This is a genomic window from Salinicola sp. 4072 (assembly GCF_036663415.1).
Lineage (GTDB): Bacteria > Pseudomonadota > Gammaproteobacteria > Pseudomonadales > Halomonadaceae > Salinicola > Salinicola salarius_A.
In genome coordinates, this window is the sequence record NZ_JAXOVV010000008.1 from 57,672 (window position 1) to 115,342 (window position 57,671).

A 57,671-nucleotide genomic window follows, 5' to 3' on the forward strand; every position below is an offset into this window, starting at 1 on the left:
GCGAGCGCCATGGGCAACAAGGCGCTCGGCGTGGGCGGCCACGTGAAGATGGGAATCGCCGTTGCCGACGAGTACCAGATGCTGGCCCTCGGGATGGTTATCGGAGGAGCTCGGCTGGGTATTGGGCATGCCTCGATCCGGGCGGGAAATCGGACTTCAGTCTAGCATGTGCATGGGGCCTGTCCGAAAACCGACGGTGCATGGCCGTGCCTGGCGTGCCCGATATTCGGACAAGCCCTCGGAAGAGGCTTGAAGACGCCGGTAGTTATCCGTAACTGTAACTTGTCTGTATTGCTGGTCTGCACTGCTGGAGCTGCGCTCTGGCCTCGACTGACTTTTCATCTCAAGGAGAAAGCATTCATGGCACGTCATATTCTGCCGCAACCCGGTCTGGGAACGTATCGTCTCAAGGAGCAGGCGGTGATCGATTCGGTGACGTCCGCACTCGAGCTCGGCTATCGTCATCTCGACAGTGCCCAGATGTACGAAAACGAAGCCGCGGTGGGCAAGGCGATCCATCAGAGCGGCATCGCGCGTGACGAGCTGTTCGTTACCACCAAGATCTGGTGGGACAAGCTCGAACCGAAGCAGTTGACCGCTGCCATCGAGCAGAGCCTCGAGAACTTCGGCCTCGACCAGCTCGATCTGGTGCTGATCCATTGGCCATCCCCCAACGGCGAAGTGCCGATGGCCGATACCATCGGTGCGCTGGATGCGGCGCGTGCCCGCGGGCTCACCCGGCATATCGGCGTGTCCAATTTCACCATCGGCCAGATCGACGAGGCGCTGACACTGCCGGGCGGTGAAAACATCGTGACCAACCAGATCGAGGTGCATCCCTTCCTCGCCAATCGCAAGCTGGTCGAACACTGTCAGTCCAAGGGGCTGGAAGTGACGGCCTACATGCCGCTGGCGGTGGGCAAGGTGATGGACGACCCGGTACTCAAGCGCATCGCGCAGGCGCATGACGCCTCTCCGGCACAGATCGCGCTGGCCTGGATCGCGGCGCGCGACATCATCGTGATTCCCTCCTCGACCAAGCCGGCCAACCAGAAATCGAATATCGAGGCGATGAACATCCGCCTGAGCGACGACGAGATCGAGCAGATCAACCGTCTCGATCGCGGCGACCGTCAAGCCAATCCCTCCTTTGCCCCTCGCTGGGACGAGTGACGCCAGCCCCCTGTGGGACGACGCGCAGGGCGCCGGACGTCCGCCTGCTTAGGGCGGGCATCCGGCCCGAACCTTGCGATACGATGCCGAAATTCGGCCCCGGCGAATTTTTGCCGAGCCCACGGGTCAAAGCGTCACCGTTTCAAGAGGATCAGCGATGCGTACACGAATGATGAGAAAGGCCATGTTATCGGGCCTGGGTGCCGGCTTGGTGGCAGGCCTGCTGGCGCTGCCGGCCTGGGCTCAGGACGCCACGGCCATGGAGGAGGACTCGACACCGGCGCAAAGCTCGGGGCTGAACGTGAAGCAGGACAGCGGCGAGCTGGAGGCCCCCGCCAATGCCTCCCAGGTCGATCACGAATCGATCGAGAAGTCCGGCGGGGTCGGGCGGGAAAACGCCGGCTTCACCGATGGCGGCGCACAGACCCCGGTCGATCAACGGCCCAATGCCTTGAGTTTCGATCAATTGGATGTCGATGGTAGCGGCGTCATCGACGAGGATGAAGCGGTCAGCGCCGAGCGGCAGACGATGTTCCAGCAACTCAACGAGGCGGACGCCGGTGGCGTGACCCGGGAACGCTTCGAGCAGGCGATGGGATCGGACACGCTGGCCGAGTGATGACATGGCGACTCTGACCCTCGCGAGATCGTCGCGGGGGGCAAAAAAAATCCCGGCCTAGGCCGGGATTTTTCGGTCTACTGCCGGTGCTGAACCGAGTTCAGTCGACGACGGCAGCGATCGCCTTGGCCACGTAGGGCAGGTTCTCGCTGGTGAAGCCGGCGACGTTGGCGCGACCGGAGCCCACCATGTAGATGCTGAACTCGTCGCGCAGGCGCTTGACCTGCTCGGTGGAAAGACCGGTATAGGAGAACATGCCGCGCTGTTCCGCCACGTGGGCGAAGCGCTGATCCAGGCCATAGGGCTTGAGCGAATCGACCAGCTCGCGACGCAGCGAATTGATGCGATCGCACATCTCGGTCAGTTCGCTCTTCCAGAGCTGGGTCAGCTCTTCGGATTCGAGAATGTCGATCACGATGGCGGCGCCGTGCGACGGCGGCGTGGAGTAGTTCTCGCGGGCGACGATCGCCATCTGCGAACGCACGTTCTCCATCTGCTCGGCGGTCCTGGCGATCACGATCAGGCAGCCGGTACGTTCGCGGTAGAGGCCGAAGTTTTTCGAGCAGGAACTGGTGATCAGCATCTCGTCGAGATTCTCGGCCAGCAGGCGCACGCCGAAGGCATCGACATCCAGGCCGTCACCGAATCCCTGGTAGGCGAAATCGACCAGCGGCAGCAAGCCGCGCTCCTGAACCACGGCCAGCACCTGGCGCCACTGATCCTGGTTCAGGTCGAAACCGGACGGGTTGTGGCAGCACGCGTGCAGCAGCACGACGTCGCCCTGCGGGATCTGCTTGAGCGCGGCCAGCATGCCTTCGAAGTCGAGACGGTTGTCGCTGTCGACGTACGGATAACGCTGAATCGGGATCTCGGCGCCTTCGAAGATGCCGATGTGGTTCGGCCAGGTCGGGTTGGAGAGCCAGATGCTCTTGCCTGGCAGTTGGGTGCGGATGAAGTCCGCCGCCAGACGCAGCGCGCCGGTGCCGCCCGGCGACTGAGTGGCGCTGGCCCGGTTGGCGGCCAGTACCGGCGAGCCGGCACCCAGCACCAGCGGAAGAATCGCCTTGCCGTAGCGGGGATCGCCGTGAGAGCCGATATAACTCTTGGTCTTCTCGCTTTCCAGCAGACGCGCCTCAGCCTGTTTCACGGCCCGCATGATCGGCGTATTGCCATTCGGATCCCGATAGACGCCGACACCCAGGTCGACCTTCTGCGGGTTGGGATCCTGATTGTAAGCTTCGATCAGCCCGAGGATGGCATCCCCGGGGACGCGCTCGATCTTCTCAAACATTAGCGTGCACTACCTCGCTATTTCTGGGGACCATGACGATCTTTCGACAACTCATCGCATGATGCCACTGCCTATGGCGATCCGCCACTCGGGCCGGGCCGGCTCCTGCGAACGCTTACTCGAAGCCCACGACTATTCGAAGCCCACAACTATTCGAAGCCCACGACTATTCGAAGCCCACGACCTCGTGCGGCACGTAGGGGGCTTCCAGCGTTTCGATTTCATCTGCCGTCAGCGTGATCTTCAGCGCGCCCAGCGCCTGGTCCAGGTGATGCGACTTGCTGGCGCCGATGATCGGCGCGGTGATCCCCGGCTTCTGCAGCACCCAGGCCAGCGCGATCTGGGCGGGCGAGACGTTTCTTGCCTCGGCGACCTGTTGCAGCGCTTCAATCACTGGTGCGTCACGATCGAGCCCCAGCTTCCAGTTGCGCATCTGCTCGTCGCTCTTGGCGCGCGTGGTGCTGCCTTCGCTGCCCACCGGCTTGCTGCCGGCGAGAATGCCGCGGGCCAGCGGACTCCAGGGGATGACGCCCACGCCCTGATCCAGACACTGCGGGATCATCTCGCGCTCTTCCTCACGATAGATCAGGTTGACCATCGGCTGCATGGTCGCGAATTTCGTCCAGCCGTTGCGCTCGGCGACATGCTGGGCCTTGGCGAACTGCCAGGCGTGCATGCTGGAAGCGCCGATATAGCGCGCCTTGCCTGCCTTGACGACCTCGTGGAGCGCTTCCATGGTCTCTTCGATCGGCGTGTCGTAATCCCAGCGATGGGTCTGGTAGAGATCGACGTAATCCATCCCCAGGCGCTCGAGCGAGGCATCGATGGCGTGATGGATGTGCTTGCGCGACAGCCCGCGCTCGTTGGGGGACTTGTTGCCGGTGGGGTTGTAGACCTTGGTCGCCAGCACGACCTCTTCCCGGCGCGCGAAATCCTTGAGCGCCTTGCCCACGACGCGCTCCGATTCGCCGTCGGAGTACATGTCGGCGGTATCGAAGAAATTGATGCCGGCATCCAGCGCCTGCTGGATGAAAGGGCGGCTCTGGGCATCGTCCAGCACCCAGTCCCGCCACTGCGGCGTGCCGTAGGTCATGGTGCCGAGGCACAGCGGGGAAACCTTGAGGCCGGTACGGCCGAGACGACGGTAATTCATGAAATTCTCCCGATGACGCGTAAATAAATAAAGGGCGTTCCTTACCATAGCATTCAATGACGGGATCGTTACCCGGATCGCCATGACCCGGCAGACCAACCTTGGCATAATGCGGCGCTTTCCCTCGTTGTTCCCCGTCTGGAGTCGACATGACCGCCTGGAACAAGCTGCTGGTCGCGACGACGCGGCTGCTGGATCTACATGACAGCGCCCACGAGCCGGGCTCGCCTTTCGTGCAGGTAACGCAGGAGCAGCGCCGCGGCCTGCGCGATGGCTACTGGCTCGACCTGGGCTGCCTGCTGCTGGACTACCTGCTGGAGGTGGACTTCGCCACCAACAGCGCCTTTGTCACCCAACGCCGCTGTCTGGCTCACCTGCGCGGGGATTATCCCGACCTGCCCGCGGACGACCTGAGCTTCGTGATCAACCTGCTGGCGACGCCCAGCGAGATCCACTACCGCGAATGGCAGGCGAGCCGCGACGACAGGGAGGAGTCCGATGACGACGACGCAGCGCCGGGCATACGCGGCGGCCGCAGCACCAAGCGCACCGCGCTGATCGAGAAGCAGGGCCAGACCGGCCAGGTCAGGCTGACGCCCAGCGGCCGCCAGGCGGTCACCCTGGCGAGCCAGATCGAAGACCTGCTCTACTCCGAATACGATGCCGCCAAGGTCGTCGCCGCGCTGTCCCGCGGGGACTACGCCCGCGTGCCCGACATCACCCAGCAGATCCTGATGGCGATTCGCGCGCTGACCCAGGAGCTGCGTCGGGTGCGCGAGAACCCCACTCATGAAGGCAAACTGGCCGCCCTGATGGACAACGAGCGCCACTATCACAACGCCCTGAGCACGATTCAGAGCACCTTGCTCAGCGCCCGCGCGCAGCTCGCCGCGCCCGCCCTGATCGCCCAGTTCGACAACTGGGCCGAACGCCAGGAAGAGGAGTGGGACCTGCGGATGCTCTCCGGGGCCATCGGTCGCGTGCTGAACGCCATCGAAAACCTGTCGCGGCGGCTTTCCGAACTGTTGTCGGACATCGCCGAGGGCCGGATCCAGTCCATGGGCGTGATCGATTTCGCCGGGCTGGCGCACCGATTGCTGGTCTCGCCGCCGCCCAGGCGCCTGCAGGAAGCGGTCGTCGCGCGGATGATGCCGCTGGGAACGGCAGTGGTGATGCCTCGCGTCGAAACGCTGCTGCCGCTGGTCGAAACCCGCCGCGCCGAGCGCAGCGGGGCGGCGCTGGTCTTCGACGAGACGCGTGACAAGCCCAGCGCCGATCCGCTGCTGGCGCGCTACCTCAAGGCCCGCGGCCCGGCACTGCGCCAGCGCCTGCGCCAGGCGCCGCTGTCGCTACCCGACGCGCTCAGCGAAGGGTGGCACCACTTCGAGTCGGGTTCGGATTCGGCCAACGCCGAAATCCTGGACTGCCTGCCGCAGCTGCTCAACACCTTCGTCGATACCCAACTGCTCGATACCCGGCTCAGCGTCGGGATCGACGAGACCCCCTTTTCGATCGAGCTCCCCGACGGCCGGCGCATCGAAGGTGCCGTCACGCCCTCGCTGCGTCTGCTCGAGACGACGACAGAAGAACAGGAAGTTTGACCTATGAACATGATGGAAATGGGCGAAGTCGTCGCGTACCTGTTGCGCTACCGCACTGCCGAAAGCGTGCCCAGCGGCGGCCGCAAGCGCCGTGCGGCGCGCGAAGGCCAGCTCTCCGAGCGCGATGTCTGCGCGCTGATCGACGACGCCCAGGAGAACGAGCGCGAGGCGCTACGAGACTTTCTTGCCGGGCAGGGGCTGCGTCTCAAGGCGTTCGAATCCGGCGACTATCCCGGGATCGCGCCGGGCTCGCGCTTCTTCGCGCTATTGCCGGACCCGGAGCTCGAGCAGCCGCCGCTCTACACCCGCGAACCGGTGTTCGAGGCACTCAAGCTGCGCCAGGAGAGCCGCGCCGAGCTGGCGCTGTGGTATCTGCAGCTGTGGCTTCTGCTGCATACGCTGATCTATACCCGCCTGAATCGCGCGCTGTCCGACGTCAGCCGCTACCAGGAGGCGACCTTCACGCCCCGCGAGCTGGTGGAACTGGTTCGCGATCAACTCGAGACCCTGCGGGGGCTGGGAGACCGCGCGCCGGAGAACAGTCGCGTCCTGCTCGACGAGCGGGGTGAAGACATTCCCCGGCGGGTGAAGGCCTTCATCGACCTGCTGGCCCGTGCCGGTCATCTCGATATGGTGCGCGAGGCCGGCGACGAGGATGTCTGGCAGCAGACGCTGCTCGGTGCGCTGGAAGCCGAGCAGATCGGCGTGCATCACCTGACGCACCTGATCGAACTGACCTCGGCCCAGGAGGACGCCGATTCGACGCCTCGGGCAGACCTCGACGACGAAGCGCCTGGCGGCACGGAAGTCGACGGCGACGTTCCCGAGACGGCCTCGCCGGCCGAGAACGAGGCGCACAAGGAAGCCGACCTGTTCGAGACGGATCGAGCCGACGTCGATGCCGGCAAGGCGGCCGAGGAATCGACATCCGATGTCACAAGCCATTCCATGGACGAGCCTGGGGAGAATCGCCGGTGAGCGTCATCAACCGTATCGAAATCGCCAACCTTCTCAACAAGCACGGTGATATCGCCTCGCCCTGGGAAGCCAAGATGCGCCACCTGCTGCTCGATCTGCGTGGACAGTCGAGCGCGGTGAGCATGGAGAACGGCTTCGGCAAGACCACCATGGCCGAAGCGCTGATCGGCATGCTCTCGCGGGATCGGCAGTTGCTGACGCGCACCCGGCGCAAGTGCTCGCCGTCGAAGGTCAACGGCGAGGGCCGCAGCTGGACCCATCTACGCGTCGAATTCCGCGCCCAGGGGGGCGATGCCCAGCAGGAGGACATGCTCGCGGCGGCCGGAGAAGAGGTCGCCGGCGAGACCTTCGTCTTCGGCATGTACGGTTACAGCGATGGCAGCGGGCTTACGTTCTATCACTATCCCGGCAAGCTGGCCGACGTGCCGGTGCATCACGTCACCCGCGACGGCAAGCTGGCGCTCTACCCCAATGCCGATTTCCAGAGCATGCTGCGAAACCATGGCGCCACACGGGCCCACAACCGCGAAGAGTGGCTGGAAGCGGTGGGCGCGCACATCTCCCGGCGCGAGCTGGCGCAGCTGGCGGCGTTTCAGAAAGAGGGCGGCGCCGACAAGAGCCAGATCTTCAACGCCATCAAACCGCGTGCCGGCGAGAAGGCCGACCAGGCGTTCTTCTACGAAGTGCTGGCACCGCAGATTCTCTCCGGGGCCACTCGCGGCGAGACTGATGAAGAAGAAGAGCTGATCGAAGATGTCATCCTGCACTCGGGGACGCGTATCACCGAGCTGCGCCATCGCCTCGCCGAAGCCGAGAGCGACCAGCAGCGTGCCGACGAGAAGGTCGAACGGCTGGCATCGCTCGACCAGGAGGGCGAGGCGCTGCTCGAAGCGCGCAGCCAGCTCATCATGCAGGATGCGGCACTGCTGGAGGCCGAGCGTCTGCTGGGGGGCCAGGCGCTGGCGCCGCTGCCGGGGCTGCCGGGTCGTGACGCTGATCGCGACGACAATGGTCGTGACAGTAATGGTCGCAACGACAATGACCGCGACGACAATGACCGCGACGACACGAACCGGGAGATCGACGAGGCCGTCGTTGGCTTCGCCTGGGCGATCGGCGATATCGAGCGGCCGCGAGTCTCCACCTGGCTGCTGGCGCGACTCACCCGCCAGGCGGAGCGTAACGTGCGTCAGGCGCTTTCCGAACGCGGGGCGCGGGTCGATACCCACCGCCGGCTCGTTCACCTGCCGACGGCCGGCTGGATCGGTGGGCGCGATATCGGTCACGTCGCTTTCGACCAGGCGCGTGCCTGGCTCGCCGACAGCCACGCCTTCAACGACGACGCCGCGCGCTACCGGGCGCTCGGTCTGCTCGAGGATGCCGCCGAAGCGTTCGAAGGGCTGGACGGCAACCGCTTCCGGGAGGAGGTGATCGCCGACCGCGAGTATCGTCGTTCGCTGCGTCTCGATGCCGAACAACTCGACGAGGAGATGGAGCGGCTGGAGCAGGAGCGCGAACAGCTCGAATCGCGCCAGCGCGACTTCATCGATAACCAGAGCGTCTACACCCAGGCCCTGGCCGAAGGGCTCTTCAGCGAGGCCGAGCTGGAAGCGCCGGAGACCACGCGGGACGCCGCGCAATCGACGCTCGCCGAAGCGCGCAAGGCGCACGCCGATCATCTCGGCCGGCTGGGCGAACTCAAGCAGCCGGCGCAGTGGCACGAGGAGTTCGTTCGCGAACATCCCGACACGACCCCGGGCGAGCTGCTGGCGCTGAAGAGCGAACGGCAGGAGACGCTGGAAACGCAGCTCGCCGAATGGAACGACGAGTGGACCGCGCTCGACGAGCAGCGCAATTCGCTGCGGGAAACCCTGCAGGCGCGCCGCGAGCAGCGCCAGCGCCTGGAAGGCGAGCTGGGGCCGCTACAGGCCGGCCGCGAAGCCTGGCAGACGTTCGTCGAAGGCTGGCCGGACGCCTCCGCGATCGGCTTCTGGAGCGAGCGCAAGAACGCGCTGGCGGAACTCGAGCAGACGCTGGCCCAGGCGCGGCGGGAGAGTAGCGACGCCGCCGCTCGGCTGGATCGACTGACGCCGCTGGCGGATTCGGCCGAGCGCTATCGGCACTGGCATGGCGATGCCTCGCCGGTACACCTGCGCGATACGCTCTATCGCCAGTCCCGCGAGTGTCAGGACCAGCTGCATCGCATCGCGCAGGAGTCCGCCCAGTTCGCGGCGCTGGATCAAGCCTATCGCCAGTTCCGCGAAGTCGGCGGCGACGCCGCTCCCCAGGCCTGGTTGAAGGATGCCAAGGCGCGTTATCCACGCCTGCTGCGCGAGGCCGAGACGCTGGCCGAGACGATCGAGTCTCGCGAGCGCTACCTGGAGAGCCTTAGCGGCGATCCGCTGGCGCGACAGGCGGCAGAAGCCCAGGCGCATCAACTGCTGGAGGCCCGCGAGATCGGCTTCCGCGCGCTGCACGAGGTGCTCTCCGGCGGCGACGCCGACGACGAACGGCGTCGCGAGTGGCTGGCGCAGGCCGCCGGCCAGCTGTTCGCGCCGGTCGTCGAAGGCGAGGAGGCAGCGCGGCAAGCCTCCCAGTGCCTGATCGATGCCGGCTGCGGCGTGCCGGTGCTGGAAGCGGAACGTCTGCTGGCGCTCCTGGAGCAGGGCGAACTGCCGCTGGGGGCGGTACAGGGCGTCGAGACGCTGGCGGTGAAGGCGGCGCTGGATCCGGCCTTTCTCACGGCACTGCGTGAAGAGACCCAGCAGCGGCTCGAGATCGACCGGCAGCGCCAGCAGGCGCTGACGGAGGAGATATCCCGACTCGATCCTCACGGCGAGCGTTTCCGCTTGGCCCTGCAGGCGGCGGAAGCGCTGGAGCAGGAAGCCGAGATGCGCCTGGCCTCGCTGGAAACGCAGCGCATGGAGACAGAGGCAGAACAGGAGGCGCTGACACCCCGGCTGAGCGAAGCGGCGCTGAAATCAATCGATGACTACCAGCGATATCTCGAAGAGGGCGGCGAGCGGGCGCTGGAAGAGGCGCGGGAAGCGCGCGAACTTGCCGCGGAAAGACTCGAAACGCTGCAGCCGCAGCGTGAACAGGCAGCTCGCGAGCTCGAGACGCATGGCAGCAACTGGCTGGCGGCGGAACGCTTCGCCGAGGCCGGCGGGGTCGAGCGTCTGCGCGAAATCGATGCCAGCCTGGAAGCGTTGCTCGAAGAGATCGCCGAACTGGACGAGCGCGTTGTCGAGCTGACGCTGCGCAGCGAGGCGCTCGACGAGCGGCGCAGCCAATGCCGCGAGCAACTGAGCGGGCTGTTCGCCGACGGCGAGCGCGAGCGCCTGCGTCGTCTGGATCGGTTCGTTGCCGAGGGCGGCCCGGCATTCATGGATCGGGCCGAAGCGCGGGAAGCGGAGCTGACCGCGGCGCTGGCGCAGGCCAGCCGGCGTGCCGATTTCGATTTCGCCCGCATTCGCGCCTTCCTTCAGGTACGTGACGAAAAAGGCGGCAATCGCACCCTCGAGCGGGATATCGGCCGGGTGAAACAGTTGCTTAACGACACGCGCGACAAGCGCAAGCGCAACACCCGCGAACAGAGCGAGATCGACTCGCGTCTCGCTCGCCACCAGCAGGCACTCAACGTAACCGATCAACTGGCGGTAGCGTGGCTCGAAGTGCTGCGGCAGCTACCGGAAGGCTGGTCCGAACGGGCGCTGGCCGATGGCCGCGCCGGCTGGCCGTCCGATCACGCCGAGGCCGAACGTCTCGATGCTGCCATGGCCGAGTGGCGGCGCTGGCAGGCCGCACCGCTCGATGGCTCCAGCGAAGGTTCTGGTGAAGGTTTTGATGAAGGTTCCGGCGCGGATGCGAGCGTTCAGCCGTTCGAGCTGGAAGCACTCGAAACCTATCAGCAGACGCTGCTCGATGGGCTCGGCAGTCTCAATCTGGGCGAGCGCGCGCGCAATCGCGAGCGCCAGGCACGGGACGTGGCGGCCAGGGAAAAGGCGCTGGCATCGTCGCTGGAAGCGGCCAGTGCCAGCCGGTTGTTCAACGAGTCCGAGCGCGCCCGGCTGGGTACGCTGGAAGGCGTCACGCCGGAAGCGCTGGAGTCGCTGCGCGGCCTCCATCGCCAGCTCGAAGGCCAGCTCAACGAGCATCGCAGCCGGGTGACGCGGCTGCATGCCTCCCGCGAGCAGATCGAGGACACACTCGTCGAGCGTCTCAGCTCGATCATCATCGACGCCGCCGGCAACCTGGAAATTCTGCGTCGGGTAGCCCGCCGCTCCGCCGATGGCGGTGCCTACTTCGAGGTCAAGGCGGATCTGATCGCCGACGAGTCGGTGCGTGAGCTGATCCATCAACTGCTGGCCGACATCGACGCCCATCTCGCTGTGCAGCGTCGCCGGCTCGAGCAGGCGGGTGACGGGACACAGGCCAGGGGCGGTCGCGACGACGATCTGACCCGCCAGATTCGCCGGCGCATCTATCGCGGCCTGTTCCGCGACGTCACCATTCGCATCAAGCACGACGCCATTCGTCCACACGGCCGGCTGTTCTCGCTCAACGAGGATATGTCGGAAGGCCAGCGCGAGGCCGTTTCGCTGATGTGGCTAGTGAAGCTCTCCGAGTTCGCCATCGAACGGGAACTGCGCGAACTGCCGGGTAGCCACAAGCGTCGTGCCCGCGCCAGCCGCGAGAGCGTCATCCTGCTCGACGGCCTGTTCTCCAAGCTCTCGCATCGGCGCCTGATCCAGGACTCGCTGGAGTCGCTGCGCAATACCCGCGGACGCTTCCAGATGATCGGGCTGATCCACAACCCCAACTACGAGAATGACCCCAGCATCTTCCCCACCTACCTGGTCGGCAGCGTGATCGGTGGGCAACAGGGGCAGGGCGGTCACGTCATCGTGCGGGAAGGTCGGCAGGTCTCACCCGAGGAAACGGGGCGCGGCGAAGGCGAGGCGAGCCTGTTCGGGATTCATGTGACCCGGGCAAAGGAATCCGTTGATGAACCGTAATCGGCAGCTGCTGAACCCGACGGCGCTGGCACTGCTCGAGAACATGGAAGCCACATGGCGCAAGAGAGCGCGCCTAGAGCAGACGCCGCCCCGAAGTAAGGCCGATACGCTCGGCAAACGCCTGCTCAGGGGAGATGTCTGCCGTTCGTTGCATGAAGGTCGGCAGGCGCTCATTGAACTTTACCGTTGCGGCTTTATTAGCCTGCCTCAAGGAGGTGGCGAGACTGCTTTATCTCCGCTGAATGGGTTGAATCCTTTCGTTTCTCTTTCAGAGGATCATGCCGCTGATTTACAGGACGCCATGGAGGCTGCACATCCGGTCTTGCCGCTGACAGAGGAGCAGAGGCGGGCGTGGAATCGCGCCCTGGATGGCCCGCTTGGGGAGTGGTCACTAGAGGATCAACGCCGACTGGCTGACGGTTTCCGTTGTATGGTGAACGACGTGCCTGGAATTTATGCGCTGACCGCCTTCCAGGCCAGTGCGCGCTATCTCTTGGGTAGTAGCAAGCTGCTAGGCAGTTTGTTGCCGCTGGCGCGGACGTTCGGTATTGATCCCCAGAAGTTTGCGCGGCCAATAGTACGTGTTCTGCTAGCGGCACCGGAAGCGCCTGAATCGATCCTGTTGATCGAGAACCCGCAGAGCTTTGACCAGGCATGCCGTTGTGGTCTTGATCAACGTATGGCGCTGATTTGCAGCTTCGGCTACGGCCTGTCACTCGCAGAAGTGTTGGATCGGCCCGATGATGTCCGATTGATTGGTGACAATCAGTCGACCTTGGGCTTGTCGGAGCTCCTGTCACTACCTAATCCAGCTTATTGGGGAGATCTGGATCCTGAAGGCTTTCGCATTTATCAGCGCCTGAAACGCGCTTTGCCAGATCTGGTTCTCTCCGCTCTCTATCAGCCCATGATTGACGCCATGTCCGCAGATGTCAGTCATCCATTGACTCGGGCTACCGGAAAGCGGGGTCAGTTGGCCGCTGAGACGGCGCGCGGACTCGACCAGGAATATCTCGATAACGCTGCGGTCCGCACATTGGCAGGAGATTCTATTCCGGATTCTCGGTGGCCCGGCCACTTGCGAGGAGATAGCGCCTGAAAGCAAAACATCCAGAGCCCGTTCACGAACTCTGGATGTTGTTAGTGTGGAGAAGTCGTGGGGGTGGAGAAAAACTCAGCGCGGCGAGTCGTAACGTCCACCCCGGTCGTTGGAGTAAACCACCTGCCACAGCTGGATGTCTCTTGCCCGGAAGGCGCCAGCGCAGGAGCCGAGGTAGTAGAGGAACATCCGCTTGACGCGTTCGCTGTAGTTACCGGCGATCTCGTGCCAATGGGCGAGCAGGTTTTCCTGCCAAGCCATCAGCGTGGTGTCGTAGTCGGCGCCGAAATTCTGCCAGTCTTCCATGACCAGCTTGCTTTCGCTGGCATCGGCGATCTGCTGAACCGAGGGCAGGATGCCGTTGGGGAAGATGTACTTGTTGATCCAGGGGTCGATGCTGACTTCATTGGTATTGGAACCGATGGTATGCAGCACGAACAGGCCGCCCGGCTTCAGCAGGCGCTTGACGGTGTCGAAGTAGGTGGCGTAGTTGCGCTGACCCACGTGCTCGAACATACCGATCGAGACGATACGGTCGAATTCGCCGCTGAGCTCGCGATAGTCTTCGAGAATGATCTCGACCGGCAGGCCGGCACAACGCTCGCGGCCCAGCTTCGCCTGTTCTTCGGAGATGGTGATGCCGGTGACTTCGACGCCGTAATGGCGGGCCGCGTGTTCGGCGAAGCTTGCCCAGCCACAGCCGATATCGAGCACTTTCATGCCGGGTTCGAGACCAAGCTTGCGGCAGGCCAGATCGAGCTTGGCGACCTGCGCTTCGTGCAGCGTCCGGGCTTCCTTCCAGTAGCCGCAGGAGTAGCACATGGTCTCGTCGAGCATGCGGGTGAAAAGATCGTTACCGAAATCGTAATGCTCCTTGCCGACGATGTAGGCCCGCGCCTTGCTCTGCAGGTTCACGAAGCTCGACTGCAGCTTGTAGACGACGCGCTCCTTGGTGGTATGGGCGACGCCGCCAAGCCCATGACGGAGCAGTCGGTGAATCATTTCGTCGATACGGTCGCACTCCCACCAGCCGTCCATGTAGGCTTCGCCGAAGCCGATGGAACCCTGGCGGACGACCCGGGAGAACAGGTCGGGGTGGTGGACGCGAATGTCCCATGGCTGGTCGCCGTTGAGGGTGACACCGGATCCTTCCAGCATTTTCTCGATGGTGTGACGAGCGCGAGTGTCGGGCAGTGCGACTGGGGCGATTGGTGTATTACTGGTCATGGTTTTTCCTAGCAAGGGGCGCGTAACGTACCCTGGCCATCCGGCGCTATCACTCCGGTTGAACGGCGAAAAACGACCCGTTGACTTGCGGGTTCGACCGCGCTGACGCATTTGTTCGGTCATTTTCCACTCGATTGAAAACAGTCCGAAGAGTCAAGCCATGGCCTGGAAACGTGACGCTCCACTGTCCCTGTTCCCTATTGTTAGACGACTTCATCAGCGTTGATACATTGCGTGCTAACGGCTTTACCGTCAATAAGCCTAGCGCTATTGGCGCAATAGTCTAGGCTCGGTCATGCCTTTCCAGACGATTGGCGTTCGATGGCCTCTTTTGGCTCGTCTAACGACTCACAGTGAACCTTAGGCCAAAATATGCATAGTTGATGTCGATCAAGTTGAAAAATCGACACAGGAGGGAAAAATGCACGTCATCGTTGATCTATGTGTCGTTCCTTTGGGGGTCGGCGTCTCGGTGTCGCCCTATGTGGCAGAGTGCCAGCGCGTGATCGAGGCTTCCGGGCTTCATTATCGAATGCATGCTTACGGCACCAATATCGAAGGCCCTTGGGACGAGGTGATGGCCGTCGTCAAGGCCTGCCACGAGGAGGTGCATGCCATGGGCGCGCCGAGAATTACCACGACGCTGAAGATGGGAACCCGCACGGATCGGGAGCAGCGCATGGATGACAAGGTCGAGAGCGTGGAAAACCTGCGCCGAGCGTAGCGTAGAAAGCCCCGGCGGTCGTTTGACCGGCGGGGCTCGATGATCTTGTCTGGTTGGGAACTGGGTCAGAATTCAGCGACAGCGGATCGTCCAGGTGGCCTTGTAACCATCTCCTTCTTGCGTGGCGGCCTGAAGTTCGGTGTCTTCGTCGACGGTCGCGCCTTCGAGCTGGTCGTTGGCATTGGCCGCCTTGCTGGCGCCGTCTTTCGGTCCCATCATGTCCTGTTCGACGATCACGAACTCGTCACGATCCTGAGACTCGCATTGTTCCAGGGCGCGCTCCTTGGCGTTGGCCAGTGCCTCGTCCTGATCATCGCCCAAACCGGTCACGACATAATCGGTAGTGTCCTTCTCGATCGAACTGCTGTCGCTGGCGCAGCCGGCAAGGGCGCCTAGTGTAAGCAGTCCGGCCAGGGCCATCCATACCGGGGTTCTGGTGGCTGTCTGCATCATGTCACTCACTCCTTGTGTCGTGGTTTCCCGCATTCATGGTGGCATCGTCCATTTGACTTGCCATTCATTCTAGACCGTGCCTGCTGATCTTCAAGCCATTGGTTATCAAGAGGAATCCTGTCGCCATTGTGCGACGAGGGCGTTTTCAGCCAACGGCAGCCGACGACGCTTCCGGGGCTCTCAGCCAATTGTCGCCAGCGGAAACGAGGTGGGCCGTAAGCGCATCGAGCAGTTCACCGCCATGGCGCCAGAAGTGCCAGTACAGCGGCACGTCCAGCGGTCGCTGCGGATCGAGGTCGACCAGGTCGCCTCGGGCCAATCCATCGGCCCCCTGGCTCTCGGGGATCAAGGCATAGCCGATACCGGCAAGCACCATGTGCAGCACGCCTTCCGACGACGGACACAGGTGATGCGGGAACGGATCCTTGAAACCATGGAAATCGAGATAGCGTTGGTGCAGACGATCGTCCGGGCCATAGAGAATGGCGGGCGCCAGTTCCAGCGCCTGATGGGTCACGCCCTCGGCGAAATGGCGATCAGCAAACCTGGGGCTGGCCATGACCCGATAACGCATGGACCCGAGCGCGCGGGCACGAGCGCCCTGTACCGGACGTGCGGTGGCGCAGATGCAGCCGGCCACCTCGCCGTCGCGCATGCGGCGCAGCGCCACTTCCTGATCGTCCACGACCAGGTCGAGCAGGACGCCGCGTCGATGGCAGAAGTCACCCAGCGTCGGCGCCCACCAGGTCGCCAGGCTGTCGGCGTTGAGCGCCAGCCTGAGACGATGCTTGCCCTCGCCGAGTGCCGGAATCCTGTCGAGAAGATCATGCTCCAGCAGACGCACCTGCTGAGCGTGATTCAGCAGCCGCTGGCCCAGCGGGGTAGGCATTAACCGGGGCGTACGGACCACTACCGGTTGCCCCAGTCTCGCTTCCAGCAACTTGATGCGCTGGGAGACTGCCGACTGGGTCAGATTGAGTTGCTGCGCGCCGCGGTCGAACCCACCTTGATCGACGATGGCAGCCAAGGCCTCCAGAAGTTTGTAGTCCAGCATCAAATTTTCTAATGCCTCATTAACATGTTCATTTTTATTAATAGTCGATTTCTCGGCATGATGCGAACCGCTGCCTTTTCGAGATCACGATAGTGGGAAATTCTCTTCTTCACGGCCTGTTGATCGGCGCCAGCTTGATCGTGGCCATCGGCGCGCAGAATGCGTTCGTCCTGCGCCAGGGCCTCCGCCGCGAGCACGGCTGGCTGGTGGCGGGCATCTGCGCGGTGTGCGATCTGCTGCTGGTCGCGTCCGGGGTGGCGGGGCTCGGGCCGCTGATCACCTCCAGCGCCGTGCTCTTGCTGCTGGCGCGATGGGGCGGCGTGGCCTGGCTCGTGTGGCAGGCGCTGGTGGCGTTCAAGCGCGTCGCCCGCCCTGAGTCCATCGCGTTGGCCGTGAACCACGTGCCCGAGACCGGCATGAGTCTCGCTAGCGCCAGGCCGGTGGTGATCGCGACGCTGGGCGTGACGCTGCTCAACCCGCATGTCTATCTGGATACGGTGGTGATGCTGGGTATCATCGGTGGCCAGCAGGCCAGTCCGGCGGGATTCGTGGCCGGGGCATCTCTGGCTTCGCTGATCTGGTTCTTCGGGCTGGTGGGGTTGGCTCACTGGCTGTCGCCGCGGCTGCAGAATCCGCGTTGGTGGCAGGGCATCGATATCACCGTCGGGGCGATCATGCTGCTGGTCGCCTGGCAACTCGCCTCGCGAGCGCTGTGAACGCGGTCTCGAGCGTCTGAATCCATCATTAGCCGATCTGAATTTCACCCTTGGCGTAGCGCACGCCCTTCGCCTGGCGAGTGGCGAGGAAATAGCCCACCGAGAGCGGCCCGACACGACCCAGCAGCATCGTCAGGCCCAGCAGGAATTGCCCGGGCAGCGAGAGATCGCTGGTGATGCCGCGGGACAGCCCCACGGTGCCGAACGCGGAAACCGTCTCGAAGGCCAGATCGAGGAACGAATGGTCGCCGTCGGTGATGGTGAGGCCGAACAGCGTCAGGACGACCAGCAAAACCCCGGCCAGCGCGACGGTGATCGCCTTGATCACGGTTTCCTGAGTCATCGAGCGGCCGAAGGCCGTGGGGTGTTCGGTATTGCGGTAGAACGCCCGGGCGGTCAGCAACAGCACGACGAACGTGGTGATCTTGATGCCGCTGGCGGTGGAGCTCGAACCGCCACCGATGAACATCAGCAGCATGACGAGGAGGGTGGAGGCATCAGTGAGCGAGCCGATCTCCAGCGTGTTGAAGCCGGCCGTACGCGGCGTGACGGCCTGGAACCAGGCCGCCTGCACCTTGGTGAAGAGGTCGCCCAGCCCGCCGAGGGTGGCGGGATTGGACCACTCCAGCCCGAGCAGCATCGTGGTGGCGATCACGTTGAGCCAGAACGTGGCCAGCAGCACGACCTTGGTCTGCATGGCCAGGCGCGACCAGCGGCGGTGGCGATAAAGATCGCTCACCACCACGAAGCCGAGGCCGCCGACGATGAACATCAGCGTCACCGCGCCGTTGACCAGTGGGCTGCCCGCTTCCTGAATCAGGCTATCGGTAAAGGTCGAGAAGCCGGCGTTGTTGAATGCGGAAACGGCGTGGAAGAGACTGTGCCACAGGCCTGCCTTCAGTCCGTACTCGGGGACCCAGTGCCACGCCAGCAACAGCGTGCCGACGCTCTCGGTGAGCAACGCGAAGGCGACGACCAGCTTGATCAGATCGCGGATGTCGCTGAAGGCGATCTCGCCCAGCGCCTCGCGGACGAGATTCTGCTGACTCAACGGCAGACGCGTTCCCAGCAGCAGGACCGTGAGGGCGGCGAAGGTCATGAATCCCAGGCCACCGATCTGGATCATCACCAGCACCACCAGCTGGCCGACGAACGTCAGGTCCTGGCCGATATCGATCACGCTGAGGCCGGTGACGGTGACCGCGGAGGTCGCCGTGAACAGCGCTTCGTGCCAGGCCAGGGAGTGCGTTGCACTACCGGGTAGCCAGAGCAGCAGCGCGCCGAGAGCGCAGAGCAGGGCAAAGCCGATCAGCAGGATTTCCGGCGGCGACAGCCGAATGACCCCGCCATGAGGCGAGCGGCGAAAAGGTTGTTTCAGGCGTTGCCAGCGTCTCACGAGGGCAGCTCCGAACCGGGATCGGAGTGGGTGGGCATCGGGGAATTCATATCTGCTTGCCGATCTCGCGCAGGGCCTGCAGATCGCCCATCAGGATCAGGCTGTCGCCGGTCTGCAGCGGGGTCTCGTCGGAAGGATTGTGGAGCACCTCCTGGCCACGCTTGATGGCGACCAGAAACAGCGCATCGCGATCGAGCGCGAGACTGGCGACACTGGTGGCGTTTTCGAGCAGGCGTTCGGTGGTCTCGATCTCGACGATGAACTGGCGCTCGCCCAGTCGAATGAAATCGACCATGGCATGGTAGTTGAGACTCTCCGCCACCCGCACACCGACATCGTATTCCGGGTAGACCACGCGATCGGCACCGAGGCGCTTGAGCAGCTTGTAGTGGGAATCCGAGTCCGCCTTGGCCCAGATCTCCTTCGCGCCCAGTTCCTTGACGTGGAGCGTGCAGATCACGCTGGTCTCGACGTCGTCGTCGACAGCGATGACGACGACATCGTAGGCGTCCAGCGAGAGCTCGCCCAGCGCCTTTTCGTCAGTGAGGTCGGCGATCACGGCGTGATCGAGGATGTCCGAGAGGGCGTCGACCCGGGTGTCGTCCGAGTCGACGCCCAGCACCTGGTTCTGGTGGCGTTTCAATTCACGCGCGACGGTACTGCCGAAATAGCCCAACCCCAGAATGGCGAAGTGCCGGGACATCGGAATCTCCTTGCGAAGCTCTGTCTGGAATGAAACACCCACCGAACGGGTTGGATCATCGTCGTGTGCCAAGCTTTGCACAAGCCCCGGCATCGCACCAACCATGAGGCGGTCGCGCATAGGCCTCGTCGACGCTACAATCCCCCGCCGCATTGCCCGTCATCGGGACACTTCCGCCCGTCATGGGCGACTCTTTGCGCCGGATCCGGGCTTGATAGGGCCTGACTCGATCAGGCCTTCCACTGGAACGACGAGGAAGCATGACCGCAATCGCATCACCCAAGAACCTGTGGCTGGGACGCTGGGGCTTCGTCCTGGCGGCGACCGGCTCTTCGGTAGGCCTGGGCAACATCTGGAAGTTCCCCTACATGACCGGCGAGTATGGCGGCGGGGCGTTCGTCATGGTCTATCTGCTGTGCATCGCCGCCATCGGCGTGCCGGTGATGATGACCGAGATTGCGCTGGGGCGACGCGGGCGGGGCAGCCCGATCGACGCCATCCGCCGGGTGGCGAGAGAATCCGGGCGCAGCGGCCTGTGGTCGGGGCTCGGCTGGATGGCGATGCTGTGCGGCTTCATGATCCTGTCGTTCTATGTCGTGGTCGCCGGCTGGGCGGTCTCCTATCTGTGGAAGTCGCTCAGCGGCGGCCTGAGTGCCGATAGTGTCGAAGGCATGGCGGCGATCTTCGGCGCCAACAACGCCAACCCCTGGAACCTGGGGTTCTGGAGCACGCTGGTCACGCTGGCGACGATGGCGATCGTGGGACTGGGCGTGCAGGCGGGTATCGAACGCAGCGTGCGCTGGATGATGCCGGGGCTGGTGATCATGTTGGTGATCATGATCGTCTATGCGTTCTTTTCCGGCAGCTTCGGGGCCGGGGTGCATTTTCTGTTTGCCTTCGATCCCGGCAAGCTCACCGGACAAGCGGTACTGGCCGCGATGGGGCATGCCTTCTTCACCCTGTCGCTGGCCTCCGGCGCCATTCTGACTTATGGCGCCTATCTGCCGGCCGGCCAGTCCATCGGTCGTACCACGCTGATGGTCGCCATCTGCGATACGCTGGTGGCGTTGATGGCCGGGCTGGCGATCTTCCCGGTGATCTTCGCCAACGGCATGGACCCGGCCTCCGGCCCGGGGCTGATCTTCATGAGCCTGCCGCTGGCGTTTCAGCAGATGCCGCTGGGCGGCGTGATCGAGACGATCTTCTTCTTGATGCTCACCGTTGCCGCGCTGACATCCGCCATCTCGATGATCGAAGCCACGGTCGCGTGGCTGAACGAAAGCCACGGCGTATCGCGTGCCAGGGCAGCCTGGGGCGTCGGTATCCTGTTGTGGGTGGTGAGCACGCTCGCCATGCTGTCGTTCAACGTCGGCGCGGACTGGAAGCTGGCGGGGCGCCACTTCTTCGACTGGCTCGACTTCCTGACCTCGCGCTTCCTGATGCCGCTGGGCGGGCTGGGAACGGCAATACTGGCCGGATTCGTGTTGCGGCGGGAGAGTCTCGAGGAGGAACTGGGGCTGCCTTCGGCGGTTCACGCGCTGTGGCGATTCGCGATCCGTTACGTCTGCCCGCTGGCCATCGTGGTGGTATTCCTGGACGCGCTCGGCGCCCTGGGGGCCGGGTTCGACTGGCGCTGGATCGCTGCCATTCTCGCCCTGGCGTTGATCGGCGAGGTCGTTGTCGGGCGCATGACGCGGCGGGCATGAGTCCCGTTTAGCCGGATGGGTGGCCCGCCATCATGTCATTCAGAGCGCTGGTAGCATCTGTTCGTCAGGGTGATGAATTCAGCCAAGGCAAGCTTACCACTGACCGAGCATTGACTATCCTTTTGCTCGTGACTGCGAGGGGCATAGCCCCTCGCGCTCCCCGCTTTGACGCCTCGGACGGCGAAAGCCTGAACGCTTGATCGCTGAACTCGGGTCGGCGCGAAAGGGCATCCTGCCCAACGCGCCTCTTGCGTCATCCATGACGCAAGACCCGGCTCAGCGCTCCATCGTCCAGCGCCGTCCGGAAGGCGTCATAAAGGTGGAGTATTCGATGATGTGGTTTTTTGAGTCAACTGGTTTCAGATGAGTCGTCAGTCGTCGATTTCCCAGATGACGCTGACGCCCGCGTCGATGCTGATCTCGCCGCTGCGGTACTCGGCCGAGCTGCCGCTGCTGTCGGCCTCGGCGGCGCGCATCATCATCTGCGGCTGATAGCGGGGCGCGGTGGTTTCCTGGATATTGACGACATCGCCCAGATCCACGTCCAGCGTCTTCGCCATCATCCTGGCCTTCTGGCGCGCCCGCTCGAGCGCCTGCTCGAGCGCTCGGTCGTCGGCGGCGTTGCTGTCCTGCAGCCCGTAGCTGACACCGTCGAGGGAATCGACACCGGCGGCGGTCAGGGCGTCGAGCACGCGCGGCAGCCGGTCGAGTTCGTTCAGCGTCAACGACACCGAGCGCTCGACCTGGGTGCGTACCTTCGGCGGCGCACTGTCTTCGCCCCGGCTGGCGGTCTGCATGTAATCGGGACGCACGCTGAGCGAGCCGGCGCGGATCTGCTTGCTGTCGACACCGGCATTTTCCAGTGTCCGTATCAGCTCGCCGGTGCGGGTTTCGAGCCGGTCCCGCGCTTCCTTGATGACGTCGCTGTTGCCCGACGTTTCCTCTCCCTGGACCTGGGCGGGCGTTCGCTCCCACAGCCGGGCATTCAGCGTCGCCTGGTCCGGCGCGACATCGATCGTCGCGTTGGCCTGGACCTGAATCTGACGCGGTGTCTTGTCGGCGAGTGCCGGCGTGGCGAGCGTGAGCGTCGCCAGCGCGCCGGCCAGACCCAGGCCGATGGCGCGGCCGAGCGCGCCATGGCGTTTCAACGGCCGGGCGGCAACCCGTGAGTGGTTGAGCGTGGAGAGAGACATGGCATTTCCTCTGTCGAGAAACCGGTATCGAGAAGCGTCGTTCGCGCGGAGGCGAACGTTGCATGGACGCCTGCAGCGCCATTCGGTTCCCATGCTATGCTCGCCCGCGCCATTAACCCAACCCGCCGAGTCGATGATGCGCTGTCTTTCCCTATTGCCGAGCCGATCGAGATCCGCCGTCGGTCGTCGGTCGCCAGGTTCGTTGCTGGCGCTGGCCTGCTGGCCGCTCGCCTGCGTCGCGGCCGGTGACGCCGAGACCATCAGCGTCGAGGACGCCAGCGGTCATACCGTGACGCTGGCGCAGCCGGCCGAGCGCATCATCGCGCTGGCGCCGCATCTGGTGGAGTCGAGCTATGCCGTCGGCGCCGGCAGCCAGCTGGTCGGCGTCATCGACGGCAGCGACTTCCCGCCGGCGGCGCGGCAGATCGATCGTGTCGGCAGCTATCGCGGCATTCCGCTCGAACTGATCGTCGCCAAACGGCCCGATCTCGTGCTCGCCTGGGGAAGCGGCACGCCAGCGTCGCTGGTCGAGCAGTTGGAGCGGCTGGATATTCCCGTCTATCGCAGCGAGCCGCGCCGGCTCGGCGAGACCGCGGATGAACTGCGGGATATCGGCCGGCTCACCGGACACGCCGCGAAAGGGGAGCGCGCCGCGCAGCGTTTCGAGGCGGCGCTGGACGAGACCGCCCAACTGCTCTCGCCGCCGCCGCGGGTGTTCTACCAGTTGGGGCAGTCTCCGCTGACCACGCTGGCAGGCGGCCAGATCGTGACTCAGGTCATTCGTCATTGCGGTGGGGCGCCACTGTTCGACGACGCTCCGGTGCTGGTTCCGCAGATCGGCTGGGAATCGCTGATCGAGGCGCAGCCGCAGGTGATTCTGGCAGCGGGCAACGACGATGGCTGGCAGGCCTTCTGGGCCAGCCACGACGAGCTGCCGGCGGTACGCGACGGCGCGCTCTACACACTGGAACCGGACGCCATCAGCCGCCCCGGGCCGCGCATGATCGAAGGCGTGCGCGAGGTATGTCGAGCACTTGCTGAGGCGAGCCGCTAGGGTCTGTTGACGTTTCAGCGCGAACCGCGTTGCTGCGCCAAATGGCGCCAGGCCAGGCGCGGGATGCAGAGAAGGGTGGTTCCCTTTTCCAATCCCGCAACGCCGCATGGCGCCATTTGCCGTGCAACCCGAAGGGCCGGGCCAGTTTTTGCACGGTGCTGCGTTATTCGTCGTTCATTTGGAATGACCAAACTACGCTCCTCACGCCTTGCCCCGCACAAAAACTGGCTCCGGCGCGGCCGTGCATGAAACGTCAACAGACCCTAGCCGACGAGTCGATAGCCGAAACGGAACTATTGGCCGCGTTTCATAGCTCGTGGCCCTTGGTCCTTAGCTCTTGGCCCGCAGCTCTTAGCTCTTAGCTCGCAGCTCGTGGCTCATGACTCGTGGCTTTAATAGTCGATGCCGCGACGCGCTTGAATTCCCGCATTGAAGGCATGCCGGGTCTCTTGCATCTCGGTGACGGTATCCGCCATCTCGACAAGCTCGCGGTGCGCATTGCGCCCGGTGACGATGACGCTCTGCTCCGGCGGACGGTTGGCGATGGCGCGCCTGACCGTTTCGAACTCCAGATAGCCGAACTTGAGCATGTAGGTGAGCTCGTCGAGCACCACCAGATAGACGTCGGGATCGGCGAGCATCCGCTCGGCTTCCCGCCACACTTCTAGACAGGCCGCGGTGTCGCTGTCGCGGTTCTGGGTCTCCCAGGTGAAGCCCGTGGCCATCACGTGGACCTCGAGACTGGGATCGTCGATCAGCCGGTCGCGCTCGCCGCACTCCCACAGCCCCTTGATGAACTGGATCACGCCGACACGATAGCCGTAACCCAGCGCGCGGGTGACGGTGCCCCACGCCGCCGTGGTCTTGCCCTTGCCGTTGCCGGTGAAGACCAGCAGCAGGCCACGCTGCTCGGTGGCGGCGGCGATCTTTTCGTCGACGTGGGATTTGAGTTTCTGCATGGCTTGCTGGTGACGCTGCTGGCGATCACTCATGGGGAGCTCCAAACGGTATCGATTGCCTTTGCCGGGCGGTGCGAAGAGAGAGCCGGACTCAGACCCCGGGAAGCGGATAACCCAGGGCTTCGGCGATCTCGCCGGCGTGGCGTTCCAGCCAGGCCGGCGAGATCGGCCCCCAGTCGCGGATCACGTAGCGCCCGATCTGGTGACGCTCGCCCTCGGACTGTTCGAATTCACAGCGGATATCGAGTTCGCCCAGCGCTGCCAGGGTGTCCTGGGCGGTACGACGCGGCATGCCACTGATCTCGACGATGGCCGGCACGCTCGCGGCGAGGCCGGTGTCGATCAGGTGGGCGACATAGAGGCGGCGGTAGAAGCTGGTGCGGGTCTTGCTCAGGGGCATGCGCGGGCTCGTCGAATGGGCATCAGAGGCCAGATGCTACGCCAATGCGGCCCGTTCGACGACCGTTGACCGCGTGAGGGGACGCGGCTCAGGTGGGCATCGCTTCCAGCATGAGCTCGCGATAGTCGAGCAGCCAGGCAACGAAGCGATCGATGCCCCGCTCGAGAGAGACCTGAGGCGTGTAATCGATGACCGACCGCAACTTGCGGGTATCTGCCCAGGTGCGCTCGACGTCGCCCGGCTGCATCTGCTTGAAGTGTCGGGTGGCAGTGGTGCCCAGGCGCTTTTCCAGCGTGTCGACGAAGTCGAGCAGGGCGATCGGCTTGCCGCGGCCCAGGTTGTAGATTTCGTGGGGTGCCGAACGATCCGGGCCGAGGCCGGGCGCGTGGGGCAGCAGCCGCACGATGCACTCGACCACATCGTCGATATAGGTGAAGTCTCTCGCCATGCGGCCGTGGTTGAAGATCGCGATCGGCTCGCCGCGCAGCAGGCTGGCGGCAAACAGGCAGGGCGCCATGTCCGGTCGCCCCCACGGGCCGTAGACGGTGAAGAAGCGCATGCCGGTGGCCGGCAACTGGTGCAGGTCGGCGTAGCTGTAGGCCATCATCTCGTTGGCGCGCTTGGTCGCGGCGTAGATCGAGGCCGGCTGATCCACGGGGTCCGTTTCCCGAAATGGCAGTGTCTTCTGGCGACCATAGACCGAACTGGAGGAAGCGTAGAGCAGATGCTCGATCCCGTGGCGCTTGCAGACATCGAGCACGTTGAGAAACCCCGTCAGGTTGCTGCGGCCGTACTCGTGGGGATGGTCGACGGAATGACGCACGCCGGCCTGCGCTGCCAGATTGACGACGTGGGTGAAGCCCTCGCGCGCGAAAAGCGCATCCAGCGATGCCAGATCCGCGATATCCAGATGGTGAAAGGGGACGCCCGTTAACCGGTCCACGCGCGCCTGCTTGAGCGAGACGGCGTAGTAGTCGTTGAGATTGTCCAGCGCGACGACCTCGTGACCATCGCGAGCGAGGCGGTTGGCCAGGTGGAAGCCGATGAACCCGGCGGCGCCGGTGACGAGTATTTTCATGCCAGTTTTCTATCCTTAAACGAACCTTCACCGCTTTTATCTTGAGCGAATCTTCATTGCTTTGGCCGCGGGTGACGATGGAATGTCATCCATCACACGCGGGTATCCGGGAATCCAGCGCTAGTGCCCTGACGGGGACGATATCCAGCTTGCCTCCACGATAATCGAAGACGTGAGCAGCGCCATCGTTGGCGATCAATGAACGAAGATCGCGGTCGCGGCCCACGATCCAGCCGTCGGGCGCCCGATGCCTGAATTCGCACAGCTCTGCAGGGTCACCGCTCAATGTGACGAGCGGCTTTTTCAAACGGCCTGCAAACTGGAAGGTCGCCTGGTAGCCGTCACCATTGAAGGCGACGGGCACGCCGTCGAGTTCCAGCCGGGCGAGCAACTGACTGGCCGCACTGACGTCGTATCGGCTCCAGAGGGGAGCCAGCATCAGCTGGGTGGCGATCAGCACGGCGATACCTGTGCCGAGGGCGAGTCCTCGAGCCGCCTCGGCACCGCCATGCCAGCGCTGGCGCCAGAGAATGACGGCGAAGGCGATCAGTACCAGAATGCCGAAGGGCGACACCATCGAACGGGTCACGGCATCGGCACCGAAAACTCCCAGCCCCAGGGCTACCACACCGAGCACGACGATGGCCGCCGCTGCCAGACGGGGGCGAAGGACTTGCCGAGGGTCGACACGGCCAAGGCCGTCCATGACGAGCAGCGCCAGCGCCGGCAGTAGCGGCATCAGGTAATGGATCTGCTTGCCGCTGATCAGCGAAAAGATCAGCAGTGGCCCGGCCAGCCAGATCCAGGCCAGGCGTTGATGCCGATGGGTCGGGAACCGCCACCATGCGCCCGACGACAGCGACCAGGGAAACGCCAGCAGTGGCAACCAGGGCAGATACCACCAGGTCGGTCTGGCATGGGCCATGGCGTGCTGCAAGCGATTGACGCTCTGGCCCCAGAGCAAGTCCTGGGCATAGTCGCGCCCGCCGATCCAGGCGGCAGGTAGCGCCCAGGCCAGCAGCATGGCGAATCCCAGCATCAGCGCCAGGGCAAGGTGGCGCCGCCCCGACTGGCCCAGCGGCGTGGCTCGCCAGAGCGGAATCGTCAGCAGAATCGGGGCCAGCGTCACGAAGGCGGCCGGACCCTTGGCGAGCAGGGCCAGCCCCAGCCAGATCCCGCTGATCGATGCCTTGCGCAGGGTGAAGACGCCTGCGATCAGGGGAGAAATGGTGCCCAGCAGGCAAGCACTCAACAGCACATCGAACATCAGTGCGCTGCTATAGAGAGACCACATCAGCATGGCGCTGAGCACCATGGGGGCCAGCCGTGCCTGGCTGCCGGCGTAGCCCAGGCGGCGGGCGATACGGTAGAGATGCATCATCGCGACCAGCGATGCCAGCGGCGAGATCAGCTTGGGCCACCAGTCGTTGACCCCGAACAGCGACCAGCCGGACTGGATCAGCCAGAACAGCAGCGGCGGCTTGTCGGCGTAGGCTTCGCCGTTCATCAGCGGCAGCCAGAAGGCGTGGGCGTTCCACATCTCCCAGGCGACCGAGACGTAGCGGGTCTCGTCGATGGGTGTCAGCGGCCTGGCCAGGGCGCTGGCGAGCGCCATTGCCCAGAGCAGGGCGATGACGAAGGTATCCCGGTATCTGGCTTCCCACTGCAGGAGCGATAGAGTGTGCGAGAGTCTGCGGGTGGTGATCATCAGATCGCGCCCCAAGATGGCTGAGGGAGGCTACTTTGATGGCGTTCCCTTAACGAAACATTATCGGGAACGGAAGGCGATCGGCGGCCAGCCTGGCGCTGGGCGCCGGTGGCATGAATGAGGCGCAAGGCGCGATAAGAAACCGTTAAGGTGGGTATGTCTCAATAGGATCGAATGGGCGAGTTCCTGTCGAGCTCCCTGATGGTCAACGAAGACGGAAACCGCAATGCGCGTATTGTTGGTGGAAGACGATCCCCTGCTGGGGGACGGTATCCGGACTGCCCTGATCCGGGAAGGTTACGTGGTGGACTGGCTGATGAAGGGACGGGATGCACTGGAAGCGGTGCGTGTCGAGCCATTCTCGCTGGTCGTTCTCGATCTTGGCCTGCCGGATATCGATGGTCTGGACGTACTCAGAAGTATCCGGCGCCAGCATCCGCTGCCGGTCTTGATCCTGACGGCGCGGGATGCGGTCGAGCAGCGGATCGCCGGGCTGGATGCCGGGGCCGACGACTACGTGCTCAAGCCCTTCGACCTGCAGGAGCTGCTGGCGCGAATGCGGGTCGTGACGCGGCGTGCCGAGGGCCGCTCGACCCAGTTGCTGTCGATCGGACGATTGACCATCGACGAATCGCAACATGAAGTCAGCTGGAAGGGCAACGCGATCACCCTGGGTCGCCGGGAGTTCGCCCTGCTGCTCGAATTGGCCAGAAACCGCGACAAGGTCATGTCGCGCCCCAAACTGGAAAGCCTGCTGTACGGCTGGGGAGAAGAGGTCGGTTCCAACGCGCTGGAAGTCCATGTCCATCATCTGCGCCGCAAGCTGGACAAGCACCTGATCACCACTGTCCGCGGGATCGGCTATCGGTTGGACAGCCGCGCGGCATGACATCGATTCGCCGCTACCTCAACTACATGCTCATTGGGGTCCTGCTGGTGGTCATGGCGCTGGCAGTGACCGCCGCGTACCTGATTACGCGCCACGAGATGGAAGAAATCTTCGATGCCCAGCTCAGCCTGCAGGCACGAGTAGTCGCGGCACTGGTCGATGTCGATACGACACCACAGGAATACCGGGCGGTCGCCGAGAAGCTGTCGCAACCGGGGCATTTCGCCCGCTGGTATGGCGAGACCGACAATCCCATTTCGCAGGTCGCCAAGCCGAAGCTCTACGACCATGAAGAACGAATGCTGTCGCTGGGCTTCTGGGGTGCCGACCGTCAACCAATCTTGATGGGAGCGCGCTGGGATGCCCGGGACGAGGAATTTCCCCCGCCCGACAAGGAGGGGCACCGCTGGGTCAGTTACGGTGACCATCGCTGGCGTGTGTTCAGCATGCCGATCGATGGCGGACGCTGGATCAGCGTGGGCCTGCGCGAGTCGTTCCAGGATGAACTTTCCAACAAGGTCGCCTGGGGCAACTTCGTACCGCTGCTGCTGGCGCTGCCGATCCTGATCTGGCTGATTGCCAGACTGATCCGGCGCGGGCTGAAACCGATCGATCATCTTTCCCGCCAGGTTCAGACCCGAGACGAAAGAGATCTCAGCCCGATCCGGGTGGACGTGCCGCAAGAGCTGCAGACACTGCGCGGGGCGCTCAACGATTTCATCGAGCGTCTGGGCCAGACGCTCGAGCGCGAGCGGCGCTTTACCGCCGATGCCGCGCACGAGCTGAGAACCCCGCTGGCGGCGATGAAGATCCATCTCGACAACGCCCGCTTCGGCGAGCCCAGTGCGCTGGACAAGGCCTACAACGGGATCGAGCGCCTGCAACGGGTGGTCGAGCAACTGCTGCTGCTGGCGCGCCTGGATATCCGCCAGGAGCGTCCGGCGCCGGAGAGGGTCCGGCTGCCGGCGCTGGTCATGGATCTGGCCGCCGATCTCTGGCCGCTGGCCGAATCCCGACAGCAGACGCTGGATATCGTCGAAGGCGAGCCGGTAAACGTCGTCGGCAATGCCACCGAGCTGGGGATTCTGATCCGCAACCTGATGGACAATGCGCTGCGCTATACCCCACCGGGAGGCGAAGTGAGCGTGGCGGTCGGTGTCGATAAACGTCACCCATGGCTGACTATCGACGACTCCGGCCCCGGCATTCCGGAACCGCTGCTGGAGGCCGTGACGCAGCGCTTCCAGCGGGCTTCCGACCAGCGTATCAGCGGCAGCGGGCTGGGGTTGTCGATCGCCTCCGAGATGGCCGAGCGGCAGCGCTTGACGATGACGCTTGCCAACCGCGAGGGCGGCGGCTTGCGGGTTCGGCTGGACTGGCTTGATCCCGTCGTTTGATCCGCCGCCCGGTGGCGTGATCGACTCCTCCAGCGAGCTTTTTCCTGCATTCCTTTCGCTTGCGTCCGTTTCTTCTACACCCGAGGCGCGCTGCCGGTCTCGTCCGGCAGCGTCGTCGGCGCCACGAAGATCGGCGCTGCCGCTTCGTCTCCCCGGCACTCGCCGACGGCGGTGGCCGGCACCAGCCACCAGGCGTCCCCGTTCTGGATGCCCATGTCATGAATCCGGGCCTGATCGATGCAGGCGTAGTCCTCGGCCTGGCGTTTCATCGCGAACATCCAGCGGCTATCGTCCTGCTGCAGCCACGCGAAAGCGCGCAGGAGCTGGTCTTGGGCCGGGGTCTTGTCGCCGAACTGGATGCTGGGCTGGCGCGACTGCAGCAGAAACTCCTCGTCGTAGTCCGGCAGGGCCAGCCAGGCTCCGGCACCGGTGATCGATTCGACCTCGGCCATCATGTCGCGAGGCGAGCGGGCGTGGTCCTGCAGGGCGTAGCCCCAGGTCGACCAACTGATCCAGAACACCGCCAGCCAGCTGCCCAGCGCCCACAGCCCGCGGCGGGGCCGCATGACGACCAGCAGCCCGACGGCGACGGCGCCGATGACGATCCACCACGCCCAGGGCGATACGGCATGACGCTCGGCGATCTTGGCCAGCGCGGGCAGGCCGGCGAGACCCAGGATGCCGGCGATCAACAGAAGGCCGCCCAGCAAGGCCAGCAGGCCGAACCCCAGCCAGTGCAGGCGCTTCCTTGCGATCAGGCCGGGCAGCAGCGGCGCCATCGCCAGCACCAGCAGCGGCACGGTCGGCAGCATGTAGACGCCGCGTTTTCCGGGTGACAGGGAGAAGAAGGTCACGATCAGGACCACCGAACTGAGCGGAAGCCAGATCCGCGCGTCGGATCGCCGCAACCGTCGCCACCAGGCCGGAATCGCCCAGGGGAACGCCAGAATCAGCGGCATCCAGGCCCAGGGCAGTACCTTGACCAGGTAGTAGTACCAGGGCTCGAGATGGGCCCAGGAGTCGGCATAGCGCTGGCCGGTCTGCTTGAACAGGATATTGTCCCGGTAGGCGGCCAGTGAAGGGTCGTCTCCCCAGGTCGCCATGAGGACCATCGGCACGGCCCAGGCGGCCACGCACAGCAGCATGACGCCAATGCCCCGAATGGCATCCTTGAGCGTGATGCGTGTGATTTTTCCGCGAGCGTTCTTGCGAAAATCGCCGAGATAGCCCATCCAGAGCCAGGCTGGCAGCAGCGTCAGCGGCAGGATGCCGACGCCCTTGGTGATGATGCCGAGTCCCATCGCCGCCCAGCCGATCAACCACCAGCACCGGTCCGGCCCCAGCAGCGCGTGTCGCAGCAAGCCGTAGGACGCCAGCGTGGTGAAGAAGGTCAGCATCATGTCGATCTGCGCCGTCTTGGCCTGCAGCACGAACTGGAAGGCCGTCAGCAGCGCCAGGCCGGACAACAGCGCGACGCGCCTGCCGTGAAGACGCCGACACAGATCGACGACCAGCAACAGCGTACCGACGCCGGCCAGTGCCGTCGGAATCAGGAATCCCCAGCGCACGGAGCCGGTGAGCCAGATGCTCAGGGCCGAAGCCCACATGAACACCGGCGGTTTGTCGGGGTAGAGCTCGCCGCCGCGGTGCGGAAACCAGAATTGCCCGGTGCGCAGCATTTCCAGCGCATTCAGGGCAAAGCGCGGCTCGTCGGCCGGCCACGGATCGCGCAGGCCGATACCGATGCCCAGCAGCACCACGGTGAACAGCAGCAACAATAGCCAGGCACGCCGATAGCGTGCCTGTGATGGATCGGTCAGAAAGCGTCGCATGGAGAGAGTTTCCGTTCAGGAGTTCGAGACATCTTCCGGCGGGGCCGTCTGCCGCTTTTCACGCCGGATCAGCATCAGGTTACGCACGTAGATGATCAATCCGGCACCTTGGCCGGCGATGAATACCGGATCGCGCCGATAGATCGCGTAGGCCAGCAGCGTGGCACCGCCGCCCAGGCTGAAGAACCAGAATGCGACCGGGATGATGCTGCGCCTGGCGCGCTCGCTGGCGAGCCATTGAATGATGAAACGCGCCGAGAACAGCGCCTGGCCGATGAAGCCGATGGTCACCCACAGCCATTCCTGATTCATGGCGCCGGCTCCACGTCGTTCGACTCCGTGCGGTTTTCGACGGGCGCCGGACCGGGCTGGATCGAGTCGGCGATGACTGCCGGCAGCCGGCTTCGTCGCCGCAGCCAGATCACGCCGACCATGTCCACCAGGCCGACCCATAGCCGGTTGTTGAGGCCGTAATGCGACTTTCCCGCGCCGCGCGGACGGTGATTGACGGGGACCGAGACGCACTCGCCGCCTTGGGCGCGTACCAGCGCCGGCAGGAAACGGTGCATGTGATCGAAATAGGGCAACGACAGGAAGGCGTCGCGGCGCACCACCTTGAGGCCGCATCCGGTGTCGGGCGTCGCGTCGTTGAGCAGCGCAGAGCGAACCCGGTTGGCGACCCTGGACGAGACGCGCTTGATCCAGTCGTCCCGGCGGTTGGTGCGATGGCCGGCGACGAGTGTCACGTCGCCACGCTGGGCGCGTTCGAACAGCCTGGGCAGGTCGGCCGGATCGTTCTGGCCGTCGCCATCCAGCGTGCCCAGCCAGGTGCCGCGGGCCGCCCAGGCCGCCTGCCAGACCGAGGTGCTCTGCCCGGCGCTCCGTGCATGCCGCAGCGGGCGCAGGCGGGCATCCTTCTCCGCACGCTGTCTCAGCAGTTCCCAGGTGCCGTCCGTCGAGGCATCGTCGACCACGATCACCTCGTGGTCGATATCGGCGAGCGCCAGACTGATTTCATCGAGCAGGCGGGGGAGATTGCCGGCTTCATCCTTGGCCGGTATCAGGATCGAGAGCAGGGGTGGCGGAACGGATGACAGGAGGGAGGATTGGAGAGAGGAATGCATCAATGACAATTTTCCTGGCAATGGGACCGGTAAGCGCGGTCCGCCCTGTAACATTCAACGGCGTTGCTGACAGAACGCTTCTTCATGCGCAATGAGCACACTCCCGCTTGATGAAATGGGCTTGATGAAGCGTCGCTTGCGGCCTTCATGAAACTCTTGTCTGTAAAAATAAACCAGACGCGGACCGACCGCAGTGCGGGAGCCAATATGGTGGGCAATGGTCGCGTTTCAGACTTAAAGAAAGCTTAAGGGGCTCGATATCTCAAGGGGCTCGATATCCCCTGGCCGGATACCGCGGTGCGCTGCGCGGAATGTCACCGCAGGATCAGTGCTGGTGGATGACGGCGGGTCTGGCTCGGCAGTGAGAGGTCTGGGAGCGCTGATATAGGGCCTCGGGCTGCAGAATGCGAAGCTCCCGGCCGTCGAGCGCTATCAGCGACTGCTGCTGCAACCGGCCGAGAATGCGGCTCACCGTTTCGAGAGCGAGCCCCAGGTAATTGCCGATATCGGTGCGGGACATCGGCAGGCGGAAGCGCTCGGGGGAGTAGCCGTAACGCTCGAAACGTCGTGCCAGATCCAGGAGAAAGCTCGCCATCCGTTCGTCGGCGCTTTTGCAGGTCAACAACCGGATCAGGCGATGTTCGTCACCCATGATGCGGCTCATGCTGCGATAGAGCTGATTGCGCAACTCCGGCATTCGCTCGGCGAGGGCGTCCAGCTGATGAAAGGGAATTTCGCAGGCCGTCGAGCGTTCCAGGGCGATGATGAATCCCGCGTGGCTTCCTTCCTCGATGCTTTCCAGGCCCATCAGCTCGCCCGGCAGATGGAAGTGGCTGATCTGTTCCTCGCCATCCTGATCGAGCACGACCTGCTTGAAGCTGCCGGAGCGAACCGCAAAGATCTGCGTGAACGGCTCCCCCTGGCGGCAGAGCACTTCGCCACGCACCAGCGGCGCTCGCCGCCTGATGATGGCATCGAAATCTTCCATGGCCTGCGTGTTCAGAGCCAGGGGCAAACACAACGAACTGAGGCTGCAAGTACGACAGTGAGTGCCGGGACCGGGGCGGCAGGGGCCACCAATGGGTGATACGGACATGACGCCACCCCTCGCTTCGTGACTTGTCGATGTTATCAAGTCTGGCCTTGTGACAGGGAACAACGGCTTGTGCGAACGTGATGCGTAACGGCGGTAGTAGAGCGAGAAAAGACCGGGAATTCAACAGTGATGATGTAAGCAGGCTGTCGCCGCGAGCGGGGTTTCTTTACATTCGGTAAAACCGGGTGGCTACGGGACGTTCGTTGTTCGATCAGGCGCCTTGGTCGTCGTCATCGTTCATCTCCCGGCCTGCCTTTTACACCCGCCGGCAGCGCGCGGAATTGATCCCGGTCAAGCCGTGGCACCGAACAGCGGTATACCTTCCGACAGGTGGCTATCCACATCCTCCGGGGCGACCATCGACCCGACAATGGCGGCGTTCCGTATCGAGCATATCGGTTCGGCAGTGAAGGAGCATGCACCGTGACATCACCGTACGAACTGCCTGGGGCGGCCATCGAGGGCTTCGATACCTTGGTCGAGCTGGCACTGGATCTGAGCGGGACGTGGAAGCATGCCACCGACAGGATCTGGCGGGAGCTGGATACCACCCTCTGGAACCTGACACACAACCCCTGGGCGGTGCTGCAGGCGGTATCGCGCGAGAAGCTCGCCCGGACGCTGGCCGATCCGGAATTTCGAAACCGACTGGAGCAGCTGGCACGCCGCGATCGCGAGCAGCACGGTCTTCCCAGCTGGTTCGAGCAGAGTCACCCCAGGGCGCCTTTCACCGCTGTGGCCTACTTCAGCATGGAGTTCATGGTCAGCGAAGCACTGCCGATCTATTCCGGCGGGCTGGGTAACGTGGCCGGCGATCATCTCAAGGCAGCAAGTGATCTCGGCGTTCCCATCATCGGTATCGGACTGCTCTATCAGCAGGGCTATTTTCGCCAGCTGATCGACAGCGACGGTAGGCAACACGCGCTGTATCCCTACAACGACCCCGGGCAGCTGCCCATCACGCCGCTGCGCACCGCGAATGGCGAATGGCTGCGCCTGCAAATCGTGCTGCCGGGCTACTCGGTATGGCTGCGGGCCTGGCAGGCCCGCATCGGGCGGGTGACGCTCTACCTGCTGGACAGCAACGACATCGCCAATTATCCCGCCCATCGCGGCATCACCAGCGAACTCTATGGCGGCGATGCCGAGCTCCGGCTCAAGCAGGAGATGGTGCTGGGCATCGGCGGTTGGCGCTTGCTCGAAGCCCTCGAGCTGCATCCGCAGGTCTGTCATCTCAACGAGGGCCATGCGGCGCTGGTCGTGCTGGAGCGGGCGCGCAGCTACATGCAGTGCACCGGCACCGACTTCGAGACCGCACTGACCATTACCCGCGCCGGCAATCTCTTCACCACCCATACCGCGGTCGCCGCCGGCTTCGACCGGTTTCCCCCCGCGCTGATCGCGCAGTACCTGCAGCACTACGCCGAAGAGAAATTGAAGATTCCGCTGGCCGATCTGCTGGCGCTGGGGCGTAGCCGCTCGGGGGAGAATGACGAGCCCTTCAACATGGCGTGGCTCGCCTGCCGGGGCAGCGGCTTCATCAATGGTGTCAGCCAGCTGCATGCCAGGGTCAGCCGTCACATTTTCCAGCCGCTGTTTCCCCGTTGGCCGACGCCGGAGCTGCCCATCGCTCACGTCACCAATGGCGTCCACATGCCGAGCTGGGATTCGGCGCCGGCCGACGCGCTCTGGACCCGAGCCTGCGGAAAGGAGCGCTGGCTGGGGTGCAGCGAGCCGCTGGCGATGAGCATCCGTCACCTCGATGATGCCACCCTGTGGCAGTTTCGGACCGAGGCCAACCGGGAGCTCGTCGAGCAGCTTCGTGAGCGCCTGGCACACCAGCTGGCGACGGCTGGCGCAACGCCGGAGGCCATCGAGAGCGCCCGGCAGGTGTTCGAACCGCGGATCATGATACTGGGCTTCGCCCGACGCTTTGCGACCTACAAGCGCCCCAACCTGCTGCTTCACGATCCGCAGCGCCTGAAGGCGTTGCTGACCCACCCCGAACGCCCGATGCAACTGGTGCTGGCCGGCAAGGCACATCCGGCGGACAGGACGGGGCAGGCGTTGATCCAGCAGTGGGTGCGGTTCATTCGGGAGGAGAATGTCGGCCATCGGGTGGTGTTCCTGGCCGATTACAACATGCAGCTCACCGAACAGCTGGTGCAGGGCGTCGACGTGTGGCTCAACACCCCGCGGCGACCGTGGGAGGCCTGTGGCACCAGCGGCATGAAGGTGCTGGTCAACGGTGGCCTCAATCTCTCCGAGCTGGATGGCTGGTGGGCCGAGGCGTACGCCCCCGAGGTGGGATGGGCGCTGGGCGACGGCCGCGAGCACACGGACGACCCCGGCTACGATGCTCAGGAGGCCGAAGCGCTTTATCACCTGCTCGAGCACGAGGTGCTGCCCGCCTTCTATACCCGCGACGAAGCGGACATCCCGGTGGACTGGGTGGCACGCATGCGCGAGAGCATGGCACGGCTGACGCCGCTGTATTCCACCAACCGATCGCTTCCCCAGTATGTCGAGCGGTACTACATTCCCCTGGCCGAGGCCTGGCGTGACCGGGCAGCCAATGACGGTGCCCGAGGGCACCGGATCGTGAATCGTCGCCGGCAACTGGATCGGTACTGGTCCGAAGTCGCCTTCGAATCGGTGGAGACGGAAAGCGATGGTCATCAGCATCGATTCCGGGCACGCGTCCGGCTGGGCGAGCTCACTCCAGAGGCGCTTCTGGTCGAGCTCTATGCCGATGGCGTCAGTGGAAGAGCCGCGATTTGTCAGCCGATGATCCAGAACGTGGACTTTTCTCGCAGCGGCGAGGCGATCTACGAAACCCGGATCACCAGTTACCGGCCGGTGACCGATTTTACCGTGCGGCTGCGTCCTGCACCCATCGACCTGATCAGTATCCTCGAAGAACCCCGGGTACTGTGGCAGGGCGGCTAGGCTTTGTCTGAAAACTGCCTGCGCTCGGCCATACGGCGTTAAAAATCGGCTCAAAGTACTCATTTACACCGCGTAAACTCCGTCTTTTCACCGATTTTTGCCTTGTCTGACCTTCGCTCGACGACTCTTCAGACAAAACCTAGGGAATTCGGATAGAAAAGAAGCGATGAAATGCCCGGCTCATCGCTTGATGGCGTTGCGATAGGGCGTTGCGATAGAGCCGGGCCGACCGTCATGGCGTGATGGCGACCTTCAACACCCCGTCACGCTGGTGCGCGAACAGGTCGTAGGCCTCGACGATGTCGTCCAGGGCATAGCGGTGGGTGACCAGCGAGGCGGTATCGATCCGGCCAGCCTTGACGACGTCGAGCAGCCGGCGCATGCGCTCCTTCCCGCCCGGGCACAGGGACGTGACGATGCGATGATCGCCGAGACCGGCGCAGAAGGCGTCGAGCGGAATGGTCAGATCCCCGGAATAGACGCCGAGACTGGAGAGCGTGCCGCCGGGCTTGAGCACCCGCAGGGCGGCCTCGAAGGTGGTCTGGGTGCCCAGCGCCTCGATGGCGGCATCGACGCCACGACCGCCGGTCAGGCGAAGGATTTCGCTGATGATATCGACCTGGTGGAAGTTCAGGGTGATGTCGGCGCCCATGTGGCGAGAGATATCCAGCCGCTGATCGATACCGTCGACGACGATGATGCAGCTGGCGCCGCGCAGCCGGGCGCCGGCAGTAGCGCAGAGTCCGATCGGGCCCTGGGCGAAGATCGCGACGGTATCCCCGATGCCGATATTGGCGCTTTCGGCCCCGACGAAGCCGGTCGACATGATGTCGGGACACATCAGCACCTGTTCGTCGCTGAGCCCGTCCGGAATCGGGGCCAGATTGGCCTGGGCATCGGGCACCAGCGCGTACTCGGCCTGCACCCCGTCGATGGTATTGCCGAAACGCCAGCCGCCCATCGGCTTGTAGCCGTGGCCCTGGCAGCCACCATCCTGCGCCGGATGGCCGCCCTGGCAGGCGTAGGAGGTGAAGCCGGGGCAGATCGCGCCGGCGATCACCCGCTGCCCCACGTGATAGCCATGCACGTTGTCGCCCAGCTCCACGATGGTGCCTACCGGCTCATGGCCGATGGTCAGTCCGGGCTTGACCGGATATTCGCCCTTCATGATGTGCACGTCGGTACCGCAGATGGTGGTGGTCGTGATGCGCAGTAAAGCGTCATTGGGGCCGATGGGGGGTATCGGCTTTTCGGTCAGCTCGATGCGACCGGGCTCGACATAGATGGCGGCTTTCATCGTGGACATGACTGTCTCCTTCGTCTGGTGGACGCTATCCGGTAATGACCATGGTGACGAAATCAGTATCCGCCGGATTCCAGCCAGTGACTTGATTCAGATCAAGCTTGAATAGGTCGATAGGGAGCGGTGGGTTTGAAGCAATTTTTTTACTGATGAATATCAATTATTTGCGGTATTTATCGTTCGCGGAAGGTGTCACAGGCGAAGCGATCGGCTCGCTTTCTTCGAGAACCTTGACCCAGGTCAAGCTCGAATTCGTGCAGCGGTACACACTGATATCCGGCTTCGGCCATTGTCATCGTCTTGAACAGGGAGCGCACAAGCCATGGAACTCACCACCTGGAATCCTTTCAACGAAATGGAAGCCTTCTTCGATCGCTACAACCGCAATCGTCCGGCGACATCCCGCGATGTCTGGGCACCGACGGTGAATATCAGCGAGACGGAAAAGGAGTACCTCATTACGGCGGAACTGGCGGGGATCGACAGCAAGGATGTCGAGATCACCGTGCAGAATAACGTGCTGACGCTCAGGGGCGAGCGGCACGACACGAAAGAGAGTAAGGACACCAAACGCCATCTGATCGAAACCAGCTTTGGTCGCTTTTCGCGCAGTTTCTCGCTGCCATCCGATGTCATCGAGGAGCGAATCAGCGCCAAGGGCAAGGACGGCATGTTGACCATTCACGTGCCGAAGGCGGAGATCGCCCCGGCCAAGAAGATCACAGTGAAGGCGGAATGAGCAGGAAGCTCTAGAGAGCGCAGGATTGCCGCATCGTCGAGCAGGCGATGCGGCTTTTTTTCGTGGTCTCAGGCAAGCGAACGGCGCAACCGGAGCAGGGCGACGAGGAAAAAGGCCATGCCGATCAGGGTCAGCGCCAGGAGTTGTGGCCAGACGGTTTCCAGGCCGGCATCACGGAACAGGATGTTCTGCCCGAACTCCACGAAGTGGGTGTTCGGCGTCAGCAGCATGAGATTCTGCACCACCTCCGGCATGCTCTCCCGCGGGGTCATCCCGCCTGACAGAACCCGCAGCGGAATCAGCGTCAGGATGATCAGCAATCCCAGCTGCGGCATCGAGCGGGAGACGGTACCGAAGAAGATGCCCATCGAGGTGGTGGCGAACAGGTGCAGTATCGCGCCGACCAGAAATAGCGTCATCGAGCCTTGAAGCGGTACACCCAGCCAGTCACCGACGACGAAGCGCAGCGACAGGAGGGCGGCCACCAGCACCACCAGTCCCATCGACCAGACCTTGGCCGCCATGATCTCGAACGGGGTCACCGGCATTACCAGCAAATGCTCGATGGTGCCGTGTTCGCGTTCGCGAATGAGCGCCGCGCCGGTCAGGATGATCGACAGCATGGTGATCTGGTTGATGACCTCGTTGACGGCGCCGAACCAGGATTGGGTGAGATTGGGGTTGTATCTCGTGCGGATCACCGCCTGCACGGGCTGTGCCGATGGCATGTCGCTATGCTGCAGGAATGACGCGACCTCGTCGTCGATGATCTGCTGGATGTGTCCGGCGCCGGTGAAGGCCTGGCTGATCTGGGTGGCATCGACATTCAACTGGATCGAGGGCTGCCGGCCGCGTAGCAGGTCCTGCTGGAAGTCGGGCGGAAAGTCGAGGGTGAAGGTATAGCGCCCCTTGTCCATGCCGATGTCCATGTCGGCATGGTCGGTCAGCACCGGTTCGAGGAAGTAGGGTGCCTGGAAGGCGTCGATGATGCGTTGCGTGATGGGCGAGCGATCCTCGTCGACCACCGCGATACTGGCCCGATGGGGCGTTTCCGGAATGCCGTTGGCGCTGGAGTAGACGCTCAGCGTGAAGGTGTAGAGGATCAGCAGGAGCATCGCCGGGTCGCGTGCCAAAGTGCGCAGCTCCTTGATGCCCAGTTGCAGGATGTTCGATAGCGTACTCAACTCACTTTTCCTGCTTCTTCAGGCCGGCCACGCTGGCCAGCAACAGCAGCGGAGACGTGATCAGCAGCGCCAGGAAACTCGGCCATAGCTCGGCGGCGCCGAGCGCCTTGGAGAAAATGCCGCGAGTGATGATGAGGAAGTGACTGGTCGGGTAGAGATGACCGATGACCGCGGAAGCGCCTTCCAGGGCGGAGACGGGATACAGCAGGCCCGAAAACTGGATCGCCGGGACGACGGTGCCGATGGCCGTGCCAAACACGGCGGCAATCTGGCTGTTGAACAGAGCCGAAACCAGCAATCCGAAGCCGGTGGCGCAGAACACGTAGAGCAGGGCCGCCACGCTGAGCATCGGCAGGCTGCCCTTGAGCGGCACGCCGAAGACGAAGACCGAGAGCAGTACCAGCAGGAAGAAGTTGAGCATTCCCATGACCACGTAAGGCAGCTGCTTGCCGAGCAGGAACTCCAGGCGGGTGACCGGGGTGACGTAGAAGTTGGTGATCGAACCCAGCTCCTTCTCCCTGACGACGCCAAGAGCGGTGAGCATGGCCGGGATCATCATCAGTAGCAGCGGAATCATCGCCGGCACCATCGCCGGCAGGCTTCGCACGTCCGGGTTGTAGCGGTAGCGCAGAGCGACCTCGACCGGCCGGCTGTCGTCGTTGCCGGAGGCCTGGGCCAGTTGCTGCAGATAGGTGGCATGGATTCCCTGCACATAACCGATGATGGTCTGGGCCCGGCTCGGCATCGCCCCGTCGACCCAGAATGCGACCTGGGGCGAGGCGCCACGCTTGAGATCGCGTCCGAACCCGGGCGGAATCTCCACCGCGAGGCTGATCTCGCCTCGACGCAGGCGCTCGTCCATCTCTTCGTAGCTCTGCAGGGGCGCCTTCTCCTTGAAATAGCGCGAGCCCGAAAGGTTGAGGACGTAGTTGTCGCTGGTGGTGGTCCGGTCGCGATCGAGCACCGCAAAGGAGAGGTCCTCGACATCCATGTTGATGCCGTACCCCATGATGAACATCAGAATCAGGGTGCCTGCCAGGGCCAGGGTGGCGCGGATCGGGTCGCGCCGCAATTCCATGCTCTCGCGCCGGGCGTAGCTCGACAGTCGGCGCCAGCTGAAACGAGGGGGAGCGCCCTTTGCCGCTGCGGCTGCGACGGTGATGCTCTCGTTCGCCGCCGGGGAAGCCGCCGCCTCGCTGGCGTCTTTTAACTCGCTAACGCCCTCGAGCTCGCTGGCACCCTTGAGATAGTCGATGAAGGTCTGTTCCAGGTTGTCGTGCCCGCGCCTGTCCATCAGCGCCCGGGGGGCGCCGCTGTCGAGTACCTGGCCGGCGTGCATCAACGAGATGCGGTCGCAGCGCAGCGCTTCGTTCATGAAATGGGTGGAGATGAAGATCGTCACGCTATCTTCGCGCGACATCCGCACCAGAAGCTCCCAGAAGCGATCGCGGGCCACCGGATCGACCCCGGAAGTGGGCTCGTCGAGAATCAGGATTTCCGGTTCGTGCAGCATGGCCACGGCCAGGGAGAGACGCTGGCGAATACCCAGAGGCAGGCTGCCCGGCAGTTGCCCCTCGACGCCCTGCAGCTCGAACTGTTCCAGCAGTTGCCGGCGACGGGTGGCGTGTCGCTGTGGCGGAAGACGAAACAGCCGCGCATGCAGGTCGATGTTCTGGCGCACCGTCAGCTCGTTGTAGAGCGAGAACGCCTGCGACATGTAGCCGACCCGGCGCCGGGTTTCGATATGCTCGGGGGCGACCGGCTGTCCGAACAGCCGCGCCTGCCCCTCGTCGAAGGGCAAAAGGCCCGTCAGCATCTTCATGGTGGTGGTCTTGCCACAACCGTTGGAACCCAGGAAGCCGAAGATTTCCCCGCGTTCGATGCGGAAGTCGACATGATCCACGGCGGTGAAATCGCCGAAGCGCTTGGTCAGGCCGTGCGCTTCGATCGCCACCTCGTCGTGGGCCTTGCGGGGCGGGATCTCGAGATTGGTATGTCCCGACCGCTTCTCCGCAGGCAACAGCTGGATGAAGGCGGCCTCCAGCGAATCGCATCCTGTCCGTTCGAGCAGCGTCGCGGGCGCGCCCTGGTCTAGCACCTTGCCGGCGTCCATCGCGATCAGCCAGTCGAAGGCCGAGGCCTCGTCCATGTACGCGGTGGCGACGATCACGCTCATCCGGGCCTGCTGGTGGCGTATTCGGGCGATCAGTTCCCAGTACTGGCTGCGCGACAGCGGGTCGACGCCGGTGGTGGGCTCGTCGAGGATCAGCAGGTCGGGATCGTGGATCAGCGCGCAGCAGAGCCCCAGCTTCTGCTTCATGCCGCCGGAAAGCTTGCCCGCCGGGCGCTCGGTGAATCTCTCCAGCCCGGTACTGGTCGTCAGGTCGTGGATACGCCGCTCGCGCTCCTCGGCATCCTGGCCGAACAGCCGGGCGAAGAACTCGAGGTTCTCGCGCACGCTGAGCGTTGGGTAGAGATTCCTGCCCAGCCCCTGGGGCATGTAGGCGATGCGCGGGCCGGTCACGCGGCGCTGGGTGGCGCTGGTCATGTCCGCGCCAAGCACCTGGACCTGCCCCGACTGGATCCGCCTGGCGCCGGCGATCAGCGCCAGCAGGCTGGACTTGCCGACCCCGTCCGGCCCGATCAGGCCCACCATGCGGCGGGCGGGAATGTCGAGCGTCAGCGCCTCGAGGGCCGTGCGCTTGCCGTAACGCAGGGTGACCCCGGACAGCGCCGCGACCGTATCGGCGCTCATCGGGAGACGTTCACGCGCAGTGTTTCCGGCCATTCGGCCGCCGGGTCCAGCTTCAGGTAGGCTTCGCCGGGCAACCCTGTCTTCACTTGGCGGATGTGCTCGCGCAGGAGATCGGAATCGATACGGGCGCGGATGCGGAACATCAGCTTTTCCCGTTCGCTTTCGGTCTCCACCGTCTTGGGGGTGAACTGCGCTTCGCTGGAGACGAAGCTGATCCGGGCCGGCAGCACGTAGTCGGGCAGCGCATCCAGGATCAGGTGGGCGTCGTCGCCCAGCGCGACCCGCCCGGCCTGGCTGGTGGGCAGGAAGAACGTCATGTAGACGTCGGTCAGGTCGATCAGGTTGAGCACCTTGCCGCCGGCCGCCAGCACTTCGCCGGGTTCGCTCACGCGATACTGCACCCGGGCCAGCCGGTCGGAGCGCAGCAGACTGTCCTCGATGTCCGACTGGACGCGCTCGACGTTGGCCTGGGCCGCGTCGATTGTCGACTGGGCTTCGATCACCTGGGAGCGGCCCGCTGCCACGCTAGCCCGGGCCGCCGCCACCTCCGCCTGGGAGGCCGACAGCGCGGCGCGGGCGCTCTGCATCGTCGTGCGGTCGTCATCTACTTGTTGATACGAGATCACATGGCGCTGGAGCAGCGCGCTGGAACGCTCGAAGCGTTTCCGGGCGGCGTCGAGCTCGGCTTCACGCTGATGCACCGTCGCTTCGGCGGCTGCCTGGTGACTCTCGTTCTGGGCCACGCCGGCACGGGCGGTCTGCAAGGCGTTGCGGCTGCGCTGCAGCTCGGCCTCGGCCTGGCGTCGCTCGGCTTCCAGACTTCGGGTATCCATGCGCGCCACCACCTGATCCGGTTCGACGAAGTCGCCCTCGTTGACCAGGATCTCCGCCACCCGTCCTGCGAGCTTGGTGGCGACGTCGATCTCCGTCGCTTCGATGCGGCCGTTACCGCGGGCGAAGGCATCGTCCAGCATCTCGGGCTGGAGCCAATACCAGAGCGTGACGCCAGCGAGGAGGAGGGCGGTGCCGATGACCAGCCAGCGCAGGATGGCAAAGGGGAACGGATGTTTCATGCGCCTGTGTGCGGCTGGCCATGAACGCTGATGACCGTGCACCCGGCGACATGGCTGACCTTGTGCGAGACGCTGCCGACCAGCAAGCCTCTGATGTCACTGAGCCCTCGGCTGCCCATGACGATGGCGTCGACACCGAGTCGCTCGGCTTCCTCGATGATGGTCTCCGCCGGGGAGCCCAGACGCAGCAGGGTCTGTACGCCGTCTTTCGGCGCACCGTCCGGCATGAGCGCCATGGCGCGGTCGAGAATGTCGCGTCCTTCCTTTTCGGCGTTGTCGTTGGCGGCTTCCCGCACGATCTGGCGTACCCGATAGTCGCCGCCGTATTGCATCGGCTCGAAGGGCTCGATCACGGTCAGCAGATGGATCGTGCCCTGGCCAGGTTCGGCCAGTCGACAGGCGACCCGTAGCGCAGCCTGGGCGTAGTCGGAACCATCGACGGGAACCAGCAGTGACCTGAACATGGCTTGCACCTCGCGGTTGGCAACGGGATGTCGACTGTGTGTGGCGAGGTTATCGGGCGGGTCGGCGGGCAGATTTGACCGGCATCAAGAAAGCATCGAATGGCCGGGGATAGGCTGAGCGGCAATGATCGCACCCGCGAGATCATGCCCGAACCCTCGGGTATCCGACTCGAGGGTCGGCCCTTCGGGAGAGGCAGTGATGGAGCCCAGACAGTGGCATACCCTGGCCACGGACAGGGTGCTGAGCGAGCTGGATTCGGCCATGACCGGATTGAGCAGCGACCAGGCCGGTATCCGCCTGCGCAGCGAGGGCGCAAACCGGCTGCCGGCGCCCCCGAAGCGCAGCCTGACCAGGCAGTTCCTGGCCCAGTTCCACAACGTGCTGATCTACGTGCTGCTGGGGTCGGCGCTGATCACGACCCTGCTCGGTCATGTCGTGGATACCGCGGTCATTCTGGCCGTCGTCGTCATCAATGCCGTCATCGGCCTGATCCAGGAGCATCGTGCCGAGCGGGCGCTGGCCGCTATCCAGGAGCTGCTGGCGCCGTACGCGACGGTGCTGCGCGACGGCGGGCGATGCCGGGTGAAAGTCGAGACCCTGGTGCCCGGGGACATCGTGCTGCTGGAAGCCGGGGATCGGATCCCTGCCGATCTGCGGCTTTTGCAAAGTCATGGGCTGAGCATTCAGGAATCCATGCTCACCGGCGAATCGACGGCGGTGGAAAAGCACACCGATCCGGTTCCCGTCTGGGGGGAGCTGGCCGAACGCGGCTGCATGGCCTTCGGCGGCACGCTGGTGGTCGGCGGTCAGGGGCTGGGCGTCGTGGTGGCGACGGGTATCGCCACCGAGATGGGCCGGATCAGCCGGCTGCTGGCCCATGTCACGCCCAGGACCACGCCGCTGGTCAGGCAGATGAATCGCTTTGCCCGCTGGCTGACGCTGATCATTCTGGTGCTGGCGGCTGCCGTGATGGCGCTGGGCCATTTCCTCTGGGATTACCCCTTCGGCGAGCTGTTCACCGCTGTCGTGGGGCTGTCGGTGGCGGCGATTCCGGAAGGGCTGCCGGCGGTACTGACCATCACGCTGGCGCTGGGAGCCCAGGCGATGGCGCGGCGCAACGCCCTGATACGTCATCTGCCGGCGATCGAGACGCTGAGCAGTGTCTCCGTCATCTGCACGGACAAGACCGGCACGCTGACGCGCAACGAAATGGTGGCCACCGAGCTTGTGACCGTGGACGAGCGCTTCACCATCGACGGCGTGGGGTACGGGCCGGATGGCGAGATCCGGGGGGCTGCGCCGATGGATCTCCGAGCCAGCCTGCGGCTACGGGAACTGGCGTGGGTCGCGGTATTGTGCAATGACGCCGCGCTGCAGCACAGCGACGGCATCTGGCGGGTCGAGGGCGATCCGATGGAGGGCGCGCTGCTGACCCTGGCCGCGCGAATGGGGATGAGCCGCCCCGAAGCCCATCGCTGCTGGGTACGCACCGATGTATTGCCGTTCGATGCCGAACACCGCTACATGGCGACCCTGCATCACGATCACGAGCGTCACGCCCGCCTGTTCATCAAGGGCGCCCCGGAGCGGGTGCTGGCGATGTGCAGCCGAGTTCGCACCGCCGATGGCGGGGAAGCGATGCTGGACCACGCCTGGTGGCATGCACAGGTCGAGCAGTTGGCTGGCCGTGGCCTGCGAGTGCTGGCCCTGGCGACGCGCAGGGTGCCGGTCTCGCAGACCGTGCTTTCCCGCGCCGATGTGGGAGGCGGCATCATTCTGCTGGGGCTGGTCGCCATGATGGACCCGCCGCGCCCGGAAGCCGTGGCCGCCATTGCCGAATGCCGGCGTGCGGGGATCGGTGTGCGCATGATCACCGGCGATCACGCTGCCACGGCGGCGGCCATTGGGCAGATGATCGGGCTGGAGCGCACCCGGCGGGTCATCACCGGTGCCGAACTGGAGGCGATGAGCGACGACGAGCTCAGCGCGGCGGCAATGGAAACGGATGTCTTTGCCCGCACCAACCCCGAGCACAAGCTGCGGCTGGTCATGGCGCTGCAGGCGCGAGGCATGACCGTGGCGATGACCGGCGACGGCGTCAACGATGCCCCGGCGCTCAAGCGTGCCGATGTCGGCATCGCCATGGGGCGCAAGGGCAGCGAAGCGGCGCGGGAGGCGGCCGATATCGTGCTGGCCGACGACAACTTTGCCTCTATCGTGGCGGCGGTGCGTGAAGGCCGCAACGTCTACGACAAGATCGTACGGGTGATCGCCTGGACCTTGCCGACCGATGCGGGCGAGGCCGTCACCATCGTGACGGCGCTGCTGTTTGGCATGGTATTGCCGGTCACGCCGGTGCAGATTCTCTGGGTCAACCTGATCACGACCGTCACGCTGGGTCTTGCCCTGGCCTTCGAGTCCGGCGAGACGGGCGCGATGCAGCGTCCGCCACGGTCACCCGATGCGCCGCTGCTGGGGCTGGCCTGGCTATGGCATATTGGGCTGGTGACGGCGCTCTTTCTGCTGGGCACGTTCGGTATCTACGCCTGGGCGATCGAGCGGGGCCACGACATCGCGCTGGCGCGCACCATGGCGATGAATACCCTGATCGTGATGGAGATCAGTCATCTGTTCTTCATTCGCAGTATTCACGACTCGGCCTTCCGCCTGCGGATCCTGCGCGGTACCCGGGCGCTCTGGGTGGCCATCGGCATCGTCGTGGCAGCGCAGTGCGCCATGAACTGGCTGCCACCGATACAGGCCGTGTTCGAGACCCGCACCATTCCGCTCTTCGACGGGGTGGCGATTCTTGCCGTGGGCGTGTTGCTGCTGCTGGCGGTGGAGACCGAAAGACAACTGCGGCGCAAACTCAAGGCGGGGCGGCGTGACGCTCCTCCGCCTTCCCCATCCGATGGCCAGGAGGCCATGCGCTGACCGATGCTGAACTTCGACCATTGCTGGCAAACGCTGGATACCGCGGATTTCGTGCCGGTCTGGCAAACGTCGGGCTGTTGGCGTTGTCGCCGCCCGACGTCGCAGAGCAGAAGGGGGAGATGGGTTTTACCCGGCACGGCGCTGATGGATGCTGATGACCATGCAATGGGCGACATGAGTGACCTTGTGCGACACGCTGCCGACCAGCAACCCTTTGATGTCACTAAGCCCTCGGCTACCCATGATGATGGCATCCACCTCGAGTCGCTTGGCTTCCTCGATAATCACCTCGGCTGGCGAGCCTTGCTTGACCAGGGTATCGAACTCGTTTTCGTAGCCTGGCATGGAGGTAATCTCTTTCAGCGCCTCCGCGATGATCGCTTCTCCCTCCTTTTCGGCGAGCTCCACCGAAACTGCCTTGATCGCGGCCGCGACGGTCAACATTTCACCCTGATAGAGATCCGGATAGGGATCGCGCACGTTCAATACATGGATCTTGCCTTGAACCGGGGCCGCCAGTTGACAGGCGACCTTGAGCGCAGCGTAGGAGTCTTCCGATCCATCGATCGGGACCAGCAGTGAGTTGAACATGGCGCGTACCTCGCAGAGGGCGATGGATTACGAACTTGGCTTGCTCGAGTCAAGTTATCCGCTCGACCACCCTCCGGCTTGACCTGTATCAAGAAAGGATCGAATAGCCGATGGCGGACGTACTGCCCGGCCGCGCCTGCCAGGCGGGAAGCGTCAATCGAACAGATCCTGCTGGGCATGAGGCGCACGGAATCGCGTGGAGTCCAGACCCAGGTCGGCCCGCCGTTCCAGCCCCAGGCGAGCGGCCGCCCGGCGGAAACGCTGGCCGATCATGTCCACGAACAAGCCGTCGCCGGTCATGCGATGACCGAAGCGGCTGTCGTTGTTCTGGCCGCCTCGGGACTGGCGGATCAGGCTCATCACCTTGCCCGCGCGCTCCGGGTAGTGTTCCTCGAGCCAGGCTTCGAACAGCGGCGAAACCTCGCGCGGCAATCGCAACAGCGTCCAGCTGGCGGTGCGGGCGCCGGCATCGGCTGCACGCGTCAGCAGCGTTTCGATCTCGCTGTCGTTGATGGCGGGGATCACCGGCGCCACCAGCACGCCCACCGGCACGCCGGCTTCATGCAGCTCCCGAATGACCTTGAGCCTTGCCGCGGGAGAGGCGGTGCGCGGCTCCAGGGTGCGTTTCAGCTCGTTGTCGAGCGACGTCAGGCTGACGAACACCCGGACCAGCCGCTCGCGCGCCATCTCGGCGAGCAGTTCCCGATCGCGCAGAATCAGCGCGCTCTTGGTCACCAGCGTGACCGGATGGCGGCACGCCAGCAGCAGCTCCAGCAGCGAACGCGTCGTACCGTGCTGCGCCTCGATCGGCTGGTAGCAGTCAGTGTTGCCGGAGAGATTGATCGGCCGGCAGACATAACCCGGTTTGCACAGCTCCTCGCGCAATCGATCCGCCATGCCGGTCTTGGCGATCAGGCGCGTCTCGAAATCGATGCCGGGCGACAGATCCCAATAGGCGTGGCTGGGGCGGGCATAGCAGTAGATGCAGCCATGCTCGCAGCCGCGATAGGGATTGAGAGAGCGGTCGAAGCCCAGGTCCGGCGACTGATTCCAGGAAAGCGCCGAGCGTGGCGCCTCGAACTGCACGTGCGTCGAGATGCGCTCCGGCAACGCCTCCTGCCACCAGCCGTCGTCCTCGACGGTGCTGTGTGTCGGCTGGAAACGGTTGTCGGGGTTGTAGGTCGCGCCGCGGCCTTTCAGCGGGCCGGGTCGAGAGGGAGACGACATGGCAGCGACTCCTATAAATGCTGTTTATATATACAGTATCACTCCGCGCGGTCGGGGAAAAACTGTTTAAAGAGGGAAGAGGGAAGAGGGAAGAGGGAAGAGGGAAGAGGGAAGAGGGAAGAGGGAAGAGGGAAGAGGACGAAGCGGCGCCGTGGTGCCGGCGCCGCTGAAGAGGAAAAGCGGTTAGAAGCTGAGTTTCACGCCGCCTTCGAGGTATCGGTCCTGGGTATTGTAGCCATCGACCAGTTGGTAATCCTTGTCGAAGGCATTCTCCAGCTTGGCCGATAGCTCGACGGTCGGCGTGACCTGCCAGGCCGTGCGTAGATCGACGACGCCGTAGCCGGCGTTAATAGCGTCGCTATAGTCGCTGTCGGGACGTTCTTGAGCGGCGCGTAGCGTCATGCCGACACTGACTGCGTGGTAGCGGTAGTCTGCATCGATACGTCCGTAGAGTTCGGCGCGTCTGGCCAACTGGTCGCCGGTTTCACGATTCTCGGGATCTTGATGTGTCAGTGAGGCATTCAGACTCAGGCTGCCATACGTCCAGCCGCCTGATAGCTCGACGCCTCGGATTCTCGCTTCGTCGACATTGTAGTAACGGTACTTTCCGTCTGGCCCTGTCTCGGTGTTGAGCAGATCGTCGATACGGTTCTCGAAGATCGATATCCTTCCGTGCCAGCCGTCGCGCTGATAGGACCAGAAGAGTTCGGTAGATTTGGACTTTTCGGCATCGAGGTCGCGATTGCCGTAGTCCCCATAAGGGCTGGCGCTATAGAGTTGATAGAGCGTCGGTGCTTTGTAAGCGGTGCCATAGCTCGCGCCGAATTGCTGGTAGGTCGTCAGCTGGTAGGCATAGGCGATGTTGCCGGTGGTCTTGTCGCCGAATAGCGAGTCATCGTCGTAACGTAGAGAACCGCTAAGTTGGTGGCGACCGTATTCACGCTGGATCAGTCCATAGATCCCGTAATTTTCTCGACTGTCGCGGTTAATAGAGTCCCAGATGCTATCGTAATCAATTGCCTCGTGGCGGTAGTCCACGCCTAGGCTTTCTATACCATGTTCATGAGTGAAGGTGTGCTGAATGCCCAGTTCATCGCGCTTGGTCTTGGCTAGTGTCTCTCGTTGGCCGTCGTTGCGATCATCGCGGCGTTCGTCGAAATGTCCGGCGGTCAGGCGCATGTTCCAGTCAGGTTCCAGCGCCACGTCCAGATTACCGCTGAAGCTTTGTTGATAGCCTTCGCTGGTATAGTTGCTGGCACCCCCGTAGTCGTAGTCGCTGTCAAAGTCCTGGCGCAAGGCTCGGAAACTGCCCTGAACGCTATCGCTGAAGCGATGCGACAGCCCGACCTGGGCGCCGGTGGATTCGAAGCCGTCATCTTCGCCGCTGGTGTCGTCCTCGGTGGCATTGAAGCCATCGCCATCGCGATGGAACAGCGTCGCATTGAGGCGTGTATCCGCGTTGCCCGTCGCCACGTAGGCGCTCTGCTTGCCGAAACCATCCTCTCCCGCGCGCAGATTCAACTCGGCTTGGGTACCTTTGCCGCCGTTGCGAGTGAAGATTTGAACGACGCCGCCGATGGCATCGGAACCGTAGGCCGCGGCCCGTGGGCCGCGTACAATTTCGATCCGCTCGATCATATCGGGGGAAAGGAACTCCAGACTGGAGGCACCGTTCGATGAAGCGGCGGAATTGATGCGTACACCGTCAATCAATACCAGGGTGTGATTGGAGTTCGTGCCGCGCATAAAGAGACTTGAGACTGTTCCCGGTGAACCGCTTTGGGTCATCTCGATCCCGGCCCGGCCTTGCAGCAGCTCGATCACGCTATCAGCCTGGCTGCGTTCGATCTCGTCGCGATCGATAATGGTGGTGCTGGCCAGTACGTCGGCCTGTGATTGCGGCAGGCGATTGGCGGTGACCTGGACGTCGCCGAGCTGCTGCGGGTCTTCGACGTACTGCTGGGCCTGGGCCGACAGCGTGGTCATGGCCATGGCGAGCGCGACGCCTGAGGCGACGGCATTCTTCTTATAACGCATGTGATGTGATCCCCAACTGCGTTGTGCCCCGCGGTTCATCGGCACTGTGGCCGGACGCGATGACACGGAGTACTCGAAACGAGTACTGAACGAATACGCAATGGGAGGACGGACGTGACGATGCCCGCCTCGGACGTCATGGAGTCCGGGCAGGGGAGCCGCCACTGGATGAGCCCTCCGCATCAACCAGTGAAGAGAAACGCGCCGGTCTCCGGACTCTCACGCGATGACCCAGGCGGTAAACCCTGGTCATCCGACACGCACGCCTTCCCATGTCGATGGACGTTCCCTTGAAGTTCCCTCGAAGGGCAGTCCATGCGATCACAGTGGCTGGATGGCCTGGCGGCGCATCCGGTGGTGTCGAAGAAAACGCTATGTTTTCTAACGCGATTACCGTTGCGGGGGCAGTGCGGGGTTCTCACCCGCTTCCCGAGGAAAACACTGTCTAAATGTCTGCGCAGTCAAATCGCTTCGCTATGACCGCCATCCCTAGCGGTCATAGCGAAGGCCGGCCTGCGGCCGTTCAAATTCGCTCCCGGCGAATTTGTGCGCGCTGCTGGAGCGCCAGCCCGGTCAAAATCCTCACCTATACCCCATAGGCTCCGGTTTTTGTGCTGCGTGCGCCTTGCGCTTTATACCGCTCGACAATTTATTCAGCGTTTCCCGAGCACACGTCTCTCGACGCGCCGGATTGTCGCAGCTTCCTTGCGGCAAGTGAATCCGAATCGGGAAACCGGGGCTGTCACGGTGTCGGCGAGCTGGGCTCCTGCAGTACCAGCTCCACGCGGCGGTTGCTGGCGCGGCCGGCCGGGGTGTGGTTGCTGGCCAGCGGGTGCGTCGAGGCATAGCCGATCGCGCGCAGCCGGTCGCCGTCTAGGCCGGCCTGGCGCAACACGCGAACCACCGCCGAGGCGCGCGCCGCCGACAGTTCCCAGTTGGAGGGGAAGCGGGAAGTCGAGATCGGTACGCTGTCGGTATGACCCTCGACGGAGATGGTGCCCTTGAACTCCTGCAGCATCGGGATCAGCTTTTCGACCAGTTGCCTTCCGCTATCGCTAAGCCCGACCGCACTGCTGTCGAACAGCAGGTGATCCTGAATGCGCAGGTTGAAGCCGTGGGGAATCGCGGTGACCTCGACGCCGTCGATCTGCGGCAGTACGGGCGTCGGTTCGGGATCGGGCAAGTCGAACAGCGGCACGCTGAACGCCATCGGCGTCATGGCGAAGATCTCGGTGGGCGCCGGTTTCGGTTCGGGCGAGTAGAAGCCGATATCGCTCGCCAGCGGCGCCGGCTTGAGCTGACGCGGCGGCTGGTAGAACTCGCCGATGTCGGCCAGCGGCAGTCTCGGCGGCGGTTTCAACGCCGGGATGTGCAGCGGCAGCGCCGTGACGGGCGGCGCCTCGGTCACGTCCCGGTCGATGAGCTGGCCGCCGTAGAGCGCCAGCATCAGTACGAAGAACGTGATCAACAGCATGAGCATGTCGAGGTAGCTCATCAGCCACGAATCGCTCTCGCTGTTCCGCCCGCTGTCGACCAGGGGGTCATCGTCGAACAGCAGATCGGCGAAGGGGCCGCCGGGGGAGATCGCGGCCTGGCTCATGCGGACTCGGCCGGCGCGTCGGCGCTCTGCGGTCGGCGAGCATCGCGCATTTCGTCGCGGTGCTCGGCGCGGTAGGTGTTCAGGGCCTCTTCGATGAACGACGGCAGGCGGCGCTTGCTGACCATGATGACGCCTTCCAGGATCAGTGTCATGGCCATCAGCCGGGCCTCGGTGCGGCGTTCGAGCTTGACCGCGATCGGCTTGAACACCAGGTTGGCGAGCAGGATGCCGTAGAAGGTGGACATCAGCGCCACTGCCAGGCGCGGCCCGATCACCGCCAGGTCGCCGGCCTGGATCACCTCGAGCATGTTGATCAGGCCGACCAGGGTGCCGAGCATGCCGAAGGCCGGCGCGTAGACGGCCATGGTTCGCAGGATCTGCGCTTCGGCTCGCTCCTTGGCCTTGACCCGAACCATGCGCCAGCGAAGCATCTCGCGGATCTCTTCCTCGCGGGTATTGGCAATCACCATCTGCATGCCGGTGCGCAGGAAGGGGTTGGTGGTGCTCTCCAGCGCGCCTTCGATGGCGCGGATGTTGCCGCGGCTCCAGTGGCGGGACATGTCGATCAACTGATCCAGATCGCTTTCCAGTTCGCTGGCCTGGGGTTCGCGCCGGAATACCACGGCGACCTGCCGGCACAGCCGCTGCATCTCCTGAAGGGGGTAACTGATGAAACTGGCTGCCAGCGTGCCGGTGAGCACGATTGCCAGCCCCGGCAGGTTGAAGAAGCTACTCGGGGCCTGGGCAGTGAACAGCACGACGGTCGCCAGCAACAGAGCACTGGCGATGATGCCGATGAGCGTGGAAGGATTCATGAACGGCTCGCAACCTGGTAAACGGGCATGGTGCCCATCTTAAGCCCGAGGGCCCACCGTCAAAGGCGCTAATTGGCGCGTGTATCAGGCGCTTATTGTCGGCGGGAATGCGTCGGCGAGCGGTGATCGATGTAGCCAATCTCAGGCGTCGTCGTCCGTCCGGCGCGCTGCCGCCTCCCTGGCGTGGGTGACGAAGCGCGTCGGATCGTCGCTGATCACGCCATCGACGCCCCAGTCCCAGAGCTTTTCAAAGGTGACCGGATCGTTGGCGGTGTAGCAGAACAGCTTGATCTCCTCGTCGGCGATCTCCTGCGCCCGCTTGATCTTCAGCTTGCGCCAGTCGAGGTGGAGGCTGTAGGCGGAGAGGCGTTCGGTTTCCAGCCACCAGCGCTTGGGCGCCTTGTCGTCCAGCACGCCGAGGCGCAGGCGCTCGGGGTCGGATTCCAGCGCCCGCGCGGCGGTCAGGGCATGGCGGTCGAACGAGGAGACGATCAGCTTGTCGGCCGGCAGCGCTTCCAGCGTCGGCGGCAGGGCGGCCTGGACGAGCTCGATGGCGTTGCGGCCGCGGCACACCTTCAGTTCCAGGTTGAGCCCCATGCCGAGTCGCTTGATCAGCTCGAGCATCGCCTCCAGCGTGGCGATCGGCTCGCCGCGATACTGGGCGCCGAACCAGCTGCCGGCGTCCAGTTTGGCGGCGCTTTCGGCATCGAGCTTGAACAGCTTGCCGCGACCGTCGGAGCAGCGCTTCAGACCCGCGTCGTGCCAGATGACCGGCGTTCCGTCGCCGAGCAGCTGAACGTCGAGCTCGACCCATTGGCAACCGGCATCGTGGGCGGCCTGAACCGCTACCAGGGTGTTTTCGGGGGCTCGCGCGGAAAGGCCGCGATGGGCGATGTAGCGGGGCGTGTCGTTGTCGGCGCTATCGGCGGGGCGCGGCTGGGTCATGCGGTCAGAGTCTCCGTCGAACACCGGGGCAGGCGTTCATGGCTGTCGTGAGCGAGGGGCGAGTATAGATCGGTGGCAGTCGCCGCCAAAAGGTCGACCTTCGGTCACCGCGCGCACGGCGTCAAGGCGAATCCTCGTCGGGTCGGGTGCGGATCGCGTCGGCCGGCTCGAAGTCTAGCCGAACGAGGTTGCAGGTCGATGACGGCGCGTTGGATGATTCGGGGGATACTAGGTCTGTCGGCGTACACGGGGAGCGTGGTCGAGGGTGGATTGTGCTAGGCTGCGCGTTTTTGCCCGGCGCGCCATTTGCTGGCGGTCCACGCGATAGCGTCGCGCCGATGTTATTCGTCATGAGTGCGGAAGAGTCCGTTGAAGAGAGTCCGATGAAGGTCGTTCACGTCAAGAACCCCGAAACCCGCGAGGCGTGCCTCGCCAAGCTGTGCGCCAGTGTCTACGGGCAGAACGCGGGCCTGGCCCCGCTGGTGACGTTCGCCGGTACGCTGGGCGTGTTGTTCGAGCAGGACGCTGCCCGGCTCTTCGCGCTGACCGAAGATGACGGCACCATTCTCTGCCTGGCGCTGATTTCTTCCGATGTCGACGGCGGGACCATGGAAGTAGGCATGCTGTCGACGCCGGAGGGGAAAGGCAACACCCGGCATAGCCGGCAACTGGTCAAGACCCTGGCGGAAAAGGCGCCGCTGCGTGTGACGGCCGGCGACGAGGCGGGAGAAGCATTCTTCCGGCGTTGCGGTATCGAGCGCTGGGTCGATGGTGAAGGCGGCCTGCGTATCGGTCTCGGGCCGCTGCATCCGGCGCCGGTGAAAGGGGCGCTGCCCGACATGGTGCGCTTCAACGGTGACGGCATCGTGCGGACCTTCAAGCAGCAGCCGAAGACCTTCGAGGAGTACAAGACGCGCTTCGTCGCTGCCCTGGAACGTTACCCGAATAGTTTGTAAAGCCGGCTTCGACCAATGTCTGACGGCACACGGCGCGTGCCGTCCCTGACTTGACCCGCCTCGGGAATGGCGCTTGGATGTCAGGCCGAGAGTCATCACCCAACAAGGAAACGTCATGGCCAAGCGTATTCAGTTCGCCCGCACCGGCGGCCCGGAGGTTCTCGAAACCGTCGAATTCGAACCCGTTGCCCCCAAGGCGGGAGAGGTCAGGGTCAAGAACCACGCCATCGGACTCAACTTCATCGATATCTACTTCCGCACCGGTCTCTATCCGGCTCCCTCCATGCCATCCGGCCTGGGCACCGAAGGGGCCGGGGTGGTGGACGCGGTCGGCGAAGGCGTGACCCACCTCGAAGAAGGGGATCGCGTCGCCTACGCCCAGGGGCCGCTCGGCTCCTATTCGGAATATCACGTGCTGCCGGCGGACAAGGTCGTCCAGTTGCCGGAGAGTATCTCCTTCGAGACCGCCGCGGCTGCCATGCTCAAGGGCCTGACCACCCAGTATCTGCTGCGCCAGACGTTTCCGCTGGAAGGGGGCGAAACCATCCTCTTCCACGCCGCCGCTGGCGGGGTGGGGTCGATCGCCTGCCAGTGGGCCAACGCCCTGGGCGTCAAGGTGATCGGTACCGTCGGTTCCGCCGAAAAGGCCGAACTGGCCAAGAAGAATGGCGCCTGGGCAACGATCAACTACCGCGAGGAAGACGTGGTCGAGCGCGTACGCGAGCTGACCGGCGGCGCGATGGTGCCGGTGGTCTATGACTCCGTCGGCAAGGATACCTGGATGACCTCGCTGGACTGCCTGGCGCCGCGCGGCTTGATGGTCAGCTTCGGCAACGCTTCCGGCGCGGTCGAAGGTGTCAACGTGGGCATTCTCAACCAGAAGGGCTCGCTCTATCTGACGCGCCCCAGCCTCAACGGTTACGCCGATACGCGGGAGCGCTTCGAGGAGATGTGTCTCGATCTGTTCGACATGCTCGAGAGCGGCAAGGTCAAGATCGATGTCGCCCAGCGCTTCAAGCTGGAAGAGGCCGGCAAGGCGCAGGAGGCGCTGGCGTCACGCCAGACGACGGGATCCACGATTCTGATCCCCTGAGCCATCGCTGCCAATGCAGAGGCCGGGGTCGCCCAAACGGGCGACGCCGGCCTTTTGGTTCCCTGATCGAGCGACGGTCGCGACGTGGGCGACTCTGCCATCGCGTTCACTTTATTTGGCCGCTTTCGTGAGTCGATCAGCGATTGTCGTTGTCGTAGTACGACGATGGCGCCCGCATTCCGCCAGTTTCTCCGCGGGGCGTCGAGGCCAGATGATCCATGCCAGGTCAATCACGATGACATTCGATATCACCGACGACAGGCTCTCGCCGGCAAGGCCGGCACCCTCTCGAGAACGCCGTGTTCGAAAGACGCTGTTCGCCACTGCCATCGCGTCGATCCTGCTGGCGGGCTGTGCGTCGCCCTATCACCCGCAGGGCTGCGAAGCGACTTCGTCACCGCCAACGGTGACCGCAACCGGCAAATCCGGCAGCAAGCCCAGCAAGAAGGAGTCCGTCAGGAGAGACGCCAGTATCAAGCGCAAGGCCGCCGACACGCGGGCCAGCGCGTTGCCGATGGGCAAGCCGCGCCGTGGCGAGGCGACCTACTATGCCTCCTACTTCGAAGGGCGACCGACTGCCAGTGGCGAACCCTACGACAGCCAGGCGATGACGGCGGCGCACAAGACCTTGCCGTTCGGGACCAAGGTGAAGGTGACCGCGCTGGATTCCGGCGAGACGGCCGTGGTGCGGATCAACGACCGCGGCCCGTTCGTCGACGGTCGCATTATCGATCTTTCCCGGAAAGCGGCGGAGCAGCTCGGCATGGTTCACGAGGGTGCCGCCGAAGTGCAGCTGCAGGTGTTGGGGCAGTAGATCGTAATCCGCCATCAGCGTCCGTCTCGGACCATTAAGCGGGGGTTCTGTTTGATAAACAGCTTTTTGCCAAGGCAATTCTCCCCTGCGAGGCAAGCTTACAACTGTCGAAACCTTACCTATCCTATCGCGCATGATGACGAGGGGGCTTAACGCTCGCCCCCTCGCCGCTCCCCCTCTTTTCGCGCCACAAGACCGTGAAACCCTGGCCGATCAATCGCTGCGCTTAGGGTCGGCATGCAAGGACATCCCTGTCCCGGCATGCCTCTTGCGACATCCATGTCGCAAGACCCAGCTTGGCGATTATCGTCCAGTACGGTCTTGAGAGGCGCTTGGGGTGGCTCTGGCGAAGCTCGAATGCTTTTTCATCAAGCAGAGACTCCCCTCGACAAGCAGAAGCCCCGCTCGATGAGCGGGGTCTCTGTGGTCTGGCGGGGGTCAGGCAACGGTTTCGTCGGTCTGGCGGCTGGCGCTTTCGCTGCTCTGCCGCATCGCGAAGGCGTCGAAGGCGAAGTCGTCCACCGTCAGCATGTCCAGCACTTCGGCTTCA

The 57,671-nt window shown here is 64.0% G+C and carries 47 protein-coding genes and 1 riboswitch (2 of these 48 cut by a window edge); of the genes, 18 read left to right on the forward strand and 29 right to left on the reverse strand.

Annotated elements, in window-relative coordinates:
- Positions 1-129: the beginning of an NAD(P)/FAD-dependent oxidoreductase gene (locus R3F72_RS07795; protein WP_332779361.1), read on the reverse strand. The gene continues 1,014 nt to the left of window position 1, outside the view; 129 of the gene's 1,143 nt are visible here — the first part of the coding sequence; it begins with the start codon at positions 127-129; its stop codon lies beyond the left edge, outside the window.
- A 231-nt stretch (positions 130-360) separates the two neighbouring features.
- Between R3F72_RS07795 and dkgB the strand changes: the two genes are divergently transcribed.
- Together dkgB and R3F72_RS07805 are read left to right on the forward strand one after the other, a co-directional pair.
- Entirely contained in the window at positions 361-1,173 is an 813-nt protein-coding gene (gene dkgB / locus R3F72_RS07800) for a 2,5-didehydrogluconate reductase DkgB (protein ID WP_332779362.1), read from the forward strand.
- 184 nt (positions 1,174-1,357) lie between these two features.
- Positions 1,358-1,792 carry a hypothetical protein gene (locus R3F72_RS07805; RefSeq protein WP_332779363.1) on the forward strand — a complete coding sequence of 145 codons (435 nt, stop codon included), beginning with the start codon at positions 1,358-1,360 and terminating at the stop codon, positions 1,790-1,792.
- A gap of 100 nt (positions 1,793-1,892) precedes the next feature.
- Here the strand turns inward: R3F72_RS07805 and R3F72_RS07810 are convergent, their stop codons facing one another.
- Positions 1,893-3,083, reverse strand: coding sequence for an amino acid aminotransferase (locus R3F72_RS07810; RefSeq protein ID WP_332779364.1), 1,191 nt, complete (start codon positions 3,081-3,083; stop codon positions 1,893-1,895).
- A gap of 166 nt (positions 3,084-3,249) precedes the next feature.
- On the reverse strand, positions 3,250-4,236 hold the full coding sequence (locus tag R3F72_RS07815; protein WP_332779365.1) for an aldo/keto reductase: 987 nt from the start codon (positions 4,234-4,236) through the stop codon (positions 3,250-3,252).
- 149 nt (positions 4,237-4,385) lie between these two features.
- Between R3F72_RS07815 and R3F72_RS07820 the strand changes: the two genes are divergently transcribed.
- From R3F72_RS07820 to R3F72_RS07835, 4 genes are read left to right on the forward strand one after another with little or no spacing between them, the layout of a single operon-like run.
- A complete protein-coding gene (locus R3F72_RS07820) occupies positions 4,386-5,837 on the forward strand; it encodes a hypothetical protein (RefSeq protein WP_332779366.1) in 1,452 nt (483 codons plus the stop codon).
- Positions 5,838-5,840: 3 nt separating this feature from the next.
- Positions 5,841-6,815 (forward strand): hypothetical protein, encoded by a 975-nt coding sequence (locus R3F72_RS07825; RefSeq protein WP_256961206.1) that lies wholly within the window; start codon positions 5,841-5,843, stop codon positions 6,813-6,815.
- A complete protein-coding gene (locus R3F72_RS07830) occupies positions 6,812-11,833 on the forward strand; it encodes a hypothetical protein (protein ID WP_332779367.1) in 5,022 nt (1,673 codons plus the stop codon). Before R3F72_RS07825 ends, R3F72_RS07830 begins: the two co-directional genes overlap by 4 nt.
- Positions 11,823-12,932 carry a Wadjet anti-phage system protein JetD domain-containing protein gene (locus tag R3F72_RS07835; RefSeq protein ID WP_303853547.1) on the forward strand — a complete coding sequence of 370 codons (1,110 nt, stop codon included), beginning with the start codon at positions 11,823-11,825 and terminating at the stop codon, positions 12,930-12,932. Before R3F72_RS07830 ends, R3F72_RS07835 begins: the two co-directional genes overlap by 11 nt.
- 75 nt (positions 12,933-13,007) lie before the next feature.
- Here R3F72_RS07835 and cfa read toward each other — a convergent pair whose 3' ends face one another.
- Positions 13,008-14,159 (reverse strand): cyclopropane fatty acyl phospholipid synthase, encoded by a 1,152-nt coding sequence (cfa, locus tag R3F72_RS07840; RefSeq protein ID WP_110634513.1) that lies wholly within the window; start codon positions 14,157-14,159, stop codon positions 13,008-13,010.
- A gap of 421 nt (positions 14,160-14,580) precedes the next feature.
- On the opposite strand from cfa, the gene R3F72_RS07845 reads away from it, so the two are divergent.
- Entirely contained in the window at positions 14,581-14,883 is a 303-nt protein-coding gene (locus R3F72_RS07845; protein ID WP_110634517.1) for an MTH1187 family thiamine-binding protein, read from the forward strand.
- Between the two features lie 72 nt (positions 14,884-14,955).
- Here R3F72_RS07845 and R3F72_RS07850 read toward each other — a convergent pair whose 3' ends face one another.
- Together R3F72_RS07850 and R3F72_RS07855 are read right to left on the reverse strand one after the other, a co-directional pair.
- Positions 14,956-15,336, reverse strand: a complete 381-nt coding sequence (locus R3F72_RS07850) for a hypothetical protein (RefSeq protein WP_087718990.1) — start codon at positions 15,334-15,336, stop codon at positions 14,956-14,958.
- A gap of 145 nt (positions 15,337-15,481) precedes the next feature.
- On the reverse strand, positions 15,482-16,390 hold the full coding sequence (locus tag R3F72_RS07855; protein ID WP_087718991.1) for a LysR family transcriptional regulator ArgP: 909 nt from the start codon (positions 16,388-16,390) through the stop codon (positions 15,482-15,484).
- 92 nt (positions 16,391-16,482) lie between these two features.
- Here R3F72_RS07855 and R3F72_RS07860 point away from each other — a divergent pair, with 92 nt between their 5' ends.
- Positions 16,483-17,106, forward strand: coding sequence for a LysE/ArgO family amino acid transporter (locus R3F72_RS07860; protein WP_087718992.1), 624 nt, complete (start codon positions 16,483-16,485; stop codon positions 17,104-17,106).
- A gap of 28 nt (positions 17,107-17,134) precedes the next feature.
- Here the strand turns inward: R3F72_RS07860 and R3F72_RS07865 are convergent, their stop codons facing one another.
- Together R3F72_RS07865 and R3F72_RS07870 are read right to left on the reverse strand one after the other, a co-directional pair.
- Positions 17,135-18,502, reverse strand: coding sequence for a TrkH family potassium uptake protein (locus tag R3F72_RS07865; protein ID WP_087718993.1), 1,368 nt, complete (start codon positions 18,500-18,502; stop codon positions 17,135-17,137).
- 46 nt (positions 18,503-18,548) lie between these two features.
- Entirely contained in the window at positions 18,549-19,205 is a 657-nt protein-coding gene (locus tag R3F72_RS07870; protein ID WP_179208876.1) for a potassium channel family protein, read from the reverse strand.
- Positions 19,206-19,465: 260 nt separating this feature from the next.
- On the opposite strand from R3F72_RS07870, the gene R3F72_RS07875 reads away from it, so the two are divergent.
- Complete coding sequence (locus tag R3F72_RS07875) at positions 19,466-20,911, forward strand: sodium-dependent transporter (protein ID WP_087718995.1); 1,446 nt, start codon at positions 19,466-19,468, stop codon at positions 20,909-20,911.
- Between the two features lie 371 nt (positions 20,912-21,282).
- On the opposite strand, the gene R3F72_RS07880 is transcribed toward R3F72_RS07875, so the two are convergent.
- The gene (locus tag R3F72_RS07880) at positions 21,283-22,104 is read right to left on the reverse strand and encodes an SIMPL domain-containing protein (protein ID WP_303853539.1); all 822 of its coding nucleotides are present in this window, start codon (positions 22,102-22,104) and stop codon (positions 21,283-21,285) included.
- Positions 22,105-22,240: 136 nt separating this feature from the next.
- On the opposite strand from R3F72_RS07880, the gene R3F72_RS07885 reads away from it, so the two are divergent.
- Complete coding sequence (locus R3F72_RS07885) at positions 22,241-23,158, forward strand: cobalamin-binding protein (protein WP_332779368.1); 918 nt, start codon at positions 22,241-22,243, stop codon at positions 23,156-23,158.
- Positions 23,159-23,550: 392 nt separating this feature from the next.
- Here the strand turns inward: R3F72_RS07885 and cobO are convergent, their stop codons facing one another.
- The 4 genes from cobO to R3F72_RS07905 form a co-directional block, all read right to left on the reverse strand.
- Positions 23,551-24,150, reverse strand: coding sequence for a cob(I)yrinic acid a,c-diamide adenosyltransferase (cobO, locus tag R3F72_RS07890; RefSeq protein WP_071232171.1), 600 nt, complete (start codon positions 24,148-24,150; stop codon positions 23,551-23,553).
- Positions 24,151-24,208: 58 nt separating this feature from the next.
- Positions 24,209-24,517 (reverse strand): winged helix-turn-helix domain-containing protein, encoded by a 309-nt coding sequence (locus R3F72_RS07895; RefSeq protein WP_087718998.1) that lies wholly within the window; start codon positions 24,515-24,517, stop codon positions 24,209-24,211.
- A gap of 88 nt (positions 24,518-24,605) precedes the next feature.
- The gene (locus tag R3F72_RS07900) at positions 24,606-25,595 is read right to left on the reverse strand and encodes an SDR family NAD(P)-dependent oxidoreductase (RefSeq protein ID WP_087718999.1); all 990 of its coding nucleotides are present in this window, start codon (positions 25,593-25,595) and stop codon (positions 24,606-24,608) included.
- A gap of 85 nt (positions 25,596-25,680) precedes the next feature.
- Positions 25,681-27,303 (reverse strand): ArnT family glycosyltransferase, encoded by a 1,623-nt coding sequence (locus R3F72_RS07905; RefSeq protein WP_332779369.1) that lies wholly within the window; start codon positions 27,301-27,303, stop codon positions 25,681-25,683.
- Positions 27,304-27,529: 226 nt separating this feature from the next.
- On the opposite strand from R3F72_RS07905, the gene R3F72_RS07910 reads away from it, so the two are divergent.
- A complete protein-coding gene (locus tag R3F72_RS07910) occupies positions 27,530-28,192 on the forward strand; it encodes a response regulator transcription factor (protein ID WP_332779370.1) in 663 nt (220 codons plus the stop codon).
- Complete coding sequence (locus tag R3F72_RS07915; protein WP_087719002.1) at positions 28,189-29,589, forward strand: ATP-binding protein; 1,401 nt, start codon at positions 28,189-28,191, stop codon at positions 29,587-29,589. Before R3F72_RS07910 ends, R3F72_RS07915 begins: the two co-directional genes overlap by 4 nt.
- A gap of 74 nt (positions 29,590-29,663) precedes the next feature.
- Here the strand turns inward: R3F72_RS07915 and R3F72_RS07920 are convergent, their stop codons facing one another.
- The 4 genes from R3F72_RS07920 to fnr all read right to left on the reverse strand — a co-directional run bounded on the left by R3F72_RS07920 (position 29,664) and on the right by fnr (position 33,641).
- Positions 29,664-31,421 carry an ArnT family glycosyltransferase gene (locus R3F72_RS07920; protein WP_332779371.1) on the reverse strand — a complete coding sequence of 586 codons (1,758 nt, stop codon included), beginning with the start codon at positions 31,419-31,421 and terminating at the stop codon, positions 29,664-29,666.
- A gap of 15 nt (positions 31,422-31,436) precedes the next feature.
- Positions 31,437-31,733, reverse strand: a complete 297-nt coding sequence (locus tag R3F72_RS07925) for a lipid-A-disaccharide synthase N-terminal domain-containing protein (protein ID WP_087719004.1) — start codon at positions 31,731-31,733, stop codon at positions 31,437-31,439.
- Entirely contained in the window at positions 31,730-32,545 is an 816-nt protein-coding gene (locus R3F72_RS07930; protein ID WP_332779372.1) for a glycosyltransferase family 2 protein, read from the reverse strand. The genes R3F72_RS07925 and R3F72_RS07930 overlap by 4 nt, the downstream gene beginning before the upstream one ends.
- Positions 32,546-32,870: 325 nt before the next feature.
- Positions 32,871-33,641, reverse strand: a complete 771-nt coding sequence (gene fnr / locus R3F72_RS07935; protein ID WP_332779373.1) for a fumarate/nitrate reduction transcriptional regulator Fnr — start codon at positions 33,639-33,641, stop codon at positions 32,871-32,873.
- 423 nt (positions 33,642-34,064) lie between these two features.
- On the opposite strand from fnr, the gene glgP reads away from it, so the two are divergent.
- Entirely contained in the window at positions 34,065-36,590 is a 2,526-nt protein-coding gene (gene glgP, locus R3F72_RS07940) for an alpha-glucan family phosphorylase (RefSeq protein ID WP_332779374.1), read from the forward strand.
- Between the two features lie 232 nt (positions 36,591-36,822).
- Here glgP and R3F72_RS07945 read toward each other — a convergent pair whose 3' ends face one another.
- Entirely contained in the window at positions 36,823-37,896 is a 1,074-nt protein-coding gene (locus R3F72_RS07945; RefSeq protein WP_087719008.1) for an NAD(P)-dependent alcohol dehydrogenase, read from the reverse strand.
- A gap of 319 nt (positions 37,897-38,215) precedes the next feature.
- Here R3F72_RS07945 and R3F72_RS07950 point away from each other — a divergent pair, with 319 nt between their 5' ends.
- A complete protein-coding gene (locus R3F72_RS07950) occupies positions 38,216-38,632 on the forward strand; it encodes an Hsp20/alpha crystallin family protein (protein ID WP_087719009.1) in 417 nt (138 codons plus the stop codon).
- Between the two features lie 68 nt (positions 38,633-38,700).
- Here R3F72_RS07950 and R3F72_RS07955 read toward each other — a convergent pair whose 3' ends face one another.
- The 4 genes from R3F72_RS07955 to R3F72_RS07970 are packed head-to-tail and all read right to left on the reverse strand — an operon-like array spanning position 38,701 to position 44,108.
- Positions 38,701-39,816 (reverse strand): ABC transporter permease, encoded by a 1,116-nt coding sequence (locus tag R3F72_RS07955; RefSeq protein WP_332779375.1) that lies wholly within the window; start codon positions 39,814-39,816, stop codon positions 38,701-38,703.
- A gap of 1 nt (position 39,817) precedes the next feature.
- Complete coding sequence (rbbA, locus tag R3F72_RS07960; protein WP_332779376.1) at positions 39,818-42,571, reverse strand: ribosome-associated ATPase/putative transporter RbbA; 2,754 nt, start codon at positions 42,569-42,571, stop codon at positions 39,818-39,820.
- Positions 42,568-43,644 carry an HlyD family secretion protein gene (locus R3F72_RS07965; protein WP_332779377.1) on the reverse strand — a complete coding sequence of 359 codons (1,077 nt, stop codon included), beginning with the start codon at positions 43,642-43,644 and terminating at the stop codon, positions 42,568-42,570. The genes rbbA and R3F72_RS07965 overlap by 4 nt, the downstream gene beginning before the upstream one ends.
- Positions 43,641-44,108: a universal stress protein gene (locus tag R3F72_RS07970; RefSeq protein WP_332779378.1), complete on the reverse strand. Its 468-nt coding sequence runs from the start codon at positions 44,106-44,108 to the stop codon at positions 43,641-43,643. Before R3F72_RS07970 ends, R3F72_RS07965 begins: the two co-directional genes overlap by 4 nt.
- 199 nt (positions 44,109-44,307) lie before the next feature.
- Here R3F72_RS07970 and R3F72_RS07975 point away from each other — a divergent pair, with 199 nt between their 5' ends.
- Positions 44,308-47,043 (forward strand): cation-translocating P-type ATPase, encoded by a 2,736-nt coding sequence (locus R3F72_RS07975; RefSeq protein ID WP_332779379.1) that lies wholly within the window; start codon positions 44,308-44,310, stop codon positions 47,041-47,043.
- Positions 47,044-47,169: 126 nt separating this feature from the next.
- Here R3F72_RS07975 and R3F72_RS07980 read toward each other — a convergent pair whose 3' ends face one another.
- The 6 genes from R3F72_RS07980 to R3F72_RS08005 all read right to left on the reverse strand — a co-directional run bounded on the left by R3F72_RS07980 (position 47,170) and on the right by R3F72_RS08005 (position 54,258).
- The gene (locus R3F72_RS07980) at positions 47,170-47,634 is read right to left on the reverse strand and encodes a universal stress protein (RefSeq protein ID WP_332779380.1); all 465 of its coding nucleotides are present in this window, start codon (positions 47,632-47,634) and stop codon (positions 47,170-47,172) included.
- 153 nt (positions 47,635-47,787) lie between these two features.
- On the reverse strand, positions 47,788-48,861 hold the full coding sequence (locus R3F72_RS07985) for a PA0069 family radical SAM protein (protein WP_087719016.1): 1,074 nt from the start codon (positions 48,859-48,861) through the stop codon (positions 47,788-47,790).
- Positions 48,862-49,044: 183 nt separating this feature from the next.
- Positions 49,045-50,898 (reverse strand): TonB-dependent receptor domain-containing protein, encoded by a 1,854-nt coding sequence (locus R3F72_RS07990; protein ID WP_179208878.1) that lies wholly within the window; start codon positions 50,896-50,898, stop codon positions 49,045-49,047.
- 185 nt (positions 50,899-51,083) lie between these two features.
- Positions 51,084-51,374: riboswitch (cobalamin riboswitch) on the reverse strand.
- A 266-nt stretch (positions 51,375-51,640) separates the two neighbouring features.
- On the reverse strand, positions 51,641-52,498 hold the full coding sequence (locus tag R3F72_RS07995) for an OmpA/MotB family protein (protein WP_087719018.1): 858 nt from the start codon (positions 52,496-52,498) through the stop codon (positions 51,641-51,643).
- Entirely contained in the window at positions 52,495-53,313 is an 819-nt protein-coding gene (locus R3F72_RS08000) for a motility protein A (protein ID WP_087719019.1), read from the reverse strand. Before R3F72_RS08000 ends, R3F72_RS07995 begins: the two co-directional genes overlap by 4 nt.
- A gap of 141 nt (positions 53,314-53,454) precedes the next feature.
- Positions 53,455-54,258 carry a glycerophosphodiester phosphodiesterase family protein gene (locus R3F72_RS08005; RefSeq protein WP_087719020.1) on the reverse strand — a complete coding sequence of 268 codons (804 nt, stop codon included), beginning with the start codon at positions 54,256-54,258 and terminating at the stop codon, positions 53,455-53,457.
- Positions 54,259-54,641: 383 nt separating this feature from the next.
- On the opposite strand from R3F72_RS08005, the gene R3F72_RS08010 reads away from it, so the two are divergent.
- From R3F72_RS08010 to R3F72_RS08020, 3 genes are all read left to right on the forward strand, one after another.
- Entirely contained in the window at positions 54,642-55,214 is a 573-nt protein-coding gene (locus R3F72_RS08010; RefSeq protein ID WP_087719021.1) for a hypothetical protein, read from the forward strand.
- A gap of 115 nt (positions 55,215-55,329) precedes the next feature.
- Positions 55,330-56,307, forward strand: a complete 978-nt coding sequence (locus tag R3F72_RS08015; RefSeq protein WP_087719022.1) for an NADPH:quinone reductase — start codon at positions 55,330-55,332, stop codon at positions 56,305-56,307.
- Positions 56,308-56,542: 235 nt separating this feature from the next.
- On the forward strand, positions 56,543-57,121 hold the full coding sequence (locus tag R3F72_RS08020) for a septal ring lytic transglycosylase RlpA family protein (RefSeq protein ID WP_332779381.1): 579 nt from the start codon (positions 56,543-56,545) through the stop codon (positions 57,119-57,121).
- 438 nt (positions 57,122-57,559) lie between these two features.
- Here R3F72_RS08020 and R3F72_RS08025 read toward each other — a convergent pair whose 3' ends face one another.
- Positions 57,560-57,671: the final stretch of an acyl-CoA dehydrogenase gene (locus R3F72_RS08025; RefSeq protein WP_087719023.1), read on the reverse strand. The gene runs 2,357 nt beyond the window's last position; 112 of the gene's 2,469 nt are visible here — the last part of the coding sequence; its start codon lies beyond the right edge, outside the window — the gene reads right to left on this strand; its stop codon occupies positions 57,560-57,562.

Bases quoted from the DNA above. Each gene is read 5' to 3' on its own strand.
- R3F72_RS07805 (WP_332779363.1), top strand. From the start codon at position 1,358: ATGTTATCGGGCCTGGGTGCCGGCTTGGTGGCAGGCCTGCTGGCGCTG.
- R3F72_RS07825 (WP_256961206.1), top strand. From the start codon at position 5,841: ATGAACATGATGGAAATGGGCGAAGTCGTCGCGTACCTGTTGCGCTAC.
- R3F72_RS07905 (WP_332779369.1), bottom strand. From the start codon at position 27,303: ATGATCACCACCCGCAGACTCTCGCACACTCTATCGCTCCTGCAGTGG.
- R3F72_RS07875 (WP_087718995.1), top strand. From the start codon at position 19,466: ATGACCGCAATCGCATCACCCAAGAACCTGTGGCTGGGACGCTGGGGC.
- R3F72_RS07870 (WP_179208876.1), bottom strand. From the start codon at position 19,205: ATGTCCCGGCACTTCGCCATTCTGGGGTTGGGCTATTTCGGCAGTACC.
- R3F72_RS08000 (WP_087719019.1), bottom strand. From the start codon at position 53,313: ATGAATCCTTCCACGCTCATCGGCATCATCGCCAGTGCTCTGTTGCTG.
- R3F72_RS08015 (WP_087719022.1), top strand. From the start codon at position 55,330: ATGGCCAAGCGTATTCAGTTCGCCCGCACCGGCGGCCCGGAGGTTCTC.
- R3F72_RS07925 (WP_087719004.1), bottom strand. From the start codon at position 31,733: ATGAATCAGGAATGGCTGTGGGTGACCATCGGCTTCATCGGCCAGGCG.
- cobO (WP_071232171.1), bottom strand. From the start codon at position 24,150: ATGAGTGATCGCCAGCAGCGTCACCAGCAAGCCATGCAGAAACTCAAA.
- R3F72_RS07915 (WP_087719002.1), top strand. From the start codon at position 28,189: ATGACATCGATTCGCCGCTACCTCAACTACATGCTCATTGGGGTCCTG.
- R3F72_RS07945 (WP_087719008.1), bottom strand. From the start codon at position 37,896: ATGTCCACGATGAAAGCCGCCATCTATGTCGAGCCCGGTCGCATCGAG.
- R3F72_RS07985 (WP_087719016.1), bottom strand. From the start codon at position 48,861: ATGTCGTCTCCCTCTCGACCCGGCCCGCTGAAAGGCCGCGGCGCGACC.
- R3F72_RS07930 (WP_332779372.1), bottom strand. From the start codon at position 32,545: ATGCATTCCTCTCTCCAATCCTCCCTCCTGTCATCCGTTCCGCCACCC.
- R3F72_RS07855 (WP_087718991.1), bottom strand. From the start codon at position 16,390: ATGCTGGACTACAAACTTCTGGAGGCCTTGGCTGCCATCGTCGATCAA.
- R3F72_RS07895 (WP_087718998.1), bottom strand. From the start codon at position 24,517: ATGCCCCTGAGCAAGACCCGCACCAGCTTCTACCGCCGCCTCTATGTC.
- dkgB (WP_332779362.1), top strand. From the start codon at position 361: ATGGCACGTCATATTCTGCCGCAACCCGGTCTGGGAACGTATCGTCTC.
- R3F72_RS08005 (WP_087719020.1), bottom strand. From the start codon at position 54,258: ATGACCCAGCCGCGCCCCGCCGATAGCGCCGACAACGACACGCCCCGC.
- R3F72_RS07965 (WP_332779377.1), bottom strand. From the start codon at position 43,644: ATGAAACATCCGTTCCCCTTTGCCATCCTGCGCTGGCTGGTCATCGGC.
- R3F72_RS07910 (WP_332779370.1), top strand. From the start codon at position 27,530: ATGCGCGTATTGTTGGTGGAAGACGATCCCCTGCTGGGGGACGGTATC.
- R3F72_RS07835 (WP_303853547.1), top strand. From the start codon at position 11,823: ATGAACCGTAATCGGCAGCTGCTGAACCCGACGGCGCTGGCACTGCTC.
- cfa (WP_110634513.1), bottom strand. From the start codon at position 14,159: ATGACCAGTAATACACCAATCGCCCCAGTCGCACTGCCCGACACTCGC.
- R3F72_RS07810 (WP_332779364.1), bottom strand. From the start codon at position 3,083: ATGTTTGAGAAGATCGAGCGCGTCCCCGGGGATGCCATCCTCGGGCTG.
- R3F72_RS07980 (WP_332779380.1), bottom strand. From the start codon at position 47,634: ATGTTCAACTCACTGCTGGTCCCGATCGATGGATCGGAAGACTCCTAC.
- R3F72_RS08020 (WP_332779381.1), top strand. From the start codon at position 56,543: ATGACATTCGATATCACCGACGACAGGCTCTCGCCGGCAAGGCCGGCA.
- R3F72_RS07970 (WP_332779378.1), bottom strand. From the start codon at position 44,108: ATGTTCAGGTCACTGCTGGTTCCCGTCGATGGTTCCGACTACGCCCAG.
- R3F72_RS07820 (WP_332779366.1), top strand. From the start codon at position 4,386: ATGACCGCCTGGAACAAGCTGCTGGTCGCGACGACGCGGCTGCTGGAT.
- R3F72_RS07845 (WP_110634517.1), top strand. From the start codon at position 14,581: ATGCACGTCATCGTTGATCTATGTGTCGTTCCTTTGGGGGTCGGCGTC.
- R3F72_RS07990 (WP_179208878.1), bottom strand. From the start codon at position 50,898: ATGCGTTATAAGAAGAATGCCGTCGCCTCAGGCGTCGCGCTCGCCATG.
- R3F72_RS07995 (WP_087719018.1), bottom strand. From the start codon at position 52,498: ATGAGCCAGGCCGCGATCTCCCCCGGCGGCCCCTTCGCCGATCTGCTG.
- R3F72_RS07920 (WP_332779371.1), bottom strand. From the start codon at position 31,421: ATGCGACGCTTTCTGACCGATCCATCACAGGCACGCTATCGGCGTGCC.
- fnr (WP_332779373.1), bottom strand. From the start codon at position 33,641: ATGTCCGTATCACCCATTGGTGGCCCCTGCCGCCCCGGTCCCGGCACT.
- R3F72_RS07975 (WP_332779379.1), top strand. From the start codon at position 44,308: ATGGAGCCCAGACAGTGGCATACCCTGGCCACGGACAGGGTGCTGAGC.
- R3F72_RS07950 (WP_087719009.1), top strand. From the start codon at position 38,216: ATGGAACTCACCACCTGGAATCCTTTCAACGAAATGGAAGCCTTCTTC.
- R3F72_RS07900 (WP_087718999.1), bottom strand. From the start codon at position 25,595: ATGAAAATACTCGTCACCGGCGCCGCCGGGTTCATCGGCTTCCACCTG.
- R3F72_RS08010 (WP_087719021.1), top strand. From the start codon at position 54,642: ATGAAGGTCGTTCACGTCAAGAACCCCGAAACCCGCGAGGCGTGCCTC.
- rbbA (WP_332779376.1), bottom strand. From the start codon at position 42,571: ATGAGCGCCGATACGGTCGCGGCGCTGTCCGGGGTCACCCTGCGTTAC.
- R3F72_RS07885 (WP_332779368.1), top strand. From the start codon at position 22,241: ATGCGCTGTCTTTCCCTATTGCCGAGCCGATCGAGATCCGCCGTCGGT.
- R3F72_RS07850 (WP_087718990.1), bottom strand. From the start codon at position 15,336: ATGATGCAGACAGCCACCAGAACCCCGGTATGGATGGCCCTGGCCGGA.
- R3F72_RS07880 (WP_303853539.1), bottom strand. From the start codon at position 22,104: ATGTCTCTCTCCACGCTCAACCACTCACGGGTTGCCGCCCGGCCGTTG.
- R3F72_RS07815 (WP_332779365.1), bottom strand. From the start codon at position 4,236: ATGAATTACCGTCGTCTCGGCCGTACCGGCCTCAAGGTTTCCCCGCTG.